The sequence below is a fragment of the Chloroflexota bacterium genome, assembly GCA_014360825.1.
In the GTDB taxonomy this organism is placed as follows: Bacteria; Chloroflexota; Anaerolineae; order UBA2200; family JACIWT01; genus JACIWT01.
Map to the genome: position 1 here is coordinate 115344 of JACIWT010000002.1, position 57671 is coordinate 173014.

Here is a 57671-nt window from a genome sequence, read left to right on the forward strand (position 1 = left end):
GCACTTCGAAGACCACAAAATCGAGCGATTGGTTGTGCATCTCGCGGTGGCTGTGGCTGTGAGCCTCGATGTCCATCCCCGCCGCGCTCATTTCTACCACCTGCTCCCAGGTCATATAGGCCTCATAGCCCTCATCCAAGAACTGCGTAACGACAAAGAACGTGCCCACGTAACCGTATTTGCGGAGCAAAGGAAAGGCGTTGGTGTAATGATCTCGATAACCATCGTCAAAAGTGAGAACGATTGGCTTCGTGGGCAGAGGATACCCCGTTGTCAGATGAAGGATCAGGTCACGGAGTGTGATCGTTTGATAGCCCTCGTTTCGTAGGTAATGCAACTGTGCCTCGAATTGCTCTGGTGAGACGGAGAGGTCACGGCGGATGGCGTCGGCGTCTGGCGGAGGAACGGAGATATAATGATACATCAGGATGGGGATGCGCGCCTGTCGGAATATACCATCAGGTGTAGGTTGAGGTTCCGGTGTAGGTGTCGGAGTGCCAGTGGGGGTAACGGTCGTAGTGGGAGTTGGCGGCTCCGTGGGTCTCGAGGTGAAAGTGGCCATTGGTTCTACCACCGCAGTCCCATTATGCAATGTCGGGGGCGGCGATTCTTGTGTAGGAGATTCCCACAGGTCTAGTGAATGCCGGATCTCAGTGCCCCAGGAGGCCCAGATGATGCTGGAAGCAGCGATCAGGAAAATGATACCCAGGAACTTAGCGCCACCATTGGAATGGTTTCGTGATCGTCTTTTCACTACCGCACCTATTCTCCTTAGTAGAAGAATAGCCGAAGTGGTTCGATCTGTCAATTTGTGTTAAAATACTAACGGTCTCGCTATTCGACATTTGCGCAGATAGTAACAGAAATCATTGCTCTGCCCACTCCACTGGTGTACACGACTATCGTGCACAGTCACTCATTTGTAGACATAACATCGAAGGGAGTATGACACAATGTATGAACGCCGTGAGCGTCAGGGTTGCATCGCTGGGCTATTCGAACTTTTTCTCCTGGATCAGGTCTTCGATTGGCTGCAAAAGCGATTTGGGTTCGGGCGTGGGCTGTCGTGTTTTGGGTGTGGGTGTGGGTTTCTCTTGCTCATCATCTTTGTTGTGCTGGCTTGCGGCATCATAGGGAATACGGACTGGTTTCGCGCTTTCTAACCCGCCCTCTGAGCCACCTGCATGGATGGGCTACTTCAGCTGCCAGTAACACTGTGCCCGTGAGTTAATCCGATGCGCTTGGACAGGCTTTTGGTGAACATCCCAACTCTCGCCACGCGAGGGTCTATGGACATAGGGGTAATGGGACTGGCCTACGATTCACGCCAAGTACAGCCGGGTGAACTCTTCGTTGCTATCCCCGGACAGAATGCGGATGGCCACGATTTCATTCCCGATGCCGTGAGGCGTGGGGCAGTGGCTGTGGTGGGAGAGCGTGAGCCAGCGAAAATTGCTCTGCCAGTACCTTATGTTCAGGTGACGGACTCGCGGCTAGTCTTAGCACTTTTGGCCGCAGCATGGTATGGTCACCCTGGGCAGCGGTTGCGTGTAGTGGGCGTCACTGGCACCGACGGCAAGACGACGACCGTGCGCCTGATAGGCGCGATGTTGGAGGCAGCGGGGCATCGCGTTGGCCTGGTGAGCACCGTCAGCGCTCTCATCGGTGGGAGGGAGATAGACACCGGCTTCCACACCACCACACCCGACGCATTACAAATTCAGGGCTACCTGGCAGCGATGCTCGCTGCTGATGCAGAATATGTGGTGATCGAAGCCACTTCTCATGGCTTGGCCCAGCACCGCGTCACCGGCTGCGAGTTCGATGTGGCAGTAGTGACGAATATTACACATGAGCACCTGGACTACCACAGTACCTACGAGGAATATCGTGCCGCTAAGGGATTGCTTTTCCGCTCTCTGACCACGTCTTATCGCAAGCCTGGTACACCTAAGGTGGCCGTTCTGAACGCTGACGACGAAGGCTCCTTCGAGTATCTGCGGGCCATGCCTGCCGATAGGCAGATCATCTACGGCTTAGAGGCGGAAGCAGAGGTATCAGCCCGGGATATCACCCTGGAGCCATTAGGGAGCCGCTTCACCTTGATAGCGCCCGGTTTGCAACAGCCTATTACAACATCTCTTCTTGGCAGATTCAATGTGTACAATATCCTGGCTTCTGCCAGCGCGGCATTCGCGTTAGGGGTGCCTGGCGAGGCCATTGCAGAGGGTGTGCAAAGGGTGCACGGTGTGACAGGGCGAATGGAGCGCATAGAGATGGGCCAGGACTTCACGGTCATTGTGGACTTCGCTCATACGCCAAATGCCCTCGCGCGTGCCCTGGAAACAGTACGCCCACTGACCTCTGGGCGGCTGATCGTTGTCTTCGGATGTGCAGGGCAGCGCGATCGAACCAAGCGCCCGTTGATGGGGGAAATCGCCGGCCGACTGGCAGATATAACCGTTCTCACTGCGGAAGACCCGCGCACCGAAGACGTGGGCGACATTATCAGCCAGATAGCGGCTGGCTGTGAGGCGGCAGGGAGAACAGAAGGGGAGGGCTATTTCCGTGTGCCAGATCGTGCGGAGGCCATTGCCTTTGCGGTGAACATGGCCCGTCGTGGTGACCTGGTCCTTGTAACGGGCAAAGGCCACGAGCGGAGTATGTGCTTTGGCACCGTGGAATACCCTTGGAACGAACACGAGGTAGTACGAGCGGCCTTAGCAAAACGGCTGGGTCTATGAGCCAGAAGCAATTGGGGAGGCCAGACGTAAACGTCTGACCTCTCCAGTTTGCAGACGATGCGACTACCTGTAGCCCTCGACTATCATTTGGCCTTCCATTAGTTGGATGGAGGTGATTTGGCCCTCGGCAAACTGCTCAGGGATCTGTTGCAGGTAGGGACTAAGTAGGTTCTTGAGCAGTTCGGTCACTACGCTATTGAGGTAGGAGGGCAGACCTTCGAATTCGACCCTCTTTATCTCCACCATCGGGCGACCGCCCTCGAGTCGCACAGACGCCTGCAACATCACGTGGAAGCGCAGATTGAATGCCCCCACGCTGGACCTGATCGTAATGCCATCGCTGTGAATGCTGGCCTGCAACTCGCTGATCGCTATCTCTTGCACACCGGAGAGAGCATTGCTCAGCGCATCGGTCAGTTGCTGGTCAGTGATGGTCACGCGGAACGGCGTGACCCCTGTCGGCGTGGGAGCAGGGGTCAGTGTTGGTGTGGGTGTAAGAGTTGGGGTAGGCCGGGGTTTCAGGGTCGGGAACGAGGTACAGGAGGCCACCAGCAAAGATATTAGAAGAACTATTAGGAGTGTGGATCGGCGATAGATGGTTTTTTGCCTCATTTTGTCACTCCCTCTACCACCATATAGCCTTCTTGGAGTTCGATCTTCGATAGATCCACCTGTACCAGGGTGATATCGGGTGCCGTTTCTGCCAGTACCAGATACAGTGCTTTCTTGAAGGTATTGATTACGACCGATGAGATAAATTCCGTGAGATTCTTGTACTATCCTCAAGCGCTATGCTTGTGAGAACGAAGCGTGGTTGTCCATTCTCAATCGCTACTGTGCCCTTCGCTTCCGCGTGGACTCGCATCTGGGCCATAATCAGATATGCGTATGTCTCGATGACGATGCCGTCGGAATGTATCTTGATCACCACATCCTGATACTCGACCTCGGGGCTTTTCTCCTCCAGGACCATTCGCTGTAGATCCTGCTCATTTACTGTGATGCGGAAGTGCTGGCCGGGCTCTTTGGGTAGGCGGTCGCCAACAGTGATTGGCGTAACGGTGAGGGTCGGCGAAGGACTGTTTGTCGGAGAGGGTATAGGTGTTGCAGTGCCAGTGATGGTGGGAGAGGGCGTGCTTGTGGGCGACAGAGATGTGGCGGTTGGGGTCGGTATGACCGTGGGGATGAGAGTGGGTGTGGAACTGCAAGCTATGATAACTGATGACAGTAGTGCGGCCCCAAGCAGCAATTTCCAGTATGATTCGCTTCGTCTCATCCTGGCGTTCTCCTTTCGAGATACCCTTTGTGGAGTGTAACTGAAGTTCGATCAGCCCTCACAAAGGCGAGTTTCCAATACCTGCCGCTCAGAGAACCCCTCCAACCGCAGGTAGTAGCGTGCTGTTTCCAGGAGCACCGACATAGGCACCAAGCCGACGATCTCGCTGCCCACAATACTGATCCCATAGCGTGCCGCCTCGACACGCACGGCCTCGAAGACCCGGTAGAGGGGCGTGCCAAATGGGTCCACTACGTTCATCGAGACCTGGGCGATCTTGCGGTTCTCAAGCAAGACGCCGATAGCCTTGACATTAGCAAGGCCACCGTTTTTGGCTCGCACGGCGCGGGCGATCTTCTTGGCGATGTTCAAGTCCGGTGTGCCCAAATTCACGTTGAAAGCCACCAAGTAGATGCGCGCTCCGACTGCACAGGCTCCAGCGGTTGGGTGCGGCTTTGGTGGACCGAAATCCGGAGCCCAATTCGGGTCGGTCATCTTAGAGGCCAGACCCTCGTATTCCCCGGCGCGCACATCGGCTAAGTTGCGCCTTTCAGGCCGGGTCGCTGCCTCCTCGTAGAGATATACTGGTAGCCCTAATTCTGCCCCCAGGCGTGCTCCCACCTGCCGGGCCAATGCCACTGCCTCGGCCATGGTCGCCTCGCCCAACGGCACGAATGGGATCACGTCCACTGCGCCCATCCGCGGGTGTGCACCCCGATGGCAGTTCATATCAATCAGTTCGATGCACTTTGCTGCCACATCGAAAGCGGCTTGAGCCACTGCCTCGGGGGAGCCGACGAAACTGAGCACGGTGCGGTTGTGATCTTTATCCGGGGCTACATCCAACACACGGACGCCCTGGGCGGCGGCAACAATCGCGGCGATGATGTCCTCGCGTCGGCCTTCACTGAAGTTCAAGGCACACTCAATGAGTTTGGCCAATACGTTCTCCTTTTGCTATCAACCTCTAGGCCCTGTTCTCTGGGCGATAAGAGCAGATGCCTGGGCGCTAGTTCGTTTCCCGCCGTACCTCAAACACATCCCGAATCCCATCTATTCTGGCCAGGATATTGCTGAGTTGCTTGATGTTCGCGATCTCCAGGGTAGCAACAATGGTCGCCGTGTTATCACTGTGGGTGGAGATATTCGCGCTGCTCATGTTCACGCCTTCTTCGGTCACAATCGCCGCGATGTCGCGCAAGAGGCCGCTGCGATCGAAGGCCTCGATGCGCACGCGCACGGGATACACCTCGCGGGCTGGACCCCAACTGACGCTGATCAAGCGTTCCGAATCGCTGAGGCTTCTGACGTTGGGACAATCGTGGCGGTGAATGGTGATGCCTTTCCCCCGCGTGATGTAGCCCACGATGGGATCGCCGGGCACGGGATTGCAGCACTGTGCCAAGCGAGTGAGCAGGTCACCTACGCCTGTAACCTGAACGCCGGCAGTCTTGAGGGCGAGTGTTGCCTCATCGGGCAGGACAAGGGGTTTCTCTTCAACGAGAGATAGTATCTTGCTTGCCAGTTGTTGGGGATGGATATCACCGTAGCCGATGGCGGCCAGGAAATTATCCACTTTGGTGTATTTGAACAAACGGGCGATCTCTTCGAAAGATCGGTCCTCTAAGCCCAGGCGTCGCAACTCTCGCTCTAGGATCTCACGGCCCTGGGCGATGCTTTCCGCCCGCTCTTGACGGCGGAACCACTGGCGGACTTTCTCCCTGGCCCGGGAGGTGCGGATGTAGCCCAAGTTGGGGTTAAGCCAGTCACGGCTCGGGCCGCCTCGCTTGGCGGTGATGATTTCCACTTGTTCGCCGGATTTGAGTTGGTAGTCCAGCGGTACCAGCCGGCCATTCACCTTGGCCCCACGGGTGCGGTCACCAATCTCGCTGTGAACATGGTAAGCGAAATCCACAGGTGTGGCCCCCTGGGGCAGGTCAATGATATCGCCTTTTGGGGTGAAAACGTAGACGCGCTCGGGGAGGACATCGCTCTTCAGAGAATCCACGAATTCCCCGGCTTTGCTCACATCCTGTCGCCAGTCTGTAACCTGACGCAGCCAGGCGATCTTGGCCTCAAATTCCGCATCACGAGGCAGCCGCTCTTTGTACCGCCAGTGAGCAGCGATACCATATTCTGCCAAATAATGCATTTGATGGGTGCGTATTTGGATTTCCAGAGGCTTGCCTTCCAGCGCAATGACGGCGGTATGCAGGGATTGGTACAAGTTATCCTTTGGCATAGCGATGTAGTCGTCAAATTCACCCGGGATGGGTCGCCATAATGCGTGTACGATGCCCAGCACTGTGTAGCAATCACGCACTTCGTCCACGATGACCCGTAGGCCGCGCACATCGTAGATCTGCTCGAAGGTGCGCTGTTTTTCCATCATCTTCCGGTAGATGCTGTAGATGTGCTTGGTGCGACCCATGATTTCCGCGCGGATGCCCTCTTCCTCTAGTCGCTTGTGTAAGATGTCGGCGACTCGCTGGATGTAGCGATCCCGCTCTTCTCGGCGTTCGGCCAACAGCCTGGCGATCTTGAAATATTCATCGGGGTTCAGATAGCGCAAGGCTAGGTCTTCCAGTTGCCACTTGTACTGCCAGATGCCCAGACGGTTGGCCAGGGGGGCAAACGTCTCCAAGGTCTCGCGGGCGATGCGCACCTGCTTGTCTTCAGGCAGAGCGCTCAATGTGCGCATGTTGTGCAACCGATCGGCGAGTTTGATCAATATCACGCGGACATCGTCCACACTGGCAAGGATGAGTTTGCGGAGATTCTCGGCTTGCTCTGCCTGTTGGCCCTTTGGGCTGGCCCGGCTGAGCCGACGGATGCGCTTCAACTTTGTCAGACCATCCACCAGGTGTGCCACTTCATCGCCAAACTCCCGCCGGATGTCTTCCAACGTTACGCCGGTATCCTCGGGCACATCATGCAAGAGCCCAGCCACAAGGGTAGCGGTGTCCATCTTGCTCTCAGCCAAGATACAGGCTACGGCCACCGAGTGCGAGACATAGGGATCACCTGTGGCGCGGGTTTGTCTGGCATGAGCCTCAGCCGCCACTGCGTAAGCCCGTTCGATCGTCTTTAGTTCCGATTCTGGCAAATACTCTGCCGCCAGCGACCGAAGTTCTTCTATCTCCATCGTTCTCACCAGGGACACAATTCCCCCAGGAAATAGTATACTCCAAACACCTTGCGCACGCAATTGCCTTTGCACATCTGTGCGACATTGACTGGCAACACTGGTTGAGTGGAGAACAGAACCTCGTTTAGGTTGCAATTTGCCATTTGGTGCGCTATAATCGGGTCGCAGCGGGTTGCGGTCCAAATTCACACCGTTCTGTAGGGAGGGATACTTTTATGGAAACCTTTATCAGTTTGATTTCGAGTTTGTTCGGGTTGGTTGTGTTGCTAGTGATCATCCTCTCGTCGGCTATCAAAGTGGTGCAGGAATACGAGCGGGGGGTGATCTTCCGTCTGGGGCGACTTATGGGCGCCAAGGGGCCGGGGCTCTTCTTCATCATACCTCTGATAGACCGCATGGTGAAAGTAGACTTGCGGGTCGTCACTGTGGATGTCCCAGCGCAAGATGTCATCACCAGCGACAATGTAACAGTGAGAGTCAGCGCGGTGCTCTATTTCCGCGTGATGGACCCCAGTATGGCTATCACCCAGGTGGAGAATTACCGACAGGCAACTTGGCAGATTGCCCAGACCACCCTTCGCAGCGTGCTTGGCCAGTCGCAATTGGATGAATTATTGGCCCACCGCGACAAGATAAACCTTCGACTGCAACAGATCATTGACGAGCAGACAGAACCCTGGGGCATCAAGGTCACCCTGGTAGAAGTCAAGGACGTGGAACTGCCAGCCACTATGCAGCGGGCAATGGCCCGGCAGGCCGAAGCGGAACGCGAGAAACGAGCCAAGATTATCCATGCCGAAGGTGAGTTACAGGCCTCGAAGCAATTGGCTCAGGCGGCACATGTCATCGCGACGGAGCCGGCCAGCATTCAATTGCGCTACTTGCAGACGCTGACCGAGATCGCAGTGGAGAAGAACTCAACCATCATCTTCCCCGTGCCGATCGAGTTTCTCAAAGTCTTTGCTCATCTGCTCTCCGAAGGCCCGGCAGAGAAAGCGGCAGAAGCGAAGGAAGAGGAATAGAGTAATAAAGTAATGTTCGAACGCTCAATGAAAAATTACGTTCCTGTCCGAAACGTGCTCATCTATACCATGCTACTGAATATGGTGGCAATGGGAGCCAAATTGGTGGTGGGTTATTTGACCGGCAGTCTAAGCCTCATCGCCGACGGCTTCGATTCGCTATTCGATTCTGCCTCCAACGTTATCGGGCTGGTGGGCATCTATATCGCCGCCCGCCCGCCAGACGAGGATCACCCTTACGGGCATCGCAAATTCGAAACCATGGCCGCTGTGGTCATCGTCATTTTGCTCTTCGTCACTTGTGTGGAGATAGTGCGTGGCGCAATGGACCGGTTTCAAAATCCCGTTACGCCTGATATCAACATCTGGAGTTTCGTGGCTCTGGCCGTCAGCGTGGCCGTCCATTCCTATGTGACCGTATACGAATATCGCCGGGGCAAAGAGTTGAAGAGCGAACTATTAGTGGCTGACGCGTTACACACCCGCGCCGACATCTTTGTATCTATCTCCGTCGCTGCCGGGCTGGTCGTTATCCGGCTGGGCTACCCCATCGTGGACGTGTTGATGGCGTTGGGCATTGCCCTGCTCATTGCCAAGATCGGTTTCGATATCATCCGCGATAGCACGAAGATCCTGGCCGATCAGGCTGCATTGGACACAAAGCGGGTGGAAGCAATCGCATTGAGCGTGGAGGGTGTTACCACTTGTCACCACATCCGTAGCCGAGGGCAGGAAGATGATGTGCACCTGGACCTACACATCCGCGTCGAGCCGGATACCCCCACGGCACAAGCCCATGCCATCGCCCACGAGGTGCAACAGCGATTGCTCGCGGAGTTGGAGGGCGTGCGTGATGTGATCGTGCACGTTGAGCCACAACCGGCAATCGGGACCGAGGAAACGGACATCCTGTCTCATATCCGCCGTATCGCTGCCCAACGCGGCTTGACGATCCACGCCCTACACGCCGATGAAATCGAGGGGCGGTTCTACATCACTCTGCACCTGGAAGTGGGCGAGAGTATGTCACTGGGCCAGGCGCACCAGATAGCGAACGATCTGGAAGAAGAAATCCACGCCCGTATCCCTAACGTAGCCGAGGCTATCGTCCACATTGAGCCCAGGGCACTTGAGCACACGAACGACAGCGAATTGCTGTCATCAGATACCGAACTCGTGCGTCAGATCACCGCGGAAGCGCAGAGTCATGCCGGCGTGGGTTACTGCCACAACGTGGTTGTGCGGCGCAGCGGTGACCAGTTTTACGTGTCTATGCACTGCACAGTGAACTCCGAGATGCCCATCGAAGAGGCGCATCGCGTATCGAGTGCTATCGAGCAGCAGATAAAGGAGAGGTGGAAAGAAGTAAGAGGGGTGTCGGTGCACGTCGAGCCGGCGTAGCCTAGGAGGAGCCACCTATGAGCCAGTGGCAGAAACGAGACCAGAAATGGATCACGCTCATCGCGCTTTTGACGTTGGTTTACCTCATCGTCTTGGGAATCGTGGTCATCCTCCTGCGCCGCCCTACGCCAGCGCCGATCACTATCTTGCCCCCGCCCGCCGCTAATACTCCCGCCATACCTCAACCCCTGCGAGTTTACGTCTCCGGGGCCGTCGCCAAGCCCGATGTCTATGGGTTGCCGGGCGGGAGTACGGTGAAGGACGCCATCACCGCTGCAGGTGGGCCAACGGAGAACGCCGACTTGGATCGAATCAATTTGGCGCTGGGTGTACAACATCAGCAGCATGTATACGTGCCCGTGAAAGGAGAGGTCGGTCTTTCTGCCCTTGTGCCCTCAAACCCCAGCCCGGCAGGGGAACCGTGCGTGGACATCAACCGTGCCACGGCGGCGGAGTTGGAAACCCTGCCCGGCATTGGCCCCGCGTTGGCGGAACGCATCATCGTTTACCGCCAGACCCATGGTCCCTTCACCCGCATCGAGGACATCCAAGAGGTGAGTGGCATCGGCGAAAAGACCTTTGAGAAGATCAAAGACCTGATTTGCGTCTCGCGCTGACTTCGATATGCCTCTGTATAACTACAGAGTCCCTGTTCTCGTGAGGAGAGCAGGGACTCTCTTGTGCCCAGACGTCGTCTATGTGATGCTTTCTAAGTGAATCCAACCGCGCTTGAGGGCTTCGAGCACGGCCTCGGTGCGCGAACCCACCTGCATTTTGCTGAAGATGTGGGCCATGTGGGCCTGGACGGTGCGCGGGCTGAGCACTAGTTTGCGGGCGATCTCTTTGTTGCTCAGGCCACGAGCAGCCCACTGCAACACCTCCAATTCTCGTTCGCTCAGGGCGTCCAGTGGCTTCGCCGGCGCTGGCTTGGTTGGCTCGCCCACCAGCCGCCCCAGGACCTTGCGCGCGATGGCGGGGTGCAACACCGACTCGCCGGCGTGGACGGCGCGCACGGCCTCCACCACCTCCCGGCTTCGGGCGTTCTTGAGGAGATACCCGGCTGCCCCCGCTTCCAGGATGGCAAAGACGTAGGCGTCGTCGTCGTAGGCGGTCAGGACGAGCACGGCTGTGTTGGGGCACTGCTCCTTGATGCGCCGCGTGGCCTCGATCCCGCTCACATTGGGCATGCTGATGTCTATGAGGGCCACGTCAGGGCGCAGTTGCGCTGCTAACTGAATTGCCTCCTGCCCATCTCCAGCCTCGCCCACCACCTCGAGGTCATCGTGGCGCTCCAGTATCTCGCGGGTCCCCTCACGCACCACCACGTGATCATCGGCCAGTAGTATCCGTATCTTGTCGCTCATCTGCCACCTGCAATGCCGCAGTTCCTGCGTTCTTAGAACGCCTATCAAAACCGCAGAGGCCGCCGAGACCGCTGAGAGATTATATAAACACCTCTGCGAACTCTGCGCTCTCAGCAGTGAGATTTATTCGATGCTCTCGATGGGATTATACTGCCCTTCGCCTGTTTCAGGCAAGCCGGCTGGTGAACAGCAGCGTTGACGTGCGGGAGATATTCTGATATAATGGCAAGCGTAAACGTGTTTTTTTCATTGAGACGTTGGTGTGGTGCAACGGCACAAGCGAAATGAGGCTGAAGATTGACAGAGGAGCGGACCACGCCCCGTGCGCGGCTTTCTGGCGCAGTTGGTTGGCATAGTTGGACAGTGAATCCATTTCGCGTGGCGTGTTGGGCGTGGTCGGCGGGCTACAGCGTTGCGCACACGCGCGGTAGGCCAAGCACCGTGACCCAAACACGAATTCTGATAAGGAGATTACCATGAATGCTACAACAGTTGACGAAGCCAAACTAAAAGACGTGGTCAAGACAGCCATCTTGGAAGTTTTCGAAGAAAGGCGAGATTGGCTGGCCGATTTACTCAGCGAGGCATTACTGGATATTGGTTTAGGGTACGCGATCCAAGAGGGTGAGCAAACACCAACGGTCAGCCGCGATGAAGTATTCCAGGTGCTTGAGGCTGACTCGTGAACACGCAGTTCAGAGAGAGTTTCAGCAAAGACCTTCGCAAGATCAGGGACAAGGATTTGCTCAATCGTGTCAAAGCCGTCATTGAAGCCGTCGAGCAGGCACAGGGTCTAGGAGAGATACCCAACCTCGAGCGACTAAAAGATTGGAATAAGTATTACCGTATAAGAGTTGGTGACTATCGGCTCGGTCTCGTCATAGAAGGGGATATAGTGACCTTTGTTCGGTTTCTACACCGAAAGGACCTCTACAGGTATTTCCCATAAATATGCGCGTCCGAAAACAAACGTCTCCCCACAACGGCACGCGCGGTTTTCTGGCATCGTCGGTTGGCGTAGTCGGAAGTCGCCTTCAGTTCGCGGGTCGGTTCGGGCGTGGCGGCGTGCTACAGCGTTTCATGCCATAGCCGATAGTTGCAGACGGGATTTAAGAGGAATCGGGAATGGAAATTCGGATTGATCCACACACGCTCGAACGCGCTGAGGAGCGCGGCACGAACGAAGAAGAGATCAAGGACGTGATCAACAGTGGAACTCCGATTTCAGCAAGGCATGGCCGTCTGGGAAAGGCTAAGGTCTATGATTTCAAACAGAAGCGGCACGGTAAGTTTTACGAGCAAAAGAGAGTAGAAGTGATTTATACTCTGGAGAAAGATGTCATCGTTCTGGTAACGGCCTACGTATTTTACGGAACATGGGAGAGCCAAGATGCAGATTCTGTATGATGTCAAGAAAGACCTGCTTTACATCCGTCTGGATGACCAGAAGCAGACAGTAATAAACAGGCGTCTCTCAGAGGACATTGTGCTGGACATTGGTGAGGGAGATAGAATTGTGGGCATCGAAATTCTTGACGCTTCCAAGCACCTCAACCTTGAGAGACTGTTGCCTGTGAAATATCAGGTCACACCTGAAGTCATAGTGTAAAGGCCGATCTCCGGCTGCAAACACACACCTCGCGACTATGCCGCTCTGGTGGTTTCAAGGGTCTGTGGCGTGCCAGGGGCGGTGTTGTCTTGAAATGGAGGACGGTCCGTCGCCCGCTTTAGCCGTTGGCCAAACCCCTCCACTGGACTCCCCAAGCCCACCCTACTGCGGATAAATCCCCCGATACTCCTCCCCGACCTTGATGTACACCTCCACGTTGACCAGGCCGAAGGTCTCGGCCACCTGCAATTGGCCCACGGCGATTGCCGGCTGACCCGAATACTGTGCCATCACCGGGCCCACCGGCTCGGAGGTCAAATCAGCGACATCATCCGTTGTGGTGCGCACCCAAATGCGCAGGTCCTTGAAAATCCCGAGGCTTTCGGGACGCAGTTCTGCCCCATCTAACAGGCTGCGATAGTACCACACGCCCGGATCCTTGCCCAGCCGGTCAACCCGCTGCGCCACCAACACGTCGCCAAGTACTACGCCGGTTACGGTGACCCGCGTCCCGTCTGCAGGCGGTCGGCCGATGAAGGCCGGGCTGATGCGTTGCTGCGTGAGCCATGTCAGGCCAGGTATGTCCTGGATCCCAAAAGCCCGAAACAGCGATCCTATCCCGTGAGACACGGTTATCACCGCCCACTCCGGGATGCCCTGCACTCGGTAAGTACGCCCGTCCTCTGCCTGCAGGTCGAAGGTGAAGAAGGGTGGGCCGAGATACAATTGGCTTTCGGTGATCGTGCCGGTGATCACTGGCACGCGGGATGCGTATTCGGTGGCAGGGATATCGGCCAGTGGTTTGTAGGTCGAAGATAGCGCGTCCACGAAGACCAGCCCGCCTGGCGTGGCCGTCGGTGCAGGCGTTACTGTGGCCGGCGTGGTCGTTGCCGTCGGCGTGAGAGGCGTGGTGGTGGCTGTGGGCGTGGCCGTAGGCGGTTCAGTGGTAGATGTGGGCGCCGGCGTCTCTGGCGTGTTGGTGGGTGTCGGGGATGGGGTGTGGGTCGGCGTACTTGTGGGGAGCGGAGTGGCTGTAAGCGTGGGCGTTGGCGTCGGCGGGATGTATTCCCACCAGACTTTGATCCACGCCAGGCCGGTGTGCTCGTAGTATTCGATCACCACCTCATGGGTGCCCGAGAGCCATAACTGCGCCGAGTAGGTCTGTGCTCTGGCATCGTGCCACTCGTCTATGATGCGCCAGCCGCTGATGGAGACGCGCACCCCATCGTCGGCTTGGGCATAGAAAACGTAGACCCCTGGGGCGAATGTCCACTGCCGCGTCCAGCGAGCCGAGAAATCGTCCACGTTGATGCGGGTATCTGGCGAGCCAAGCAGCCAGTTGAAATTCACCTGTGTATCGTTCCGCACGAGGACTGGTGTGCCCGACAGATCACGGTTATTGTAATACTCGCCTTTCCACTCGCTAATCAGGAGCGGGGTGTGGGTCGCTGTCGGAGTAGGTTCCACGATCTGTTCCCACCAGAGTTTGACCTGTGCCCCTCCAGTGCGCTCGTAGTATTCCAGGCGGATGGTGTGGTTGCCGGCCGAGAGCGAGATGTCGGCGGTATAAGTGACGGGCGCGCTATCGTGCCACTGGTCAATAAGTAGAGTGTTGTCCACGTATAGCCGGGCGCCATCATCCACACGCACGTAAAAGCGATACCGCCCGGCGCTGAAATTGAGGACCCGCATCCAGCGCACAGAAAAGTTGTCCGCGTTCATGCCGGGCACAGGAGCCCCCAGACCCCAGTTGAAGTCCAGTTGCGCGTCATCGGCGATGTAAACGGGCGTGCCCGATAGCGAGATGTTGTTGAAATATTCGCCGCGCCAGCCGTGGTACGTGAAGTCGGGGTAGAGGCCATGGTATTCCCACCACACCTTGATCAAGGCATCGCCCAGATGCTCATAATAATCCACCTGGATGGAGTGGCGGCCTGGGGTCAGGTAGATATCGGCCTGATGGGTCATGGCCGGGCTATCTTTCCACTCGTCAATGATCAGTCGGCCATCTACCCAGACGCGAACCCCGTCATCGGCGCGGGCGACGAAGCGATAGCCGCCCTGGGCGAAATCCAAAGTCCTGGTCCAGCGGACGGAGAAATTATCCGCGTTGATGCCAGTCGTGGGGGATCCCTGGCCCCAGGCGAAGTCTATGGACGCATCGTTCCGCGCGAAAACCGGTTCGCCAGCCAAAGTTGCGTTGTTGTAATACTCCCCGCGCCACATATCCGGCGCTGGCGTGGGCGTCAATGTCGGGGGTGCGCTTGTGGGAACCGCTGTTGCCGTTGGCTGGGGCGGCCCGGTGAGGACCACGATCCGTTCAGCAAGGAGCGCCCCATCGGCCCCTGCCTGGCCTGTAGCCTCTACCATCGCGCCCACCGTGAGGCTGCCCATGCCAGCCCGCGAACCGTCGGGGAACAGAATCTGAGTCGCAGCGCTGGCGATCACGGTGTTAGCCGTGCCCTCGATGGGATCCACAACGATCACGCCAGTCACAGCGGTCACGGATCGCACGATGCCTAACACCCGCAGTGGGGTCGGGGTCATCCCGGGTGTCGCGGTTGGGCTGGGTAGAACGACCTCCAATTTGAGCGTGGCCACCGCTTTGGCCCGGAAATCCGCCGAATGCGCTACCACCCAGATTTCAGGCATACGCGCCCACTTCGAGTCGGTCGGCAAAGCGAACGGGGCCACGATAATGCCGCTTGCATCGGCAACTACATCGGTGTAGCGCTCCAAGTCGGCGTCGGCGCTGCCGGGCGCTCCCAATGAGATGATCACCTGGGTGCCAGGTTGCCAGCCACGGCCTGTAGCAGTGATGATGGTGGCTGGCCGGGCAACGGAAGGCTGCAACTGTAGCGTTGGCTGTCTGGAGACACCACGGCCCATGAGAGCCACCAGGATGGCACCGAGCGTTACCACGACGGCTACCGTAAGGAGTGCAACTATGAGGGTCTTTCTGGAGTTCATGACTTGTGTAATTCCCTTTTGAGCGGATTAGGCCGCCATCTTCTGTGTGGATGACGGCATCAGGCTGACCTCGCGATTATCGTTGCCTGGCTCAATCTATCACCCTTTTCGAAGGACGGTATTTGCCGATTTATGTTTATATTACTGACGAATGGGAAATTGGCAAAGTTCCTGGCAAAGGATGTCTTGGCACTAACTCCTCCCTGTGTTAGAATATCTGCCGCAATGAAGCAATGCGTGTGCCAGAGAAAACTCCAGATACTCTTCGGACTGCTGACGAGTTTGCTGCTCGTCGCTCTCCTCGTTCTCGGTGGGGGATGTGGCACTACTCGCCCCGAAGAATCGCCAACACCAGTAACTCCTTGGCCGACCTATTTGCCAAATGAGGCCACTTTGCTCTTCACACCAATCCGCCACACACCCGCTATGCCCGCCGATAGGCCTACTTCCACGCCGGTCATTCACGTCGTGCAAGCAGGTGAGGTCCTAGGCGAGATCGCAAACCGCTACGGAGTCAGTGTCAGTGCCATCGTCCAGGTCAACAACCTGCAGGATGCAGATTATCTCCGCATCGGTCAGAAACTCGTGATCCCGAATGCTGAAATGTTGGAGGCTATGGGCACCGAAGGGGCCGTTTTTCACATCCAAGGGATGCCCACGCCGGAAGCCACTCCTACACCCTGGCCAGGCTGCATTACTTGGGATGCCGCGGGGGCCTACATCGGGCAGGAGATCTGCATTGAGGGCCGCATTATGCGCATGCGGGAGGGCGGGGGGAACATAATCCTATACTTCCACACGGACCCATCCGCGCTTTACCTGCGCGCGGTGATCCCTGAAGAGCACAGGAGGGCATTTTCTGGCCGGCCCGAAATCGACTACTTGGATCGTTACGTTCGCCTGCGAGGCATTCCGTCCCAGGTGGACGGTGCGCCACAGGTGACTATCGAGCGTCCGGAGCAAATAGAGATCATAAAATAAAGCGAAGCGGTTTCGGAGAGCCTGTGGCGTATTTCGAGGCAGACCACCGCCTTGAAGCGTGAACCGTTCGCCTCAGGGCACGGGTTCGATGCGTCGTACCACGATCTGGCGACCGGCATAATCTACGGCGACGGGATAAAGTACTCCCCAGATGCGCACCCGTGTCCCAGCGCATTCAAAGCGGATAACGCGGTCCTCGATCGTGCGCGTCAGACCAATGATGCCATACTTCTGCCCGTCGCTTCTCTCAAAATAGTCGTCGAACTGCTGCATCGGGCAGAGGTACACCACATAGCCTTCCCACGCTTCCACCAGTTCACTCGGCGCGCCGCCCGTAGCGTCGTCAATGCGCTCCACAAGGATTTGCCGGCCCTCGTAATCCGCTGCATCCACGTATAATGTGCCCCACACCGATACCAGAGCCCCGGATTGGCGTAAGGCGGTGATGCGTTCTTCGAGTTCCGGCGTGTTCCCAGCGATACCGTAGCGCTCCCCCACCAGGCTCTCGAAGTAGTCATCGAACTGGGCCATCGCACCCAAAGGATAGATCCGTCCCAACAGGCCTTCAACAGGTCGTTGTCTCTCAGGCGTGCCGCTGGGCAGGGCGGCGGGTTGGATGCGCTCGACCACGATCTGCCGCCCCCGATAGTCCGGCGCTGACGTGAGCCGCCCCCAGACTTCCACAGCGGTGCCCTGACAGCCGTATTGCATCACCAGGAATTCAGCATCTTGACTGACACCAACAATGCCGTAGCGCTCACCGTCCTCGCGTTCGAAGTAGTTGTCGAATTCGGCCAGACGACAAAGATAATGTATAGTCCCCCTCCATCTGTCCACGATCGTGGTGCTCCGCGCCGCAGTTGTAGGGGTGGGCTCAACGGACACACCTCCTGGACGAACCTGGCCGATGGTAGTTACCACTCCTTCCCAGACAAAATCCTGGGTCTGATTGGTCACGGTGACGCTGAATGTTGGATAAAGCACCACCGGATAACCGACCACTACGAGCCAATCGCCCGACGTGTATTGCATTATCGCGCTGCCTACTAAATCCTGGGGCGTGATGTTCGCCTCTTCCCAGACCATAGATTGGGCCATTTCGCGCGTTAGGCCAGACTGCGGATTCTCGATTGCCAGGTACATTATGACCTGGTCGCGGGCCGAGGCGGGATCCGTGAGGCGCGGCAGAGCCTCGTAGTTAGTCTCCGTAATCACTCCCTCGGCACTGACTGTGCCTTGCCAGGTCACACCAATGGACTCATTAGCAATGGAAACGCGATAGGCCGGGCGAGGTGTGGGGGGATATTGTACGTTGATTGCCCAATCTCCAGATGTAAACCCGACCGCCACCTGACCGGCTGTACTTGCTGGCTGGGTGATGCCCTCACTCCAGATCAAGTCCTCCTCCAGACTGGCATCGGCGTGGTGAGTGATGAGATAGTCGATGGCTGCGTCGCGGGCTGCTGGCGCATCCCGAACTACGGGTGGGGGTATGAATGAGATCTCTTTGATCCCTCCTTCTCGATCCACAGCGCCCTCCCAGTGTGTGCCGAGGTTTGCATGATGGACCACTACATCTAATGGCTTGTTCGCATCGGCAGGACAGAGAATGGACACTGTCCAATCTCCCATCGTGTATAGGAACTGGCTATCCCCCTCCAAACCTCTGGGACTGACTTGTGATTCTTGCCACACGAGTTGGCTCACCTCTGTGGCAGTGAGCCCCACTTCGGGGTGATTGGTAACGAGGTAATCCAGGGCAGCATCGCGGGCGCGCTCGGCTTCCAGAGGACGAGAGCGCACCCGAGTTTCTTGGACGTTTCCATCTTCATCCACCATCCCCCACCACTGGAAGAGGGCACTGGAGCCCGTAACGGTAATATCAAAAGTGGGCGACAGCACGTCTGGGTAGGATAATGTGACTTCCCAAGCCCCTAATTTATACTGCGTTGTCTTCTGGGAAGTTTCAGGGAGAGGCACGTCCGTTCGCTGCCAGATCATTCGTTTCAGTATTTCGGGCTCGAGTTTCGACTCCGGATGAGCAGTAGCGATGTATTGGATGACCTTATCCCGCGTTACGCTTACATTTGGCCCTGGCGGTTCCACACGAAACAGGGTCTCAGTTACATGCCCCTCGGGAGTGACAGCGCCGCGCCAGTACATCCGGCGGGCGTCATTTTTGGCCTCCACGTCGAAGATGGGTTTCAGAGTGGCAGTGGCCGATATGGTCATCTCCCAGTCTCCGCATACGAAGCGCGTGACCGTAGAACCGGCTGTTCCCTCGGTAGAGATGGCCTCTTCTCTCCAGACCATATCTTGGCGCAGTTCGCTTTCGGGGTGTCGTGCCGCGATGTATTCGACCACTACCCGATGGGCATCAGCAGCAGTGGGACCGAGAGGGAGGGGTGTCAAATCTCGGAGAGGAGCGGTTGGCGTGGTCTGCAGGGCAGCATTTCCACACCCAGCGCACAGGAGCGCCAGGTTGATCCAAAAACCGATTATGAGGATTGTCTTTTTTCCCATACTCTTTTGCACCGGTGTGCTAAGGTTGGCGAAGCCAGATCCGCTCCGGATGGCGAAACGGTGGAATGCGGTTTACGTCGAATATGGCCTGATCCATCACCACCCGGTTGCTCACTGCAAAAATGGACATTGGATAGACCAATGGGATAATGGGCAGATCTTCCAACAAGGCACGCTCCAGATCTTTATAGATCACCCGACGCTGTTCTGCGTCTTGGGTGCTTTGGGCTCGGTCAAACAACCAGTCTACGCGCGGGTTCTCATAGTTCAGGACATTTTCACTGGCAGGTCCATGATAGATCCAGGCCGCATAGTTTCCCGGATCGGGTCCCAGCAATGACCAACACCCCAGGCAAAGGACAAAGTCCCCTTCTCGTATGGCCGATTCCGGGTCATTCACCCTTTGCACTGGGACATCAATGCCTACAGCGGCCAAATTCTCACGTACGAGATCGCCGATGGCGGAAGAGAAATAGTCTGCTCCTTGCAGTAGAGGCAGCCGCAAGGGCTGTTCATCCTTGTAGCGAAGGCCGTCACTGCGGCGTACCCACCCCGCTGATGCCAACAACCCGCGAGCCTTGTCGAGATCGTAGAGATACTGTGGCAATGTAGGATCATGAGGGACGTAGGTGAATACCGTCTGATTGAACACCGAATCGGCTGCTGTCGCGTAGCCTTGGAACACGCTCGCTACCAACGCTTGGCGATCAAGCGCTAAAGCGATGGCTTGGCGGACCCGTTTGTCTTGGAGAAGGGGATGTTGATTGTTCAGCCGAAGCTGCCACATCGTGTCCCAACTCTGCACCCGAACTGTTCCGCCTGTCCAATCTTTGAGTTTGGGGGTGAGTTCTGGCTTCAATAGGGCAATGTCCACTTGACCATCGCGCAGGGCAGAGAGGAGGGCGTCGTCGTCCGGTGGCATCCACAGGACAATGCGGTCGAGGTACGGTCGGCCGCGGAAATAATCGGCGTTTGCAGTCAGAGTGATGGCTTTCCCTGGCTCTAGGCCTTCTAATTTGAATGGACCCGTGCCGATGGGGTGAATTTCAAAATCGGCTGTTGAATTGCCTTTGCCTGCCAGGAGGTGGGCGGGCAGAATGGCCACGCCGATGTCGGGCACCAGCGTAGGCTGTGGCCGGCGCAAATGCACTTGCACGGTGTAGTCATCGAGGGCAGTGAAGAGGATGGGATCGCCATCCTGGAGGAAGCGTCCTCGGAACCTGGAGCCGCTGTTCGGGTCCTGTATCATGGCGAAGGTGAAGAGCACGTCCTGGGAAGTGAGAGGGACTCCATCGTGCCAGCGAACATCCCGCCGCAAATGAAACGTCCAGGTCAGCCCATCGTCCGACACATCCCAGCGCTCGGCTAGTTCGCCTGTGGTCTCTGTGCCCCATCCTTCGCCGCCCAATACCAGGGGGTTAAAAAGCAGATTGGTGATATACCATTCGCTCACTGTTTCGGTGGTCAGAGGGTTGAAGACGGTCGCCTCTGGCAAAGGGATGGCAATGGTCAGTGTACCACCCCAGAGAGCGGATTCGGGTGGGGTAGGGGTAGGCAGAAGGGCGGAAGCGGTGGGGCCCAATGGAGTATTGGTTTGCGGCGTGGAGCAAGAAATCAGCGCCATGCTTAATAGGAGGGCGAGACCGAGTCTGGTGTAGGGCCTATTCTTCATTGGTCGCCCCCTGGCGGGATGGGCATAACTACCGTCACAGTAGTGCCCTCGTTTGGGGCAGAGGCAATGGCCAGCGAGCCGCCAAACAATTGGGCGCGCTCATACATGCCGAGTAGGCCCAGACGGCCCGCCTCGGCCAGTTCGGCTGCCGTCTTCGGGGAGCGGAAGCCAATCCCATCGTCGGAAACTTGTAACTGCACCGTTTCCTCATCGTACACCAGGCGGATGACAGCGTGCTGCGCCTGCGCGTGTTTACAGACGTTGGTCAAACTCTCTTGAGCCAGCCGATAAAGGGTCAATTCTAATTCCGGAGTCAGCGAGCGCACATTACCCGATATTTGTACGGCCACCCGGAGTGAGTAGCGCTTTGCCATCTCCTCGGCCATGAGTTCCAAGGAACGGCCCAGGCCCAGTTCTTCCAATAACGGCGGGCGTAGGTCATGGGTGAACTGGCGGACGTCCTGTAATGCGTCATCTACTAAGTCGCGCAGGAGACGCAGTTCCTGGCGCAGACGCTGTGGATCATCAAGCATCTCTTCACAGGACTCGATCCGCCTCCCCAAGATCACCAGCGCCTGGGCGGTGTCATCATGTAGTTCGCGGGCGATACGTTTGCGCTCCTCTTCCTGGGCGTTCAAAATAGAGGCCAGATAGCGCTGGATGTCATCGCGATAGCGCTGCAACTGGCACACCATATCATTGAAAGACCTTCCTAGTTCCCGCACCTCGGCAGGACCGCCCACTGGCACGTCGGCCTGAAAATCACCATCGGCGACATGCCCCACGCGCTCCGCCAGGGCGCGCAGTGGCGCGGTGGCCCGCCTCGTGCCGGTAGCCAGGAGGACGATGGGTAATATCACGGTGAGTCCGAGTAAAGCGATTACCAGGCGCACGTAAGGCATCAGGGGGGCTATGATATCATCCCACTGCTCTTGAGTGACCAGACCCCATCCTTGCCAACTGGCATCGGCGAACACCAACCCCTTGGCGGACGTCATTTCCAACGGCGCATATCCCAGGACTATGCGACCTTCTGGCAGGTCTACCACTTGGGCTCCGGCCTGACCCGCTAACAATGCGGCCGTAGCCGGGTTGCCCCAGTTATCTGTGCCAATGCGACTTGCATCGGGATGCCAGAGAATACGACCGTCGCGGCCCACGAGATAGGCAAGGCCCCGCGTGCCAACCGGGACATCCTGCAGATAGCGGGCCAGATGTGGGCCCTGGAGATCGTAGGTGCCACAGACAATCCCCGCGAACTGTCCTTGGTAGTCAAAGATGGGCACGGCGATCACGATGCCCTGCCGCCCTTGGCCCAGGGGCAAGAGGTTGGAGCGCACAGGTTGATAACCGTCGCGAGCCCAGCGAAAATAGGGCAATGCATCCACCCGCCCACCCAGTTCTCCGCCGTCCGTAGCCACTACTTCGCCGGCGGCATTGACCACGCTGATGCAGTCAAAGTGCTGGCGCAGACCAAAACGGGCGCTCAGGGCCGCCTGTTGGCGCAATGCCTGGCCACTACGCACATCATCTGAGGCGGCGGTCTCATGGAGCAGTTCGACAGCCTGAACCATGTGATTGGCGACTTGCTGGGCTGCCAGCCTCACTAGTTCGGCGTCCCGTTGCTCGACGAGAGTTTGGAGCAGGCGGCTGTAGCCCAGGAAGCCAACCGCCACGATGGCCAATAGGCTGATAGCGACGGGCAAGATCGTGGAGAGGATCAGTTGTCCGCTCAGGCTGGAAAACCAGCGATACCTGAACGCGCGAGTTTCTTTTGACATTCGAGTGCATACTGGTTGGCAGGGACATGGATCAGCGGATCAGTATCGGATGAAAGATGGAATGGCCACAAGCAGATAATAGTATAGCCGCAATTGCCATTCCTGCCAAAGTCAATTTTTTCCACCTCCTCCTTGGGGGTCGTTTTCTAAAGAAAAACGGCTCCCTTTCTTGAAATCTTGGAAATCCCTTTCATTTCGCGCGAAAAGAACCGTAACTTCTTGACCTAAATCCCGTCATCGTAATTGCAAGTGTGATACTATTTTGTTACTAATTTGATGCCGATTTGACATTTTTGTGGGTTTTGCGTATAATTATATCGATACTCCTGGCGTTGATCGGCAATTCTGCCACCGGAGAAAACATTATAGCCAGTATCACACACTCAAACCCGCTCACACAGGAGGATCTCCTATGCCCGTCATCCTGCTCGTTGACAACGATACCATTGCCGCGCAGGTCACCGATCGCACCTTGAGGAAACTCAACTTCCATACCCTCGTCACCCAGGATGGGAAGGAAGCGCTTGGCCTGGCCCGCCGATACAAGCCCGATCTGGTCCTACTTGAGGTTCAACTGGCTGGACTGAACGGGATCGAACTGTGTCGTCAAATCCGGGATGATCCTCGCCTGGCGGATATCCCCGTTGTGTTCCTGAGTTATGGTGCACCGGCTGACAAAGTGGCCTGCTTCAAGGCCGGAGCCGACGATTACATCTCTAAGGACTGTTCCCCAGAGGAACTGGAGTGGCGACTTCGCTCTCTGCTGCGGCGCACGAATGGTCGTTCCCATCGCCGACGCCGCCGTCTCGCGGTGAACTCCCTGGTGCTCGATTGCCAGACTTATCAACTCCGTGTCGGCAAGACGACAGCGGTGCTCACCCCAACTGAGTTTGACCTCGTCTATTGCCTGATGAAACACGCCGGAGAGGTACTCTCGGCGCAAGAGTTGTTGCGAGAGGTCTGGGGGTATCCGCCTGGGGTAGGAGACCCGGCTTTGGTGCGTCAACACGTCCGCAACGTGCGTGCCAAAATCGAGCCGTGCCCGGCCAAGCCTATCTACCTACAAACGGTGTCGCGGCGAGGCTACACTATTACTTCACCGCCCCCTGCGACGAAACGCGGCCGAGTCCCTGCGCTCAGCCAGCCTGAATTCGCCCCAGGCCCACTTTGTCCCGCCCCGAATTGAGATATCGTCTATCGAAAGCCAGCCACATATTCCGCCCCTGCCCACTCAAGTCTGTTAACTGTATATATACCTAAAAGCATCTTATACGATACTTTTACGCTGCGTTCACCCATTGGAACAGCGTTGTATGCTACAATGTTGTTAGATTCTGAAAAATTTTGCCCTTTTCGCTTTGGATTACTCAGTTTGAGCAGCGAGACGGAGGACGTCGTGAACCAAGAGCTAAAGGTGATCTTGACGGCCAGGGAGGCGGCAGAGTACTTGCGCGTCAGCCTGTTCACTCTTAGCAAGATGGAGAAACTCGGCATGCTCTCTCCGGCCAGAACGCCCGGGGGACACCGCCGCTACACACTGGAGATGCTGAATGCCTACCTGGATGGGGGGAGCAATCACCAGAACGCGAACTCCACATCACTGCCTGGAGACGGCTCCCGCAAGGAGACGGCTCCTACCGGCGGAAATGATTCTCCCAACAAGGTTATAGCCACCCCTCCGGGAACGGCAGGGCGGTCCCACGATAGGCTCTCCGAAACCACGTAATTCGCTCTAGGAAGGAGGTGAAAAGAGATGTGGTACGCATTGCTCAACTGGCTGCGCAGGGAGGAAGGCCAGGATCTGACCGAGTATGCCCTGATCATCGGCCTGATCGTCGTCGTGGCCATCGCTGCGGTCGCACTCCTGGGTGGCAATGTTCAGAGCCTCCTCAATGCCGTAGCCGGAGCCCTCGGCGCTGCAACGAACAACGTGCCATAATGAGGGCGCAAGGGGGGTGGGGGGGGGGGACGTTCTGCCTTCCACCCCACTTCACCTAAGGTCGGAGGTGGCTTCGTGAAGGAAAAGCGTTCTAAGGGCCAGAGCCTGGTGGAGTGGGCACTGGTGCTGCCCCTCCTACTTCTCATTTTGCTCGCCATCTTTGACCTGGGAGGGGCGTTCGGTGACTACATTGCCCTGAGTGAAGCGGCCCGTCAGGGCGCTTACTACGGCTCCATGCACCCGACAGACTTGGCGGGCATCCGCCAGCGGGTGCGAGAGGAGGCGGCAGGCGCTGGATTGACCATCACCGATGCCGACATCACTATCACGGCAGGCGGAGCAGGCGAACCAATCCGCGTGTCTGTGGATTACGTTTACCATTCTATCACTACCTATGTGATCGGGAGCGGCCTGATCCCACTCCGGGCGACAGTGGAGATGGTAGTCTATTAGTACGGGAGATACAGAGGTGAACCTGAGGGGTGAGGAGTCTATCGGCTCGCGAACTAGGAGGGGAAGAGCCGTTCGTCAGAGGGGAGATAGCCTGGTCGAATTCGCGATCATCCTCCCCGTCTTGCTCCTCATCCTCATGGCCATTTTGGATTTCGGACGGGCAGCCTACGTCTACAATGTAGTGGCCAATGCCGCCCGCGAGGGGGCCCGGTACGCAATGGTCGCCCCCACGGACATCGCGGGCATTCAGAGCGCGGTGTGGAGCAAAACGCCAGGCCTCGACCCAGCCCATCTGGCGGTGGACATCTCGTATCCCGATGCCTCCACCGTGGCTGTGGAGGTCAGTTACGATTTTTACTTGGTGACCCCCATGCTGGCCACCGCATTAGGGGGCACGGATCATTTGCACTTGAGGAGCACCTCGAGAGCCTACATCAGTTTTTGAGGAGCCGGAGGTAGGATGGAGGGGGCGCCGGTGGACGAAGTCACAAGCGTTTCTGAAGCGCATCACCGCCAGCGGGGGCAGGTGTGGGTTTTCGTAGCCATCCTGATGTTGGTACTGCTCGGTATCCTGGCGGTGGCGTTAGATGGCAGCAATGCCTATCTCAATCGGCGCCAGGCACAGAACGCGGCCGATGCGGGGGCGCTGGCCGGGGCGCGGCTGCTGGCCCTGGGTGCCAGTCCAGCCGAGGTAGAGGCAGCGGCCACCGAGTATGCCGTACAGCGCAACGGAGCCGATTCGTGTCAGGTTACCATTCTCGGCAACACGGTGAGGGTGAGCACTACAAAGCGCACATCCACTTTCTTTGCTGGTGTGGTGGGCATTTCGGAGGTCGAGGCCCTGGCCGAAGCGGCGGCTACTTTCGGAGCCCCGGATAGCGCCGGTGGCCTGCGGCCCATTGCCATCAAGAATTTCCCGTATGTCTATGGGGAGGAATACGCCATCTGGGATGACAACCCAGATGAAGATCCAAATCCGGAGACCACCCACATCATCGCCGGCAGTTACCGCGGGTGGCTCAATCTGTCCTGTGCCTATCCTGCTTCGTGCAGCGTTGGCAGCGATGACCTCAAGGAGTGGATGGCAAACGGCTACCAGGGCACTGTGCAGGTGGGCTCATGGTTGCGCGGTGATCCTGGGACACGGGCCAGTGTTCTCAAACAGGCGCAGGTAGGAACCGAAGTGATCATCGCCGTGTACGACGATATTCGGAATCTGTACCCGGGCAAAGAGTATTACCACGTGATCAAATTCGCCGTCTTTCACATCACGGAGGTGAAAGCGACGGGGAACCCGAAATATATCGAAGGGCGTTTTATCCGGCACGTCCAGATGGGGAATCCCAGCGGAGGTCCGGATGGCGGTCTAAGGGTGGTGCGGCTCACAAAGTAGACAGTTCACAGACCACCAGATAGCAGAGCGGGCAGGGCAAGCCCGCAACGGAGAATGGCAGGCAACTGCGGAGGTGGTTCTTATGCGCACAATATCAGATTACCTAATGCGAGGAAGGAGAGGCCAGGTCTGGGTTTTTGTGGCCATATTGATGGTGTGTCTGCTGGGCATCCTGGCCCTGGCCATTGACGGGGGCAGTGCCTATTTGGCTCGGCGCCAGGCGCAGAACGCGGCCGATGCGGGGGCGCTGGCCGGGGCGCGGCTGCTGGCCCTGGGTGCCACCCCGGCCGAGGTGGAGGCGGTGGCCACCCAATATGCAGTGCAGCGCAACGGGGCCGATTCGTGCCAGGTTGCCATCGCCGGCGATACTGTAACGGTAACAGCGACTAAGCACATCGCGATGTACTTCGCGCCCATAGTGGGCATATCGGAAATGACCCCCTCCGCTCGGGCCAAGGCCCGTTACGGCGCCCCGCAGCAGGTGGATGGGTTGGCCCCCATTGCGGTGAAGGATTTCGCATACGCGCTTAATGAGATCTACACCATCTGGGACGACGATTCCATTGAGCCGGACCCGGAGACCACGCACGAGATCGCAGGTAGTTACCGAGGGTGGCTAAATCTGGGGTGTGTTTACCCGGCAAGTTGCAGCACGAGCAACGATGACCTGAAAAATTGGATGCTCAATGGCTATCCGGGCTTCATCCTTGCAGGCAGTTGGCTTTACGGCGACCCTGGAACGAGATCCAGTGCCATCCAGCAAGCCCAGGTGGGCCAAATCTTAAAGGTGGCAGTGTACGATAGCGTGCAGGAACTTTACCCCGGTAAGCCATACTTTCACATCAAGAAATTCGCCGTCTTTGAGGTCACCGAGGTGATCCCCACTGGTTTCCCTAAAGGTATTCGTGGCAAATTCATCCGCAGCGTGGATATCGGTGAATTGGGGGGCACATCCGACGGCGGTCTGCGGGTGGTCAAATTAGTGCAATAGGAGCGAGCGATGGGACAGCGAAAGGGTTGTCTTTGGATCACAGCAGGCATCATCACGGCACTCATCGCGGGCGTAACCGCTTTCGTTGTCGTGTTCCAAGCGACGGCACAGCGTCCAGCCACGCCCGAGATACCGATGACCGAGGTGGTGGTGGCGCGACGGAGCATAGCCCCCAGGACGGTCATTGACCTGGAGGCCATCGAGATGCGTTCGTTGCCGGCGGATTCAGTGCCTGAGGGCGCAGTGCAAAGTCTGGAGGAAGCCAACGGCAAGATGGCCATAGTTGGGCTCTCGCCGGGCGAAGTATTGCTCTCTCACCGGCTGGCGGACCCTACCAAGGCAGGCGCGAATGTGGCCATCGTGATGGACGAGGATCGGGTAGCCGTTGCCTTCCCGGTCAGCGACCTGATGAGCCGCATCGGTATGTTGCAGCCTGGCGATCGAGTCGACATCCTTTACTCTATCCTCATGAAACAGGATGAGGGGAGTGAAGGAGAACAAGTTACATTCGCCGCCTTGCAGAATGTAGAGGTGGCAGCGATCATTCGGCCGCCTGCCCCAGAGGGCTCCACACAGGCACAAGCACCATCGGCTCTTGTGTTCGCCCTCGACCCGCAAGATGCGTTGGTCTTGAAATACTTAGAGGATGCGGGAGGCATTGTGGACTTGGTTGTTCGCTCGCCGACCCGAGAGCAACCCTTCGACACGGTGCCCGTACATAAGGATTACCTGAGCGACCGTTATCGGATACGACTTCCCCAGAACCCTTGATGACGAATTGAGGCAATAAGCCATGGCTAAGCGGATATTACTCGTGGATGACGACCCACAAATATTGCAGACCGTGCCGCCAGCCCTTCAGGAAGCGGGCTACGAGGTGAGCACTTCTCCCAATGGCAGAAATGCACTGTTAACCATCCACCAAAGTTTGCCGGACTTGGTCATTGCGGGGGCCTTGTTGCCCGACGTGGATGGTCTCGAACTCTGTCGGCGCCTGCGTAGTTCCGGGGAGACAGCCCACGTGCCCGTGCTCATACTGGGCGCGGGAGCAGATGTAGAGGACAAGGTGGCTGCTTTTGAGGCTGGCGCAACCGACTATATGACAAAGCCTTTGGCTATAGAGGAACTGGTGGCGCGAGTCAATGCAGCCCTGCGTCGAAGGCCAGGACTGCAGGGTCGAGTGATCGCGTTCCTCGGATCCAAAGGCGGCGTGGGTACGACCACACTGGTCACCAATACCGCTGTGGCGCTTCGCAAGCGCACTAAGGGGCGGGTGATTTTGGCTGACACAAGCGTGCAACTGGGAGACGTAGGCATTTTCCTGAACCTGACTTCGCGTCGTACCATCGCTGACCTGGCACCACGTACAGGAGAACTTGACTCCGAGTTGGTCAGCGCTATGCTAACTGAGCATGCTTCTGGGGTGCGTGTCCTGTTGGGGGCTCCCTGGAACCCCGCAGCGAAAATGATCGACCCCATGCATTTGCGAAAAATCTTGGTCACCCTTCGTGATATGTGCGACTATTTGATCTTGGACACGTGGCCAGTCTTGGACCGCACCACGGTCTCCGTGTTGGAATTCAGTTACCGGGTGGTGTACGTCATCGCACCCGAGATGTCTTCTTTGCGCAACGCGCGGATCTTCCTGGATGCCGCTCCCGCCCTCGGGTGCCCTCAAGAGAGGATTATCCTGGCATTGAACCGCTATCCTCGCCGAGGGGGCATCCAGTTGCGAGAGATTGAGAAAGCGCTGCAGCGCAAGATCACGGTGCAGATTCCAGATGACGACGCGCTCGTTACCAGCGCGGCGAATCGGGGCGTGCCCGTGGTGATGAGCAGCCATCGCAGCCGAGTGGCAGCGGCTATTAATAACTTGGCTCTTTCTTTGATGGCAGAGGCCAAACCATCTGTGAGTCGTTCTGCGCCGCAGAAGGCGGTTGCACCCCAGCGCAAGCGTTTCTTTGGCTGGTTGTGAGCGGAGGTGCAAGGTGCTGTGGCCGTGCTGGGTAGCCCTAGGGTTGGTGTTGGGCAGCCTTATCAACTGGGTGGCGGATCATCTGGCGCAGCATTATCTTAGCCAGACTGATTCGCCATCGAAGACCACTGCTGCTCCACGACTGGACATTACCTCGCTGCGCGTGATTTGGCTATGGATGCAGCGTTCTACCGACTTCCGGGCGATCCCTAGGCTACAGCGCCGGCTCCTGGTGGAGTTGACTATCATCGCCGTTTGTGTGTATCTGTGGAGACAGTTCGGCGCTTCACCAGAGTTCGTTGCTCTCCTGGCCTATGCCGGCCTGTTTTCTGTGATCTTCGTAGTGGATGCGGAAACCGGCTTTGTCCCGAACCTGGTGCTCGGTGCTGGGGCGATCATCGCGTTGACTCTGCGTCTCGCCTATTCAGCGCTCCCGGTAAGCAGCGCACTCTTAGGGGCGGTGGTGGGTTTCACCTTGTTTCTGCCGCTGGCCCTGATCCGTAAGGGGGTTATGGGAGCTGGGGATATCAAATTGGCCGGACTCATCGGCCTTGTGGTAGGGTTCCCAGGTGTCATTACTGCGCTGGCTATGGGCGTGGTTCTGGGCGGCCTTGGTGCACTGATCCTCATGTTGAGTGGAGCCAAACGACGACATGACTACATGCCGTACGCACCATATTTGGCCGTAGGGTGTATGGTGACCTTGCTCCGGGGGGCAGCGATTTTCTGACTATGCGTCTGTAGGTGAGTGTAACATGGTGTGGATCGCAATCACAATCGGGGTCATGTTCCTCCTCTCTGTTTTGGCATTGTTCGTCGGTATCTGGCAGGTAGAACAGGGACAGGAGACCGCAGAGGCCAGATTGCGGGCTTACATAATAGAGTCCATCCGGCCCACGGTAACCCCTCGAGAACAAGGTTCATCTGGCAAGACCATTTTGGGCCGCCTGATTGCTCGTTTCAGGAGAAGCGGTGGCACCTCGGCTGTGGCTCGCTCCCTTGCCCTGGCCAATGTGCCCTTGAAAAGCCATGAGTTTTACCTGCTGCGAGTTGGTTGCGCACTGCTGGGCTTCGTGCTGGCTTTGGCCCTGACCAGACAGTGGCCTATCGCCATGGTGGCCGCCTTTCTGACTTCGTTTCTTCCGGAGATGTATGTGAGCAACAGACACAAGAAACGCCACCGTGCGTTCCAAGAGCAACTGGTGGATGTGCTCACCCTGATTGTGGGCTCTTTGCGGGGTGGCTACGGCCTCACCCAGGCGCTCTCTCTGGTAGCACAGGAGATGCCACCCCCAGCCTCGGAGGAATTCGGGCGCGTCGTCCGGGAAACAGCCCTGGGCCTTTCCACGGAGCAGGCGCTACTGAATCTGGCCCAACGAATGGAGAGTGACGACCTGGACCTGGTTGTTACTGCTATCAATATACAACGCACTACTGGCGGCAATCTAGCAGAAATCTTGGACACCATCATTGGAACCATCCGAGAACGGATCCGTTTGAAAGGTCAGTTGAAAGCCTTGACCGCCCAGCAGTCTCTCACTCGTTATATTCTGACTGGTCTGCCTGTTGCCTTGACCATGATCATGTATGTGCTGAATCCGGGGTATGTGAGTGGCATGTTCCAACCGGGATGGCCGATGCTCATCCCTATCGGAGCAGCTATATCGGTGGTGACAGGCTTCATCATTATGGGGAAGATAATGCAGATCGAGGCCTGAGTCATACGGAGAGAGGACGGTGCTGTGTTTGGAACGTCGTTCGTGATCAGCATTTTAGTAGCCGTAAGTGTTTTTCTGCTGCTTGTGGGACTCCGCCTAGGTCAGTCGGAAGAACCGCCTGCGGAGAGGCTGAAGCGCCTGAGCCAGGCCGAGGACCCTCTGACAGAGGTGGAGTTAACCAAGCCATTCTATCAGCGGGTACTCAAGCCATTTCTGACCCGGTATTTGCAAGCGCTCGGACGACTGGCACCCAAACGCAACATTGATAGTCTCCGACACGCGCTCGCTACCGCTGGCCACCCTTTTGATTTGGGGGCGATGGATTTCCTGGGGTTGAAAGTGCTGCTGACAGTCAGTGTCGGGTCGCTGGCGATGTTCATCCTCTTCGTCCGCCAACGTCTTTCCTTCGCGCCAATTGGTGCACTGCTGGCGGCAATGGTGGCGTTTTTGCTCCCCGACCTCTGGCTTCGTCTCCGGATCCGCAGCCGTAAGGCGGAGATAAGACGCTCGCTGCCCGATGCCTTGGATATGTTGACCATTTGTGTGGATGCTGGGGAAGGCTTCGACAGCGCCCTGCGCAAGATCAGCCAGAAGTGGAACAATGCACTGGCCATGGAATTCGGGAGGATAGTGGCCGAGATTGGGGTGGGGAGAACACGTCGCGAGGCTTTTCGGAACATGGCTCGCCGGGTAGATGTGGAGGAAGTATCCAGTTTCGTGGCCGTCCTTCTGCAGGCCGATCAGTTGGGGCTGAGCGTTTCCAGGGTGCTTCACGCTCAGTCGGAGCAGCTGAGAGTGAGGCGATGGCAGCAGGCAGAAGAACATGCTCGCCGGATACCCATCTTACTGCTGTTTCCGCTGATTTTCATGATCTTTCCGGCAGTGCTGGCGGTGACCATCGGGCCAGCCATTCCAGCCATCGTGGAAGCATTCGCTGAACTGGCGCACTGACATACTGTTGATCACGCGAAATTTGGAGAGAAAAACACGTGAACGAGACAACCTGGCAACCGGAAGAGGATCAGGCCTTTGTGAACGGGGTGCGGAGTTTGCAAAGGGGTGATTTCCAAACTGCGATCACGCTGTTCTCAGATCTCAGTAGCAAACACCCCGAGAATGAGGAGGTGCGCACCCTGCTGCAAGAGGCCCAGATGAAGATGTCACTGATAAGGTTCGACGCGCGCCGGGTCATCGCTTCGGACATACCGCGCTTTTTGAGGAAGTTGATTGTACTCCTGGCTGCAGTGGATGTGATATTGTACTTGACCGTGGCGATGACCACTTTTTACCAGCGGAACGTGGTACCACAGTCGCTGATAGTGCAAGCCGCCTCCGAGCAAAGAGACCTTCTTTCGCAGGCGGAGCGGTATATGGCATCTGGTGACTACACTAACGCGATCCAGACCTTCGAGACGCTGTTGCAAAAATATCCGGGACACACCGCCGCTCAAGAGGGCCTGGCCGCAGCAGAAAAGGCACAGAAATTGCAGTCTTTGTACACCCAAGCACTGCAAGAGCAAGAAGAGGGACGTTTGAGGGAAGCCCTGACGCATCTGCAAGAGATCGCGACTATCCAGAGTTTTTATCGCGATGTTGAACAGCGTATCACCGTCATCCAACAGCAACTGGTGCTGCAAGCCCTGATGGAACAAGCCCAAGGTGCTTATGAAGCGGCGGAGTGGGCTACACTGGCCACAATATGCCAAGAGATCCGCCAAGTGAACCCGGAGCACGAAAAGACGAAAGTGAACGATTGGCTTTTCGCAAGTTACCTGGGTCAAGGGCAAGGCAAAATTGCGATTGCGGGCACGGATATCTCGCTGGTTGAGGAGGCGCTGGACTTCTTTGAGAAAGCCCTGGTGCTGCGACCTCTCCATCCGGAAGCCTCGACCGAGCGCTATCTTGCCCAAGCGTACCTGGCTGCCTTGAAGTCATTGTCCGAAGGCCAGAACGAGCGAGCCGCGCAATTTCTGGAACGCGTTATCGGTCAGCGCACCGATTACGCGGGTGGCTGGGCCAGAAGGCTGTACCTGGAATCTTGCATCAAAGCGAGCGAGGACTACATAGGAACGGAAAATTATGAACTTGCAGTGTCTCTGCTTCGCAAAGCGTTGAGTATCGTCTCCGGCTCGGAGGAGGTGCAAAACTGGGAGGAGTTCCAGGAACAAGTAGCCTTGGGTGATGAATTGGTAGCCGAGGGATCTCTGAGCGAAGCGGTAGCGGCTTACCAGGCCGCAGTGGACCAAATTCGCATCGTGGGAACCATGGAGCACGCTTCTGACAACGGAGATTTCGGGTTGGCAGGGAGGTAACAGTGAGTTCGAAAGAGTGGGAAGGTTTGCCAATTATAGATATTGATGCGCTGGAGGTGGAACCAGAGCCCCTGGAGCAAAAAGGCGATGAGGATCTGGTGGGCGAATTCCCGCTGCCTGGCGAACGCGCAGGTGTTTTGGAGAAATTCAAAAATAGCGTGCGGGATGCGTTGCTGGCAGAATTGGATTCGCAGGTGGATTTGACCGACGAAAAGGCGGTCCATACGGCTCTGCGACGCGCCTATCCCACCGTACTTGAACATCAGGACATCGTCCTCAGCCGTTCGGAGCGGGTGCGCCTGTTCCAGCAGGTCGTGGCGGAGATCCTCGGCTACGGCCCCATCGAGCCGCTATTACATGACCATAGCGTGACCGAAATTATGGTGAACGGGCCCAAAGCCGTGTACGTGGAACGCAATGGCAAGATCTATAAGACCGACATCACTTTCGAAAATGAAGATCACGTGATGCGGATCATCGAGCGGATCGTTGGGCCTATCGGACGCCGAGTGGACGAGAGTTCGCCGATGGTAGATGCCCGACTGCCGGATGGCTCGCGCGTCAATGCCACTATCCCACCGCTCTCGCTCATCGGCCCGGTGCTGACCATCCGCAAGTTTGCGGTAATTCCCTATACAGACGAAGATCTGATTAGGTTCGGCACTATGAGCCGTGAGTTCGCTGAGTTTCTGAAGGCGTGTGTCAAAGCCCGGCTGAACATCTTGATCTCAGGTGGCACAGGCACAGGAAAGACTACTCTCCTCAACGTCGTCTCGGGTTATGTGCCCAACGACGAACGTATCATCACGATCGAGGACGCAGCGGAATTGCAACTCAAGCAGGAGCATGTGGTGCGCCTGGAAGCGCGTCCGCCAAATATCGAGGGCAAGGGTCAGGTGACAATTCGGGACCTGGTTATCAACGCCTTGCGTATGCGGCCTGACCGAATCATCGTTGGAGAGGTGCGCGGAGGAGAGGCCCTCGATATGTTGCAGGCGATGAACACCGGGCATGATGGTAGCCTAAGCACGCTTCACGCCAACGGACCCCGTGATGCTCTCAGGCGGTTGGAGACAATGGTGCTTATGTCGGGCATGCAATTGCCGCTGCGCGCCGTGCGGGAACAGATGGCCTCAGCCATTGATCTCATCGTTCATCTCGAGCGTCTCAAGGATGGATCGCGCCGGGTCGTGCAGGCCACAGAGGTAGAGGGTATGGAAGGCGATGCGGTCGTAACACAGGATATTTTCGCCTTTGAGATGAAAGGTATCCGCGATGGGCGCATTATCGGCGAATTAAAGCCTACTGGTATCCGCCCCAAGTTTGCGGAGAAGATGGAAGAGCGCGATGTACACCTCCCCGCGTCGATTTTCGGCTTCGATCTTGACCTAAGGGAGCGGCGGGAGTGAAAGCACGTAACGTGAGCAAAGACACGTGGTTGGTGAGCAATGGCCGCACCGCCTCCAGTTTTATGGAACGGCTGCGTGGACTGATCGGTACTGCTCCTCTGCGACCGGGTGAGGGACTGCTGCTCACGGGTTGCCGCTGGATACACACCTTCGGGATGACTTATCCGATCGACGCCATTTACTTTGCGAAAGACGGCCGAGTGGTGGGGCTGAGCAAGTCTCTATGGCCCGGACGCATTGGGCCTCGTGTAGGAGAAGCGGTTCACACACTGGAATTGCCCCAGGGAATTATAGAGGATAGCCAGACAGAAATAGGAGATATAGTGGAAATCTCGCCATAGGAGCAACCCATTGAGGGCAGCATGAGGTACAGTGTATGAAAAAAGGTGCTGAATTAAGCAACTTGCGGTGGCCGTTGACTTTGCCTGCGAGGCCGTGGCCTAAGACCTGGCCTCGTCTGGCTTTTAGTGCGTCGGCTGCTGTCAATGCGTTCCTTCTTGTAGCCATCACAGTATTATCTTTGGCGGGTTCCACAGACCCTGATTTCTGGTGGCATCTTAAGACCGGCGAACTCATTGTCCAGAGCGGACGAGTACCTCAAGTGGACCCATATTCGTTCACCGCTGCTGGACAACGCTGGATTGCCCATGAGTGGCTGTCGGAAGCCCTCATTTACCTGGGATATCGCGCTGTCGGGTATGTGGGTTTGGCTGTAATGTTTGGCTTGGTCTTAGCCTTCACTTTCCTCATCATCCTGCGCCTCCTGGAGAGGCTGGGGCTCTCTCTACTCGCGCGGACTGCCCTCGCTTTGTATTCTCTGGGCATGTACTTGCCTCTTATAACCGTTCGCCCGCAACTTATCTCCTGGCTGCTCTTCGCAGTGTATCTGTATTGCCTCTTCCTGTATCTGGAAGGACTTGCTTCTCAGATCTGGATTTTGGTGCCCCTTATGGCGCTGTGGGCCAACTTGCACGGTGGATATGTTGCGGGGCTTATGCTCATCGCTCTCGCATGGGCTTCGCTACTGTTTCGGCGTTTACGTGGCCAGACGACTCCCAGCCTCAAGCACCTCGCGTTCGTTGGTATCGGGAGCGGCATAGCGGCTCTGTTCACGCCACACGGCCTCGACTTACTGCGATACCCGTTCACCTATGTGGGCACAAGCAACGGGTCAATGACCTTTATCCAAGAATGGCAGTCACCTAACTTCCACAGCCCCCTCTGGCTACTCTTCGCGGGCAGCCTGTTGCTCCTGGTCGTGCTTGGTGTGGGTGGGAGCGAATCTGATCCCTGGTCGGCAGTGCTAATAACGACTCTGGCGGTGATGACTCTGCTATCCCGCCGGCATGTGGCTCTTTATGCACTGGCCTGGGTGCCCGTGGCAGGGCTTAGCCTACGGCGAGTGTGGGGCTTTGCACGAGCCTGGCCGACGCGGCCACTTAGTACACCGGTCACATTGTTAAGCATCATAGCATTGGTTGTATTTGCGGGTTCACTGACGCGCTTTGTGGTGAATCGACCTTGGAGTCAGATCGGAGTCACACCGCAAGTTCGTGGCACATGCGCATACCCGGCGGATGGGGCCAGATACATCCTAGAGAATTTGCCAGATGCCAGGGTCTTGAACGAGTATGCCTGGGGAGGGTATTTGATCTGGGCCTGGTATCCGTACCAGCGAGTGTTTATTGACGGGCGCGCCGATATGCATGGGGATGCATTCTTGCAGGAATACATGGATGTGCGCCAATGTCGCCCGAATTGGCGAGCCATACTGGACAAGTACGAAGTCAATGCGGCTTTGGTGGAAAAGGGCTCGCCGCTCAGTGTGTTGCTCTCCGAAAGCCGTGATTGGGAACGGGTGTTCGTGGGGCCCGTGGAGGAGATTTTTGTGCGCCGGGAGTAGGCGTCTGCTGAGAGTCAGAATAGCCCCGGGTTCGAGGCAGAGAAATACCATCTCTTGTTTCCAGTCCCCTGGTCCTAGTTACCGACCCACTGTCTTCGGATAGTGTCTTGTACGCGCTCTGAGCCAATTGTTGACGGTATGGCTATCTGGATGTGAGAAATGAGAGGCCCAGTGACCCCAAAAACATTCTCGAACATCTCGTGGTCCGAGTGGCGCTGGGTGATCAGGTGCACACTAGTGCTCCTTGCTGTAATGTTCTTACCCTATGCCTACGGCTATCTCACCACCCCCCCAGACTTGCAGTTCATGGGCATACATACCCTCAATTCCGGAGATACGTATACCTACCTGGCCTGGATGCAACAGGCCCGAGAGGGAAACCTGCTATTCATTAACCTTTACACCAGCGAACCTCACGAACGGGTCTTCTTCCATCCGTTGTTCTTAATGATGGGGTGGCTGGCCGATGCCCTGCGCCTGACAAATATCGCCGCTTTTCACTTGAGCCGAGCTTGCCTGGTATTTGTCTTTTGTTTGGTTGTTTACGCTTTCATTGCAATGTATCTGCGGTCAGTGTTCTGGCGGAAGACCTGTTTTTTGTTGCTCTCGACCTCCTCCGGGCTCGGCTGGCTGCTGGGTTCAGTAGTGCCTTCCTCAGTGGATTTATGGCAACCGGAGGCCATCACCTTCATGAGTCTCTACGAATCACCGCTTTTCACGGCCTCGCTGCTCCTGATGCTCGTCGTCTTCTATGCTTGGCTACAGTCTCTGGAAAATACCCCCCGATGTGCCATTGGGGCTGGTTTGGCTATGCTAATCCTCAGTGTCATCCATCAGTACGACGTGTGCACCGTCGGTGCTACACTGGCAGTATGCTCGGCGCTCTTATGGTGGTTACGAGGCATCTCAGCGTATCGGCTCTTGGGGCGGGTGGCCGTCATCCTTGGATTGTCTTCACCTGGGATAGTGTACAGCCTATGGGCCGTTTCCACTAACCCGGTGTTTCGTGCCTGGAGCCAGGCCCGGATAGACGCTTCTCCCGGCCCCTTGGGTTATGTAGTGGGTTTCGGGGTGGTGTTCTTCCTGGCACTGATCGGGATAGCCAAGGTTATCTCTCATTCCACCGTTCGAGGGCTTCTGTTAACATCCTGGGTGTTGACCACAGCCGTGCTGGTATACACCCCGATCAGTTTCCAGAGGCGGCTGATTCAGGGCGTACACATCCCCCTGACCATCCTGGCTACCGTGGGACTCTCGCGACTTGTGGCCTGGCTGATCCGACGCGCCCCCTTGTCGCGCGGCTCCCCTTGGCAATTCCGCAGGGTGATCGTCGAAGTGGTGATCGTGCTCTCATGTCTTTCAAACGTGGTGTTGCTCAAGCGCGACATACTTGCCTTCCGCTCGAAGACCTGGCCGTACTACGTGAACAAGAGCACGATGGAGGGCATTGACTGGCTGGCGAAGCACACGGATTCGAGCCAAATTGTCTTGGCGCCACCCGAAATAGGCTACTGGATACCAGGGATCGCGGGGAATCAGGTCTATGTGGGCCACAACCCTAGCACAATCAACCTACAGCGCAAGTTGGCTACTGCGGCCTGGTTCTTCGGGTCGAGCACACCAGATCCAGAGAAACTCCAGTTTTTACGGGACAACCGAATCTCGTACATTTTCACAGACCAGGCTTTGCAGTTCGGGGATTGGGACGTGGATGACTATTTGCGACTCGTGTTCGTTAACGACGACGTGTGGATTTGGCGTGTGGAATCGACCCAGTGGAAGACCAGCGTCAAACTGCCCAGTTTCAATAGAGCCATAAGCGCGCAGGTCTGCAGAATGCCCAATGCTGGGAGCAGGACAACCGAGGCGAGCAAAGCCCCCAGAAAAGCACCGAGGAGATCCGCAGCATAGAGAATCCCCGCTGTTCGGCTGAGGCTTCCTCCGAAGTACATCTTGTTTGCCAAAGGGAATTCCAGACCCACGAGAAACCCGCTCAGGATGTTTAGGATCAGAAGCACAGGTGCTACCAGAGGAGCAACTTGTGGCCGATGGGCCTGGGCATATATTGAGAACAGGATGGCTGGAAATAGAATCCAATATCCAGCCAATGCTTCCTCCAATCGAATCAGAGTGCGTTTCCCCACCTCTACCCGTCTCACTTGATGTGTCATCACCAAACCGCCCACGCTCAGTCCCGCCATAAAAGCGGTGATCAAGAGCCCTATCTGATAATACACGTATCCGTAGAAGATCTGGAAGGCGAATATTACCAAAAGGTCAAAAGCCATGCCCCCAAAGCCTGTAGTGACAATGGCGATGGGAACGGCAGTCTCCTTGAACCGGGGGAACAGCCTTCCAACCATCCACAGGGCGATAGTCGCTGCAATGAGCATGGCAGCGAGAGGCAGCAGTCCCAGTGTTCCTAAGGATTCAAAGTAGCGGCTGAGACGCGGAGAAAAGAGGTCGCTCCAATACGCCAGGCCGTATAGAAGACCGGCCGGACGGAGGTCTTCGTTAGCTATCGCTCGTTTGGTTCTCTGCAAGGAGTCCAGGAACCTGGCTAACCGCTGCTCATCCAATTTAAGGCCAATGTGAAAATCGCTCATCATACGACTGGGGATGGCACGCTCTCGCCAGCGTTGAATCAGCACTTCCTGCGGAATATCTTCCACCGCTAAGGTGGGCGAGGCCAGCCAGATGCAAACATCTCCCGGAATGGGCCTAATGTGTGGAAAGATTTGCCCTAAGGTGAGGTACAAACTCGCGTTTAGGTCTCGCATGCCAGGGCTCATGTGGGTGAGCGTGCTCGGCGAGGTGATGACCATCACCCCCTCATCCGCCAAAAGAACCCGTACCAGGGCATCGAATTCCCGACTGTAGAACCTGTTCAACTGCAGGGTAGAAGGATATGGAAGGTTGATAACTACCAAATCATATTGACCTGCTGGAGTGCCCTCGGTGGCCATTTGTCTGGCTAGTAGACGGCCATCCACATTCCGGACGTGGACTCGAGGGTCAGTTAATTCGGCGGTGGTGAGGGGGGTAGGGAGGCTCTCCACCGCTTCGATGAGCAGGGGATCCAGTTCAGCATAGTCTACACGCTCCACCGGGTACTTCAAGATCTCGGTCAGGAGGCCGCCCACCCCACCACTGAGCACCAGGACTCGGCGAGGCTGGGGAATGAAGAGCATAGGGAGATGGACCAGTTCCTCTACAAAGGTGATGTCGGGGACAGGAGCAGTGATGATGGGAACACCATTCGCGAAGAAGGTATACTGCCCTTCCTGCTCGATAGCAGCCACATTGCCGTAGATGGAGTTGCCATAATAGACCAGATTGTACCCACGCCACTGTTGGCCTACGAGCCAGCGATGAAGATTGCCGGCTTGAGGAGGGAGGAGTAGGTACAGACTGATGAAAAAGAGCCCCGAGATAACGATCATGAGTTTAGAACGCTGAGGGGCAACCAGAGTCAATGCCGAAGCCAAATTCATGGCGGTCAGAACCAATACAACTTGGATTGGCTGCAAGTAAGGAATGAAAAGATAAGTAAAGACCACGCCGCCGATGATTCCTCCAATGGCTTCCAAAGCGTAGACCCAGCCGACGGCAGATACCTCTCGGGCATAGGCTCGACAGCCGAAGGCAAACATAGCCCCATCCACCAGACCTAATGGCAGAAGTACTAAGAGGGCATAAGCAGCCGTGGACGCAAGTCCTATTCCTTCACCAGGGAGAACACCGGTGAGGGTGCGCAAGGCGAAAGCCGTATAGAGAGAAAGGGGGAGGAGGAGGGAGAGTATGATTTGCAAAGCAGCGTAGGAGAGGGTTACCGCCTTTACTCTCTCGGCCAGTCGGCCTAACACCCCGCTCCCCACTGCCTCCAAGATCAGCCAACTTCCCAGTACAAGCCCAATGGAAAGTTCATTACCGGAAAAACTGACCATGAGTTGTCGGGCCATGAGCGTCTGGGTTACGCTGAAACTGAAACCCATGAGCAGGAAGGCGAACAGGAGGCGGTATTTCGGGGAACTCTTGGACTCTATGGATAGTTGGAGCCTGGTACTACTGTGACTTGCTGACATCTTGGCTATTCGGCTTTGCTGCCCGCACTCCTTTGCCTGTCAACGTCCAAATACGGCCTGAGGAACCCACAAAGCAGGTATCGGCCAGGGGACAACCTGAGCATTGATTAGGGCAATTGCCACCCAAGGGTGCGAGATAACCGGCGCGGGTCAAATCTTCTAACATCTGCTCCAATAATTCTTCGCTGATGCCTAATTCTCGAACCAACTCGCCCTGGGTATGTGTACCCCCACGAACTAATAGGCTCAATAACCTCTGTAACACCTCACACCCCCCAGCCTACTAATCTCGCCGCTTGATAAATGGCTATACCTACAGCGAAAGAAATCACCAGCAGCATCGCAATGCTGAAAATGGTCCAGCGCCACGAATCGGTCTCCTGGCGGATGGTAGCTACGGTCGCCACACAAGGGATGAACAGAACCTGCACAGCCAGGAAGGCCAACGCTGCTGCGGGCGTTAGCGCTCCACTGAGAGCCTGGCCCAGACCCGCTTCCTCACTGCCGGCACCATAGAGGACGCTCAGAGTGGCAATGGTGTTCTCTTTGGCCACGAAACTGGTCAGGAGAGCCACTATCATCTGCCACTTCAACCCCATTAGTGCGCCCAACGGGGCCAAAAGCTGGCCGATGGTCGCCAGGTAACTGGTTTCGATCTCCCCACCGGGCAGGGTCGAAAGAGCCCAAATCAATATGGAGACTACCAAAATAATACTGCCCGCTTTCTTCAGGAAAGACAAAGTCCGTTGCCACACAGAGAGTCCAATGGTACGGGCGTTGGGCAGGTGATAAAGCGGCAACTCCATGATGAAGGCCACGTGCTCGCCTCCCAGCACAAATTCATGGAGCGCAACACCTACGATCGCTAACACCAGCAGGCTGAGCCCTACCAGGCCCCAGGAAACTAACGCTGCGTTACGGCCAAAGAAGAGCGGGGCCAGCACGGCCACCACGGCCATGCGGGCCGTGCAGGGTACAAGGGGAGCCACTAAAATGGTCAACAATCGTGCCCGGGGTGAGTCAATGATACGTGTCCCCATCACTGCCGGCACATTGCAGCCAAAGCCCAGGAAGAGGGGCAGAAATGACTTGCCGTGTAACCCCATCAGGTGCATGAAGCGATCCATGACGTAGGCTGCCCGGGCCATGTATCCTATGTCTTCCAGCAACCCCAGAGCCGCAAAGAAAATGACCAGAATGGGCAGGAAGGTGATCACCATCCCTGCCCCGCCGATCACTCCGTCGGCCAAGAGACCCACCAACCAATCCGGCGCACTACTCAAGGTGGACTGTACCCACTCAGCCCCAGCCTGTATCAAGTAGGTGTCCAGCAGCCTCTGCAAGGGCGCACCTACGGTGTAGGTCAGCCAGAAAACGCCCCCCAGAATCCCCAGGAGAAAGCCCAGTCCCCAAATCGGGTGGGTGACCAGACGGTCCAGCCGATCCGTCAGGGTGATCTGGCCCATTCGCGGACGGGTTACAGCGGCGCGCACCATACGCCCGATCCACTCATAGCGGCCACCTGCCACGGCCAAAACGGCATCCTCGTGCTGTCTCAGGACGGCGTGTACATTTTCCCAACGGTCACCTAGCCGCTCCTGCATCATACTGGTGATCTCTTCATCGCCTTCCAGGAGTTTGAGGGCTACCCAATCCGCGGGGTATGGTTCTGGCACCCTGTCCGCGATCAATCGCTGCAGTTCGGCCAACACCGCTTTGTGATCCTCTCGGATCTCTGGGCGGCTGGGGGTGTAGGTCGTGGCACCCCGGGCCAAGCGATCTATCGCTTGCACTAGTTCGTGCACACCCTGGTTCTTAGAGGCCACCATGGGTACAATTGGCAAACCTAAGGCTGCTTCCAACACATGGGGCTCAATCTGCATGCCCTGCTGCTCGGCCACATCCATCATATTCAAGCCCAGCACTACCGGAGTGGATAGGCCCATTAGTTCAGCTACAAGGTACAAGTTGCGCTCCAGGGCGGCTGCATCCACGATCGCCACTACTACGTCGGGTTTTTCCTTGATGATGTAATCTCGGGCAATGCGTTCTTCGACGGAATTGGCAGTCAGACTATAGGTACCCGGCAGGTCCACAACCCGCACGGTCGTGCCATTGTAGTGGTAGGTGCCGACTTTTTGCTCGATGGTTTTGCCGGGCCAGTTGCCAACATATTGGCTGAGGCCGGTCAGCAAGTTGAAGACCGTGGATTTCCCAACGTTCGGCTGACCAGCCAGAGCGACGGTGATGGTACGTCCCTCAACCTGTTGCTCCATCCTTGCTGTCTCCTTGCGGCCTTACTAGGACTTTATTCGCCTCACCGCGTCCCAGAGCCACCCTGGTGTCTCGCACCATTACGATGACGGGACCGTGGCCTAAGTTCTGCACCATGGTTACCTGGACTCCAGGGGTGAAGCCCAGAGCAGCCAGACGACAAACGAATCCCCGCCCTCCGGTCAATTGTACTACTACTCCTATGTGCCCGGTGGCTAAGTCGCTTAACGGTAAGCACTCATTGTTTATCACATTCCCCTCCTACGACGACAAAATGGGTGATGCGGGAACCGCTACAAGAGCCGCACCATGACCAATGAGGCTGCTTCACGCCCCAGCACATGATGGGCCCTGCCAATCTGCACTGTCAGGGGCCCCCGAAAAGGAGCCACTGCCTCGACCAAAACCGCAGCCTGGGGTCGAAGCCCGAGGCTATCCAAATAATGCAGTAACTCGGGATCCTCGTCCGCCACGTACAATACGACTCCCTCTTGCCCGGGTTCTAATTCAGCCAGTGGTCGCCCCGCTTCCGTGGTCATTTCCCCCGCGACGGTGGGGATCGGGTTGCCGTGGGGACAAGTCCGTGGTTGGTCTAAATACTGGGCTATTCTCTCCTCCAGCAGGGGCGAGGTGGCATGCTCCAGCCTGCACGCCTCAGCGTGTACCTGATGCCAAGGTAGCCCCAGCACATCGGTGAGGAATCGTTCCCACAGGCGATGACGGCGGATCACCCGCAGTGCCTGGGCCCGCCCCTCGGTAGTCAACGACACACCCTTGTAAGGCACGTAAAGGGCCAGCCCTTGCTCGACCAGTTTCCTGACCATCTCATTGACTGAGACGGGGGAAATTTGTAACTGCTGGGCAAGGGTAGAAAGTGCGACGGGCTGTTCCATCTCACCTGTTAGTTTGTAGATGGCCTCCAGATACTCTTGGATGCTCTCCGAGACTATAGACATTCTCCAATTGATATTAGGTTTGCCTTAAATAAATATGTTGGCATACCTAATTATATAACACTTTCTACCAGATGTCAAATCAGGCCCTATCGCATAGCCAGGTTTCAACAAGTTGGGTGTGTTTGGGAAATTTGACGCCAGAGAAGCGGGGTAAACGCCCTGATGAGTGGACATCATCAGGGCGTTCGTTCATCAGGATGGGGGAACTATTTCGTTTCACCACAATGGGATAGGCATGCACCGCGGCGGCGCTATGGGGCACATTCGACCAAATGATTCATTCGTACACTTTCTCATCTGTTGCCCCTGCCTCGTTAGCATCTGCCTCTACATCACGAGTATCGGTGGGCTTTTCCAATAGTTCTCGGTAATACTCGTGCTGGATCAAGAGATCCATGATCTCGTTCGTACCTGTCCAGATCAACATCAATCGCGCGTCCCGTAGCATTCTCTCGATGGGGTATACATTTGTGTAGCCTATACCGCCCATGATCTGCATGGCATGATTCACCGCTTGCCAGGCGGCCTCGGTGGCGAACTTCTTGGCTTCCGAGACCAGCCGCCGTATCCGGCCAGGTTCATCGCCTGCATCCACTGACCGGGCCGCGGCATAGACCAGTCCTCGCGCTGCGTCCAGCAAAGTTACACCTTCCGCCACCTTAAAACTCACTGCCTGAAAACGCCGGATTTGTTGGTCAAAGGCTTTGCGTCGGTTGCTGTAGCGGGCTGCTATCTCTAAAGCCGCCCGACCCAAGCCAATCGCCCCTGCCGCGCTGGTCATACGCTCGGGGATCATCATCCGCCAGAAGACGTCCGCTCCGCCATTCTCACGCCCCACCAGATTCTCGGCTGGTACGCGGGCCCCGCGGAAATAGATGCGCCCCGTGCCCCCGCCCCGAGTGCCCATTAGCCCGTAGACGTGCTCCACGTCCACACCCTCACCGCGCTCCACAATGAAAGCGCTTAATGACTCATGTCCGGGCCCTTCGGGCCTAGTGCGGGCATATACCAGGAAGTAATCGGCGCCCTCCGCCCCTACCACGAACCGTTTCTGGCCATGCAAGATGTAATGATCGCCTTCTCGCCGGGCCATGGTGGTACTGCCGAAGAAATCAGATCCGCCCCGCGGTTCAGTGAGGGCCTCTGCACAGGTCAGACGGCCCTCCAGAGTGGGGCGCAGATATCTCTCTTTTTGAGCCTCAGTGCCGAAGACGTGCAACGCTTCGCCAACGATGCTGGGCAGCGAGTAGAGGCAGGCCAGTGCTGCACCCAGCACTCCCACTTCCTCTAAAGCCACCATCTCATCGGTCCAGGCTAACCCTCGACCGCCGTACTGCTGCGGGAAGCGCAGCCCTAACAATTTTCGAGCAGCGGCGCGCTCCAAGAACTGGCGTGGATAGCGCACCTGCTCGGCATCCATATCCAAGATGAGTTGGCGGGGAATATCCTCTCGCACGAAGGCACGGACCTCGTCGCGTAGCGCCCGCTGATCGGGTGATAACATCGCGTCCAGCATATTAAGCCTCCCGTGTTTGGATAGTGTGGTAATTGTGGATGAAACGCCTTGAGTATACTCGAAAGCGCTCGAATATGCACACTCGCTTGTGTGTGATGCCGCGTGCGCCATTTGGCGAGCGTCCAATTGAGTAGTATTATGCGCTACAGAGAGAATTCTAATGGGGGACCGAGCAAGATGGATTTCAAAGTCATCGAAGACAAACACAGTGTTGCCCTACTCACCGACAAACTGGTATTGGGGTGGGATAAGGCGACTGGTGCCTTGATTCAATTGCACCCTGCCGATGTGAAAGAGAACTGGATCGGTCACACCACCTCCAGTCCCTCGGTGGAACTTACCCTAGAGGATACATACCAATTGAACAAAACCCACTGCGTTTGTCACGAGGCAACTGTGGAGGGTGAAGCGGTCCATTTCACTCTCACTTTACGATTGGATGACCTGTTGGTGCGGGACACGTACGTCGTGGATGGCCTGCTGGTCGAGCGGCGGATTGCTGTGGAGAACACCGGCCAGCAAGAGGTACGGCTTACTGCGGTCTGGCTCAACGTGCCAGGGGCGTGCGTTGGTGATCCTGAGCAATGTCTGTTCGAGGCGCCGGGAAACACTGTGCGCCCGCGAGTGCCTTTCCGCGTGGCTGCGCGCGTGCACCGTGCCGATAGCGCCGCACCTTGTGAATTCAGCCCCGGTGTGCGCTGGGAGCGTCTCTTTGAAGGGGCACCCGATTCGGGCCCCGGCATCCTTGCCATTCACAACCCGAGAGCACAAGCCACGCTTATGACCTGGTACTACAGCGAGGTCGAACCGGCCTGGCCGCTCATCGATGGCTCTGACGGTGCACTGACCTTGATACACAAGATCGGCCTGGCCGACTGGCTTGCTCCGGGAGAGTCGGTCTCTGGCGGGAGCCAGTACATTTTGTTGCATCGCGGGACGTGGAAGGAGGCATTGGCGGCGCGTCAAGCGCTATATCCGCGTATGGGCACATTGCCACCCCTCTACGGTGAACCTCCGTCTTGGGTCCGTGATGCGGTCATTTATGAGGTGCATCCCTCCCAATTCGGCGGGTTCTTAGGTCTGGCTGCCGAACTCCCGCGTCTCAAAAGCCTGGGTTTTAACACCCTATATCTACTTCCCTTCTGGTCCTACAACAATCTCAGCGGCAGGATGTGGGACCTCAATTGGAAAGCCTCAGGTAGCGTCTACGCCATGCGCGACTTCGAGGTCATTGAGCCGACGCTGGGCACTGAGGCGGATCTGAAACTAATGGTAGATACTGCCCATTCGCTGGGGATGCGCGTTCTCTTTGATCTTGTGACCCAGGGCTGTGCCCATGACGCCCGTTACGTCCAGGAGCACCCAGAATGGATGGCCCGCGATGAGCGAGGCGAATTGCGCTGGTCCCACGATTGGTCCGACACCTGGTCCTTCGATTGGGCCAACCCCGATTTCCAGAACTACATGTTGGACTGGGCTATCAGACAAACGGTGAAATTCAATGCAGATGGCTGGCGGGTGGATGCACCCCATGACAAGGAACCGAACTGGGACCGTCGCATCCCATACCACGCCAGTTACACCAGCCTGGGTGTTCTGCGCTTATTAGAACGCTTACAGGTGGAACTCAAGAGACTGGGGTCAGACAAGGTATTGCTTTGCGAACTCTACGGTCCGGTATATGTGAAATCCCACGATTTCTGCTACGACTACCTGCCCCATCATGCAATGCACTATCTGGCCATTGGCAAACTGACGCCTTGGGAATTGGGCGAGTGGCTGTGTGACCATCGGGCCAGTTTACCCGCTGGTGCGGTGCGCGTCACTTTCACTGAGACCCATGATACAAGAGATACGACGCCCCTCGCTCTGGCACTGCGCGGTTCGCTTGTCCGCTGTGCCGAGGCCGCTTTGATCCTGATGACGGGGTTTGTGCCCATGGTCTGGTCGGGCGAGGATGTGGGGTTGGAGGGCTACTACCAGCGCCTCTTTGCGCTATGGCATAAACACCCGATCCTGCGCTACGGGGAAGTGCTGTATAATCGGGTTGGGTGCGATGATCCCAATGTTTTCGCGATCATCCGCCGATTCGAAGAACAAGCCTTCGTCGGGCTGGTCAACTTCTCGCCTCACAAGAAGACTTTTCATTTGTCATTGCCTGTAACTGAGATGGGCTTGCGAAATGAGATGAATTATCGTCTGTACGATGCTTTAGCGGGCGAAGACCTGGCCGAGGAGGGCAGATCACGTTGGACGGGTGTGGAACTCCAGGATGTCCGGCTGACTATGGAACCCTATAAGCCGCATTTCGTGTTCGTTAACCCTGAGGGTGAGTACTGACGTCTACGGAAAAATCGGTCGTTCGGGCATTTAAGTGCCCAGCCACATGACATAAATAAGAGTTTTGAGTGTACGGTAAATTCGCACAAGGAGGAAGAATATGAAATCCTCGAGGGATATGCTCCTGTTGCTCATCCTCTTGGCTCTGGTTGCAGGTTGCGGGCCGACACCCACGCCAGCACCGCCAACTCCTACCGCCATCCCGGTTGAGCCTACAGCCACTGCAGTGTCCGAGGAACCGCTATACTTGGCTATCATCTGGCACCAGCACCAGCCTTTGTATTACAAGGACCCGCAGACCGGTGTCTATGCCAAGCCTTGGGTACGCGCTCACGCTACCAAAGACTACTATGATATGTGTGCTATGCTTCAAAGTTACCCCAAGATCAAAGCCACGTTCAACCTGACCCCTAGTCTGCTCAAGCAACTGCAGGATTTCGTGGAACAGGGCGCTAAGGACTACTACTGGGTGTTGGCGGAGAAACCCGCGTCCGAGTTGACTATCGAGGAGAAGGGCTACATCCTGCGCCGCTTCTTCGATGCCAACCCCACTAACGTGATAGGTCGGTTTCCGCGTTATAAGGCTCTGATGGCCAAACGGGGCAGTGTGGACTCGGACGCCGATCTGGCGGCCGCTATCGAGCGCTATAGTGAACAGGATTTCCGTGACTTGCAAGTTTGGTTCAATCTGGCCTGGTTCGACCCAGACTTTCTGGCCACCGAGCCGCTCAAGAATCTGGTGGACAAAGGAGAGAATTTCTCTGAAGAGGATAAGACCATTCTCTTCAATGAGGTGCGCCGCGTCATGGCTATGGTGATTCCCATTCACAAGCAGTTGCAGGATGCGGGTCAGATCGAGGTAACTATGACGCCTTATACGCATCCCATTTTGCCCCTCCTTTACGACACCAACTTAGCCAAGATTGGTATGCCTGATGCCTCATTGCCCACCCGCTTTTCTTTTCCCAACGATGCTATAGCCCAGGTGCAGAAAGGGGTAGAGCGCTACCGGCAGATCTTCGGGCGTGACCCGCGGGGCATGTGGCCTGCCGAGGGAGCAGTGGCCCAGCAAATCGTCAAGATCGTGTCCGATGCCGGGATTGTCTGGATGGCCTCAGGTGAGCAGGTACTCGCCAAGTCCATTGGTCTCGAAAGCTTCACCCGCGATGCAAACGACGTGGTGCAGCAGGCTGACCAACTCTATCGCCCTTACTACGTGCGAGAGGGCGATGGTCGTCCGGTGGGCATGGTCTTCCGCGATTTGACCATCTCCGATATGATTGGCTTCCGCTACTCTGGCATGGACGGTGCTGTCGCTGCCAAAGACTTTATGGCTCGGCTACGGGCAGCGAAGAACCGCCTGAAGCAGGAGGGCGCAACTGGCCCCCACTTGCTCACTGTTCTACTCGACGGAGAAAATGCCTGGGAATACTATAAGAACGATGGCAAGAAGTTCCTCCATGAGATGTACCGCCTGCTCTCCGAGGCCACGGACATCGTGACCATCACGCCGTCTGAGTATCTGGCAAAATTCCCCGACCAGCGCGCAATCGAGACCCTTTGGGCTGGTTGTTGGTTCACGCCAGACTATTCCACATGGATCGGCGAGGACGAAGAGAACACGGCCTGGGAATACTTACTGCGCGTCCGCAATCGGCTGATCCATGTCCAAAACAAATTATCGCCGGAAGCACTCAATAAAGCGTTGGAAGCCATGTATGCTGCGGAGGGCTCGGATTGGTTCTGGTGGTATGGTGCAGACCAGACCGTCGCCGATGAGGGCTCTTTCGACATCCAGTTCCGCCAGACACTGATGGACGTCTACGCTGCGATTGGCGAACCCATCCCCGATTTTCTCTACGTGCCTATCATGCCTGCCCAATCTCCACCGCCCGCACGGGCTATCGCAGGTATGTTCACGCCGACGATAGATGGCGTAGCCGATGATGTGGAATGGGCAGACGCTGGCTATTACGACGAATCGGGCGGGGCAATGGCCCGTGCGGACGACATAATCAAGTCCCTTTATTACGGGTTCGACAAAAAGAATATTTACTTACGGGTGGACGGGCGGAGCCCATGGGCTAGTTTCGCCGAAGATCTCAGTGTTTCTGCCTACTTCGGCGTGCCCCGCACCAAGCAGGTCAGCAGTTTCTCTCGCTACGGTGGGGCGGAGCCAAGGACGGTGTTAGGTTTCGGCGCGGCGGTGGAGGTGGCAGTGAACTTCTCCGCTGGTCAGGTGACTTGCACCGTATCCCGCCCGTCGGGTGGGCAATGGGGCCGCGGACAGCCCCTCGACACCTTCGCTGTCCGGGGCGAAGTGCTCGAACTCGCCGTGCCCTACGATGTCCTGGGCGAGTTGGAGGCGGGGGATAAGGTGCCCATTTACGTCGTGGTCAGTCGTGCTAACACCGACATAGACACAGCACCTTCCGGGGGCCCAGCCATGGTCATTGTGCCTGACATCAGTGCTATCACACCGGTGCTTGTCATAGATGACCCAGCGGGCGATGACAATGGCCCCGGAACTTACACTTATCCCACCGACAGTGTGTTCAAGCCACAAGTGTTTGACCTGGCACAGTTCACAGCAGGCTACGATGAGAAGGGCAATGCCGTGTTCACTTTTGTAATGTATGGCCCCATCCAGAACGTCTGGGGATCTGGCAATGGTCTCTCTGTACAGGCCTTCGATGTGTACATAGATGTGGACCATCAGCCCGGTTCGGGTCGGCGGTTGCTTTTGCCTGGGCGTAACGCTGCTGTGGCATCAGAGGACGCTTGGGATTATGCCATCTGGGCAGAAGGTTGGACGCCCGGAGTCTTCAAGGTAGGTGCGGATGGTAATCCCCTGCAGATAAGTGCAGACATGAAAATCGTGGTGGACCCGGTGCTCAAGAAAGCCACCGTTCGCGTGCCATTGGCTGCTCTCGGTGGCGGCGACCCGACCACCTGGGGCTATCTGGCAGCGGTCTGCGGGCAAGAAGGCTATCCCGCGCCAGGGGTGTGGCGCCTCCGCGATGTGGAGCCAATGGCTGCCCAATGGCGTTTCGGCGGCGGCCCTGCCGATACCAATCACACGCGCATCATAGACCTGGCATTGCCAGTGAACTACACCCCTGACCAGGCGACGCTCCTGAGCAAGTACTCGCCATCACAAGAGCCGAACATGGATAAACTCACACCCGACGACTTCGCTCAAGTGCCAATGATGCGCGTTCAATAGCAAGCCGCGCAGAGGGGGCGCAGACTCACGAATCTGCGCCCCCTCAACTGTAGTAGGTGACCCGCCCGGAGTGCGATTCCCACTATTTCGGTGCTTGTCCCGTGCCAATCACACTCTCCATCGCTTGCCGAACCACGCCGCAGAAATGATCGCACAGATCCGCAAGCCTGCAGATTTCACAGCGAGGGCGCCGGGCTTTGCAGACGCGTCGCCCATGGGCGATGAGATTGACGTGAAAGGGGTAATAGGTTTCCGGTGGCATCATCTGCTCGAGTAACAGCCCGGTCTTGCCCGCTCCAGTCTTAGGTGGGACGAGTCCCAACCGTTGGCTCAGCCGATGCACGTGGGTGTCCACGGGGAAGGCGGGCTTGTCGAGGGAAAACAACAGCACAATAGCCGCCGTCTTTGGTCCCACGCCCACCAAACGCACAAGCCAGGCGCGCGCGTCGTCTACACTCATGCCGGCTAAAAAGTCCAAGTTAAGTTCTCCCCGTTCCTCGGTGATCTGCCGTAAGATGGCTTGGATGCGGGGACCTTTCTGCTCCGCCAGGCCGCCCAGACGAATGGCGTCTATAACCTCTTCCGCAGGCGCATCACGGACGGCCTCCCAGGTAGGAAAGCGCTCCCGCAACTGGCGGACCGTCCGCTCTGTGTTCACGTCGGCGGTGTTCTGGGAGAGAATGGTGTACACCAACTCACTTAGTGGGTCAAGTTGACGATGCTTCTGTTTGCGCGGGCCGTACTCCTCGATTAGCAACTCGTGAATTCGCAATGCCTTTTGACGACGCCTATTTAGATCGTCAGGGCTTAACTTCAGGCGAGTCACTTTTCCACCGGAATGAGTTCGTACTGCCGACTGCCCAGCCCGATGCGTTCTCCATGAGCCAACTGGACTCGCCAGTCATGGTCCGGCCAGAGCACGCCAAATTTGTCATTTGAGTTGGCGTTTTTTCCCAAGCGCGAGGAAGTGATCCCCGGCGCGGCATTGACCAGATCCACAGAAGCCTGATCAATGGCCACCGGATCCTTGCTGGCCAGGATGCCCAGGTCAGGGACAATGGCGGCATCATTGAATCCGTAGCAATCACAGAGGGGTCCCACGTGCATCAGGAAGTTGAAAAATCCCACCTTGCCGGCTTTTCCTTGCACTGCACCCAAGGCATATTCGGCCATGCGTTCTTGCATGCTGTTCTTGTCGCCCTCGCTCCACTGGATACTAATAGCCTCATGAGGGCAAAGAATAGTGCACTCTGCACAGCCAATGCAAATGGTCTCGTCAATGTAGGCTTTCCGGTCTGATCGAAGGGTGATAGCCTGTACGGGGCAGGCGCGAATGCACAGTTGGTCACCTTTGCATTTCGTGGGCTCCACCTTGGGTTTAATGGATGAATGTTGGATCTGCTTGCCGGCGCGGCTCGCACAACCCATCCCCAGATTCTTGATCGCCCCGCCAAAACCGCTCACTTCGTGGCCTTTGAAATGGGACAGAACTATCATCGCATCGGCGCGGGCAATGGCTGCCCCTATCCTCGCTTCACGCAGGCGAACACCATCGATGGAAACCACCACTGCCTCGCGCCCGGTCAGCCCATCGGCGACGATAAAGGGCGCTTTGACTGTGGCGTAGGAGAATCCGTGCTCGATAGCGGCGACGGTGTGCTCGATGGCATTAGAGCGAGGGCCAGAATATAAAGTGTTGCAGTCGGTGAGGAATGGCTTGCCGCCACGCTCGTATACCAAATCTACTACCTGCCGAACCAGTGGCGGGGGAATAAAGGCTAGGTTGCCGGGCTGGCCAATATGCAACTTGAGCGCCACGAGGTCCCCCGGGGCTATCAAATCGCTGAAGCCAGCAGATCGGAAGAGACGGACTACTTTCCCGGCGAGATTGCGCTTAGAGCCCGTGCGCATGTCGGCGAAATAGACCTTGCTGCTCATGCTATACCCCTGCTACCTTTCTCCGTTCCTCGCTCTGCTCTTCTCTTTCTAATTCGCCTTGTAGGGCTTCCAGATATTTCGTCATAAGGGATATGAATTGTTTCTCTTCCTCGGGTTTGAGACGCGACAATGTGCGTATTAACTGTTTGCGTCGCGTTTGACGCACTTCATCTACTACCGCTTCGCCATGTTTGGTCAGCATGACCAAGACAACACGGCGATCGGCCGTTGATCTTTCGCGGGTTACTAATCCTGCCTGCTCCAGCCTGCCCACGATGCCTGTGAGAGAAGGCAACACTTGCATGGTATATTCGGCCAGTTCGCTCATCGCGCAGCGACCACCGATGGCGCGGATGACATTTAGTGTATGGAACTGGGGTGCAGTGAGGCCATAGAGACTGAGTGTACGCGCGAAGTGTCGCCGTTCTAACCACGCTGCGCGCAGGATGAGTTGTTCGAGGTTTTGCTCGACTTCTGGTGGCAATCCCGAATCTTGCAACAGGACCTCCCGTTCCCACATTATTTCGCAGCGCTAAGTATAACGGTGGAAATGGCTTTGTCAAACCTCGGGCTCTCCTAAGATCGCCGGCAACCTTTCAGTAGATCTGCTTGTTCCCATGAGCCCGAGGTGGCGTTGGCCTATCCTCAGAAGGATTCAAAGGCGGTCGAGCAAGGCAGCAACCGCGTCAGCGACAGCCTTTGGACGTTCTAACATGACCATATGACCGGCGCTTTCAATCACGCTCAGCTGTGCGCCAGCAATGTGATCGCGTAAGTATTCCGAATACTTGAGGGGCGTCAGCATGTCGCTGGAGCCACAAATGACCTGAGTTGGGCAGTGAATGTGACCCAACTCCGTCATCACATCGAAGGCGTCGCAGGCGGCAAAGTCATCATAGAGAACTGCAGGCGATGTGGCAAGCATCTGTTTGCGGGCCGCAGCGATGAGAGATGGGTCCGCGCTAGGGGCGAAAGAGTATTGAATGATGAGATCTACTGCCGCGGCGAAGTTCTGTCGCAGACCATCCAGGATAGCGGGGTTCACTCGGAGCCGCGCCCCTGTTCCCACCAGAGCCAGGCCTTGCAGACGAGTTGGGTTGCGGAGGCCACATTGGAGGGCGATAGCGCCGCCCATCGAATGCCCTGCGATTACTGCTCGTTCCAGTGTGGCGGCGTCCAAGAAGCGGGCGATGAATTCAGCGTAATCGCCGATGGACCAACGACCTCGGCCGTCGGAGCGCCCATGACCAGGCAGGTCCAAGGCGTACACATTGGCCCCTTGCAGGCTGCGGATGGCGTGACCCCACAGGAGATGACTGCCTCCTGCGCCATGGATGAGTACCAAGGCAGGGGCGCGTCCTCGTTCACTGCGATGATAAGTGTAGAAGATCCGCTCGTCGCTTATTTTGAGATATGGCACTGGCAATCCCCCACCTTAGGAAAGAACACTCAACGAGGAAGGCCAGAAAACTCTGCTCTCATCGCCTGGTGGGCTTTGCTTCCGCTTCGCCGACAGCAGCGTTCAGATCGCGCAGGAGTGCGTCCACGTCAATGCCATGAGCCAGCGCGCCTTGCTCTATGTTCTCATAGCGGGCAATAGCGCAACCGAAGCAACCCAGACCGTGGCTGAGGAATACGGGGATGGTCTGGGGATATTTGCTCACTACCTCACCAATTGACATATCTTTGCGAATGCTCATTTTTCCCTTTCTGTCTCCATAGTGTAGTGTAATGCCCACAATTGCCGCGAGAAGTAGTGGTGTCACACCGCTACCCTCTTCGGTTGTGAAAGCGGGCTAATTTTACCTGTTTTTCGCGCTTTGGCAAATAGGAGGGCTTCGGTTATAATTTTTGTAATTCCCCATAATATCAGTACCGGTAGTAGCATACGACTTCTGCGGTGTCGGATGGGCACGTAGAGGCCTTTTTCTGTTTCAGTAGACGGAGAGTGATACGAGATGCGACAAGGGCACATAGCCCGGGTGGCCGGAGTCGTTGTGGATGTGGATTTCCCATCTGGAGACCTGCCTGGGATTCTGAATGCTCTGGAGATCCCGAACAACGATGGTCCGCCTCTTATTGTAGAAGTTCAAGAACACATAAGCACGCACACCGTGCGTGGGATTAGCCTGGGCAACACGGCGGGACTGCGCCGGGGGCTCCCGGTCTACGATACGGGTGAGCCTATCAGTGTCCCAGTAGGACCGAAGACCTTAGGTCGCATTTTCAATGTGCTAGGACAACCCATTGATGGAGGGCCACCGCTGGAAGGAGTTGAGAGGCGTCCTATCCATGTTTCTTCACCTCCCTTGCAGGAGCAACTGGTTCTGAATCGACCTTTCATTACCGGCATCAAAGCCGTTGATCTATTGTGCCCGTATCCTCGGGGGGGCAAAATCGGACTGTTTGGGGGCGCAGGCGTAGGCAAGACGCTGCTGATCATCGAACTTATCCGGCGCACCATCAAAGAACACAGGGGCATAGCCCTTTTCGCCGGCGTGGGCGAAAGGAGTCGGGAGGGCAACGAGTTGTGGCTGGAGATGCGCGATAGTGGTGTGCTGGATAATACCATACTGGTTTTCGGGCAGATGAACGAGCCACCTGGTGCCCGATTGCGCACTGCATTAACTGCGTTGACTATGGCAGAGTACTTTCGCGATCGCAGAGGGCAAGAAGTCCTGCTGTTCATAGACAATATTTTCCGCTACGTCCAGGCTGGAGCAGAGGTGTCGGCGCTTTTGGGACGGGTGCCCAGCGCGGTCGGCTACCAGCCGACCATGAGCAGCGAGATGGGCGCCCTTCAGGAGCGCATTGCTACTACCAGCCGCGGCAGCATCACTTCTGTGCAGGCAGTCTATGTGCCCGCCGATGACATCACCGACCCCGCGGTTGTAGCCACCTTCGCTCATCTGGATGCAGTCACAGTCCTGTCACGTCGCCTGGCCAGTCAGGGGTTATACCCCGCTATTGAGCCGCTGGACTCCAATAGTAGACTGCTTTCACCAGATGGAGTAGGCCAGGAGCACTATCGCATCGCAGAAAGGGTTCGGGCGGTCCTGGCCCGGTATCGGGAACTGCAAGATATCGTCGCTATATTGGGGATCGATGAACTGAACGAAGAGGACCGGCGGGTCGTACGGCGTGCCCGACGCATACAGCGCTTCCTCACCCAACCCCTTTTTGCTGCGGAATCCTTCACGGGTTTGCCTGGGCGGTTCGTTCATTTGCGGGAGACCTTGCGTGGCTTCCGCGAAATTCTCGATGGTCAATACGATGACTTGCCCGAGCAGGCTTTTTATATGGTGGGAACTATTGATGAGGCTGTAGAGAAAGCGCGCGCTCAGGAGGAAGTGCCGGTTGGCTGAGTCGTGGCAACTGATCGTGCGTACACCAGAGGGCATTCTGTTGGAAGTCTCCACCAGTTGGGTCCATGCCGAGTTGATCAACGGGGGCATCAGCATTTACCCCCGACATGCCCCACTGATTGGAGAAACAATGGCTGGGCCGCTACGCTATCGGGCCGAGGATGGAAATGAGCGGTCGATATGGCTTCAACCTGGCATTTTACGGGTTGAGCGTGGTCGAGTGACGGTGCTAACTCCCGGCCCGCTCACAGAGGGCGTCTCTACCCAACCCTCACGCAGCACGGGTGAAACATAAACTGCCGGATCGCAAGGAACACCACGCGCGCCAGGCGTGGCGCGCCCTGGCTTACGCCACCACGTTAGGATGGGTGTTGGCCCTTCCCATCTTCGGTGGCACGCTACTTGGTTACTGGCTGGATCACCGGCTGCATACAGGCATGACCATGACTCTGGGATTGATGGCCTTGGGCGTTTTCATTGGCTTCTATAACCTTTATAACATCATGCAGCGCGAGGCGGATGCCGATAGAACGCCTTCGGGCTTGGATGAAGAAGAGGTAGAGGAAACAAAGCGGCGATTATGACTCGGATAGTCTGGCTAGGGGCAGGTTTGTTCATTGGGGCGATCAGCACCCTGTCTCTGCATTGGCAAATCACCAACTTGCGACCCAATCAGCCACGGTCTGCCGCCGTATGGGTTGTCGGGGCTATGTTGTTGAGATTGGCAATGACTGCGGCGCTGCTGGGCTGGGCGCTTTCCAAAGGGATCATCCCGATGTTGGTCGCTGCTTGTGGCTGGACCTTGGGGCGACTGGCTATGATTGGTTGGGCAGAGTTCTCGAGATCTCGCAGGGGTACATAGAACGAGAGGAGAATGATGGAGCCCGTTTTCACGCGCGTGGTTTTCACTATCCCGTTGTTCGGAGGCATCCCTGTGCGTGACACAGTGGTGACCACTTGGATAATCATGGTCATGCTGAGCGGCCTGGCTTTTCTACTTGGTCGCCGCCGGCCATTTCTATTAGAGGTCGTTGTGGACCTCTTGCTTGATCTAATTACCGGGATGATGGGCAGGCCGGCTGCTTCCTACCTGCCATTGCTGGGCACGCTGGCCATCTTCATCGCCACTGCCAACCTGATCGGCATCATACCCTCCATCCCGCTTCCTGGAGGCACCATATTTCCCATCGTTGCACCCACCCGTGACATAAACACTCCTTTGGCTCTGGCCCTCACCATCTTCTGCGCCGTCTACTACTACGGATTTCGCACCCACGGGGTGTGTGGTTACGTGAAAAAACTTGCCTCTCCCGTCTTCATGCTGCCTTTGGAACTCATTAGCCAAGTGAGCCGTACCCTCTCGCTGAGTCTACGCCTTTTCGGCAAT

General features: G+C 56.8%; 54 protein-coding genes (2 of these 54 cut by a window edge). 33 read left to right on the top strand and 21 right to left on the bottom strand.

Translation table 11 applies throughout. From position 1 onward, the window contains the following. On the bottom strand, window positions 1–754 hold the 5' portion of the coding sequence (locus tag H5T64_01860) for a polysaccharide deacetylase family protein (GenBank protein MBC7263084.1). Its footprint begins 248 nt before the window's first position; only the first 754 of its 1002 coding nucleotides appear in the window; it begins with the start codon at window positions 752–754; its stop codon lies off the left edge, out of view. A gap of 199 nt (window positions 755–953) precedes the next feature. On the opposite strand from H5T64_01860, the gene H5T64_01865 reads away from it, so the two are divergent. Together H5T64_01865 and H5T64_01870 are read left to right on the top strand one after the other, a co-directional pair. Further along, window positions 954–1163: a hypothetical protein gene (locus H5T64_01865; GenBank protein ID MBC7263085.1), complete on the top strand. Its 210-nt coding sequence runs from the start codon at window positions 954–956 to the stop codon at window positions 1161–1163. Window positions 1164–1235: 72 nt separating this feature from the next. Beyond that, window positions 1236–2744 carry a UDP-N-acetylmuramoyl-L-alanyl-D-glutamate--2,6-diaminopimelate ligase gene (locus tag H5T64_01870; protein MBC7263086.1) on the top strand — a complete coding sequence of 503 codons (1509 nt, stop codon included), beginning with the start codon at window positions 1236–1238 and terminating at the stop codon, window positions 2742–2744. A 63-nt stretch (window positions 2745–2807) separates the two neighbouring features. Here H5T64_01870 and H5T64_01875 read toward each other — a convergent pair whose 3' ends face one another. The 4 genes from H5T64_01875 to H5T64_01890 form a co-directional block, all read right to left on the bottom strand. Next, window positions 2808–3356 carry a hypothetical protein gene (locus H5T64_01875; protein ID MBC7263087.1) on the bottom strand — a complete coding sequence of 183 codons (549 nt, stop codon included), beginning with the start codon at window positions 3354–3356 and terminating at the stop codon, window positions 2808–2810. Window positions 3357–3483: 127 nt separating this feature from the next. Then, complete coding sequence (locus H5T64_01880) at window positions 3484–4020, bottom strand: hypothetical protein (GenBank protein ID MBC7263088.1); 537 nt, start codon at window positions 4018–4020, stop codon at window positions 3484–3486. 51 nt (window positions 4021–4071) lie between these two features. Beyond that, the gene (ftcD, locus tag H5T64_01885; protein MBC7263089.1) at window positions 4072–4962 is read right to left on the bottom strand and encodes a glutamate formimidoyltransferase; all 891 of its coding nucleotides are present in this window, start codon (window positions 4960–4962) and stop codon (window positions 4072–4074) included. A gap of 67 nt (window positions 4963–5029) precedes the next feature. Beyond that, on the bottom strand, window positions 5030–7165 hold the full coding sequence (locus tag H5T64_01890; protein MBC7263090.1) for a bifunctional (p)ppGpp synthetase/guanosine-3',5'-bis(diphosphate) 3'-pyrophosphohydrolase: 2136 nt from the start codon (window positions 7163–7165) through the stop codon (window positions 5030–5032). A gap of 218 nt (window positions 7166–7383) precedes the next feature. Here H5T64_01890 and H5T64_01895 point away from each other — a divergent pair, with 218 nt between their 5' ends. From H5T64_01895 to H5T64_01905, 3 genes are read left to right on the top strand one after another with little or no spacing between them, the layout of a single operon-like run. Beyond that, window positions 7384–8190 carry a slipin family protein gene (locus H5T64_01895; GenBank protein MBC7263091.1) on the top strand — a complete coding sequence of 269 codons (807 nt, stop codon included), beginning with the start codon at window positions 7384–7386 and terminating at the stop codon, window positions 8188–8190. 27 nt (window positions 8191–8217) lie between these two features. Further along, window positions 8218–9591: a cation-efflux pump gene (locus H5T64_01900; protein MBC7263092.1), complete on the top strand. Its 1374-nt coding sequence runs from the start codon at window positions 8218–8220 to the stop codon at window positions 9589–9591. 17 nt (window positions 9592–9608) lie between these two features. After that, window positions 9609–10208 carry a helix-hairpin-helix domain-containing protein gene (locus H5T64_01905; GenBank protein ID MBC7263093.1) on the top strand — a complete coding sequence of 200 codons (600 nt, stop codon included), beginning with the start codon at window positions 9609–9611 and terminating at the stop codon, window positions 10206–10208. Between the two features lie 78 nt (window positions 10209–10286). Here H5T64_01905 and H5T64_01910 read toward each other — a convergent pair whose 3' ends face one another. Continuing rightward, window positions 10287–10955 (bottom strand): response regulator transcription factor, encoded by a 669-nt coding sequence (locus H5T64_01910; protein MBC7263094.1) that lies wholly within the window; start codon window positions 10953–10955, stop codon window positions 10287–10289. A gap of 476 nt (window positions 10956–11431) precedes the next feature. On the opposite strand from H5T64_01910, the gene H5T64_01915 reads away from it, so the two are divergent. From H5T64_01915 to H5T64_01930, 4 genes are all read left to right on the top strand, one after another. After that, window positions 11432–11641: a hypothetical protein gene (locus tag H5T64_01915; GenBank protein ID MBC7263095.1), complete on the top strand. Its 210-nt coding sequence runs from the start codon at window positions 11432–11434 to the stop codon at window positions 11639–11641. Beyond that, on the top strand, window positions 11638–11904 hold the full coding sequence (locus tag H5T64_01920) for a type II toxin-antitoxin system mRNA interferase toxin, RelE/StbE family (protein ID MBC7263096.1): 267 nt from the start codon (window positions 11638–11640) through the stop codon (window positions 11902–11904). Before H5T64_01915 ends, H5T64_01920 begins: the two co-directional genes overlap by 4 nt. 176 nt (window positions 11905–12080) lie before the next feature. Then, a complete protein-coding gene (locus H5T64_01925; protein MBC7263097.1) occupies window positions 12081–12362 on the top strand; it encodes a DUF4258 domain-containing protein in 282 nt (93 codons plus the stop codon). After that, window positions 12346–12564, top strand: a complete 219-nt coding sequence (locus H5T64_01930) for a DUF2283 domain-containing protein (GenBank protein ID MBC7263098.1) — start codon at window positions 12346–12348, stop codon at window positions 12562–12564. The genes H5T64_01925 and H5T64_01930 overlap by 17 nt, the downstream gene beginning before the upstream one ends. 162 nt (window positions 12565–12726) lie before the next feature. On the opposite strand, the gene H5T64_01935 is transcribed toward H5T64_01930, so the two are convergent. Further along, window positions 12727–15534, bottom strand: a complete 2808-nt coding sequence (locus tag H5T64_01935) for a hypothetical protein (GenBank protein MBC7263099.1) — start codon at window positions 15532–15534, stop codon at window positions 12727–12729. Window positions 15535–15960: 426 nt separating this feature from the next. Here H5T64_01935 and H5T64_01940 point away from each other — a divergent pair, with 426 nt between their 5' ends. After that, window positions 15961–16515 (top strand): LysM peptidoglycan-binding domain-containing protein, encoded by a 555-nt coding sequence (locus H5T64_01940; protein MBC7263100.1) that lies wholly within the window; start codon window positions 15961–15963, stop codon window positions 16513–16515. Window positions 16516–16587: 72 nt separating this feature from the next. Here the strand turns inward: H5T64_01940 and H5T64_01945 are convergent, their stop codons facing one another. Genes H5T64_01945 through H5T64_01955 form a run of 3 tightly spaced genes read right to left on the bottom strand, consistent with a single transcriptional unit; the run spans window position 16588 to window position 22491 of the window. Further along, complete coding sequence (locus tag H5T64_01945; protein MBC7263101.1) at window positions 16588–19038, bottom strand: hypothetical protein; 2451 nt, start codon at window positions 19036–19038, stop codon at window positions 16588–16590. 19 nt (window positions 19039–19057) lie between these two features. Then, window positions 19058–20710 carry an ABC transporter substrate-binding protein gene (locus H5T64_01950; protein MBC7263102.1) on the bottom strand — a complete coding sequence of 551 codons (1653 nt, stop codon included), beginning with the start codon at window positions 20708–20710 and terminating at the stop codon, window positions 19058–19060. After that, window positions 20707–22491, bottom strand: coding sequence for a HAMP domain-containing protein (locus H5T64_01955; protein ID MBC7263103.1), 1785 nt, complete (start codon window positions 22489–22491; stop codon window positions 20707–20709). Before H5T64_01955 ends, H5T64_01950 begins: the two co-directional genes overlap by 4 nt. A 412-nt stretch (window positions 22492–22903) precedes the next feature. Between H5T64_01955 and H5T64_01960 the strand changes: the two genes are divergently transcribed. From H5T64_01960 to H5T64_02035, 16 genes are all read left to right on the top strand, one after another. Then, window positions 22904–23677 carry a response regulator transcription factor gene (locus H5T64_01960; protein ID MBC7263104.1) on the top strand — a complete coding sequence of 258 codons (774 nt, stop codon included), beginning with the start codon at window positions 22904–22906 and terminating at the stop codon, window positions 23675–23677. A gap of 210 nt (window positions 23678–23887) precedes the next feature. Then, entirely contained in the window at window positions 23888–24217 is a 330-nt protein-coding gene (locus H5T64_01965) for a hypothetical protein (protein MBC7263105.1), read from the top strand. Window positions 24218–24244: 27 nt separating this feature from the next. Beyond that, on the top strand, window positions 24245–24430 hold the full coding sequence (locus tag H5T64_01970) for a Flp family type IVb pilin (protein MBC7263106.1): 186 nt from the start codon (window positions 24245–24247) through the stop codon (window positions 24428–24430). Window positions 24431–24505: 75 nt separating this feature from the next. After that, window positions 24506–24883: a pilus assembly protein gene (locus H5T64_01975; protein ID MBC7263107.1), complete on the top strand. Its 378-nt coding sequence runs from the start codon at window positions 24506–24508 to the stop codon at window positions 24881–24883. A 16-nt stretch (window positions 24884–24899) separates the two neighbouring features. Further along, a complete protein-coding gene (locus H5T64_01980; protein MBC7263108.1) occupies window positions 24900–25328 on the top strand; it encodes a pilus assembly protein in 429 nt (142 codons plus the stop codon). Window positions 25329–25358: 30 nt separating this feature from the next. Continuing rightward, entirely contained in the window at window positions 25359–26276 is a 918-nt protein-coding gene (locus H5T64_01985) for a Tad domain-containing protein (GenBank protein MBC7263109.1), read from the top strand. 82 nt (window positions 26277–26358) lie between these two features. Further along, on the top strand, window positions 26359–27267 hold the full coding sequence (locus tag H5T64_01990) for a Tad domain-containing protein (protein MBC7263110.1): 909 nt from the start codon (window positions 26359–26361) through the stop codon (window positions 27265–27267). 9 nt (window positions 27268–27276) lie between these two features. Then, on the top strand, window positions 27277–28038 hold the full coding sequence (gene cpaB / locus H5T64_01995) for a Flp pilus assembly protein CpaB (GenBank protein ID MBC7263111.1): 762 nt from the start codon (window positions 27277–27279) through the stop codon (window positions 28036–28038). Window positions 28039–28060: 22 nt separating this feature from the next. Then, entirely contained in the window at window positions 28061–29242 is a 1182-nt protein-coding gene (locus H5T64_02000) for a response regulator (protein MBC7263112.1), read from the top strand. A 13-nt stretch (window positions 29243–29255) separates the two neighbouring features. After that, entirely contained in the window at window positions 29256–29972 is a 717-nt protein-coding gene (locus H5T64_02005) for a prepilin peptidase (GenBank protein ID MBC7263113.1), read from the top strand. 25 nt (window positions 29973–29997) lie between these two features. Next, complete coding sequence (locus H5T64_02010; GenBank protein ID MBC7263114.1) at window positions 29998–30960, top strand: type II secretion system F family protein; 963 nt, start codon at window positions 29998–30000, stop codon at window positions 30958–30960. A gap of 24 nt (window positions 30961–30984) precedes the next feature. Next, on the top strand, window positions 30985–31911 hold the full coding sequence (locus tag H5T64_02015; protein MBC7263115.1) for a type II secretion system F family protein: 927 nt from the start codon (window positions 30985–30987) through the stop codon (window positions 31909–31911). A 38-nt stretch (window positions 31912–31949) separates the two neighbouring features. Further along, on the top strand, window positions 31950–33272 hold the full coding sequence (locus H5T64_02020) for a tetratricopeptide repeat protein (GenBank protein MBC7263116.1): 1323 nt from the start codon (window positions 31950–31952) through the stop codon (window positions 33270–33272). Between the two features lie 158 nt (window positions 33273–33430). After that, window positions 33431–34681, top strand: a complete 1251-nt coding sequence (locus tag H5T64_02025; protein MBC7263117.1) for a CpaF family protein — start codon at window positions 33431–33433, stop codon at window positions 34679–34681. 11 nt (window positions 34682–34692) lie between these two features. Continuing rightward, window positions 34693–35022, top strand: coding sequence for a DUF192 domain-containing protein (locus H5T64_02030; GenBank protein MBC7263118.1), 330 nt, complete (start codon window positions 34693–34695; stop codon window positions 35020–35022). A gap of 35 nt (window positions 35023–35057) precedes the next feature. After that, the gene (locus H5T64_02035; protein MBC7263119.1) at window positions 35058–36584 is read left to right on the top strand and encodes a hypothetical protein; all 1527 of its coding nucleotides are present in this window, start codon (window positions 35058–35060) and stop codon (window positions 36582–36584) included. 1715 nt (window positions 36585–38299) lie between these two features. Here H5T64_02035 and H5T64_02040 read toward each other — a convergent pair. The 6 genes from H5T64_02040 to H5T64_02065 all read right to left on the bottom strand — a co-directional run bounded on the left by H5T64_02040 (window position 38300) and on the right by H5T64_02065 (window position 45415). Continuing rightward, window positions 38300–40669, bottom strand: coding sequence for a hypothetical protein (locus H5T64_02040; protein MBC7263120.1), 2370 nt, complete (start codon window positions 40667–40669; stop codon window positions 38300–38302). Next, window positions 40650–40934 (bottom strand): hypothetical protein, encoded by a 285-nt coding sequence (locus tag H5T64_02045; protein MBC7263121.1) that lies wholly within the window; start codon window positions 40932–40934, stop codon window positions 40650–40652. Before H5T64_02045 ends, H5T64_02040 begins: the two co-directional genes overlap by 20 nt. Window position 40935: 1 nt before the next feature. After that, window positions 40936–42945: a ferrous iron transport protein B gene (gene feoB, locus H5T64_02050; protein MBC7263122.1), complete on the bottom strand. Its 2010-nt coding sequence runs from the start codon at window positions 42943–42945 to the stop codon at window positions 40936–40938. Continuing rightward, the gene (locus H5T64_02055; GenBank protein MBC7263123.1) at window positions 42929–43192 is read right to left on the bottom strand and encodes a ferrous iron transport protein A; all 264 of its coding nucleotides are present in this window, start codon (window positions 43190–43192) and stop codon (window positions 42929–42931) included. Before H5T64_02055 ends, feoB begins: the two co-directional genes overlap by 17 nt. A gap of 44 nt (window positions 43193–43236) precedes the next feature. After that, window positions 43237–43899, bottom strand: coding sequence for a metal-dependent transcriptional regulator (locus H5T64_02060; GenBank protein MBC7263124.1), 663 nt, complete (start codon window positions 43897–43899; stop codon window positions 43237–43239). 277 nt (window positions 43900–44176) lie between these two features. Then, complete coding sequence (locus H5T64_02065) at window positions 44177–45415, bottom strand: acyl-CoA/acyl-ACP dehydrogenase (GenBank protein MBC7263125.1); 1239 nt, start codon at window positions 45413–45415, stop codon at window positions 44177–44179. A gap of 177 nt (window positions 45416–45592) precedes the next feature. Here H5T64_02065 and H5T64_02070 point away from each other — a divergent pair, with 177 nt between their 5' ends. Beyond that, the gene (locus H5T64_02070) at window positions 45593–47755 is read left to right on the top strand and encodes a hypothetical protein (protein MBC7263126.1); all 2163 of its coding nucleotides are present in this window, start codon (window positions 45593–45595) and stop codon (window positions 47753–47755) included. A 100-nt stretch (window positions 47756–47855) separates the two neighbouring features. Continuing rightward, entirely contained in the window at window positions 47856–50981 is a 3126-nt protein-coding gene (locus tag H5T64_02075) for a glycoside hydrolase (protein ID MBC7263127.1), read from the top strand. 82 nt (window positions 50982–51063) lie between these two features. On the opposite strand, the gene H5T64_02080 is transcribed toward H5T64_02075, so the two are convergent. The 5 genes from H5T64_02080 to H5T64_02100 form a co-directional block, all read right to left on the bottom strand. Next, window positions 51064–51798: an endonuclease III gene (locus H5T64_02080; protein ID MBC7263128.1), complete on the bottom strand. Its 735-nt coding sequence runs from the start codon at window positions 51796–51798 to the stop codon at window positions 51064–51066. Between the two features lie 5 nt (window positions 51799–51803). Then, window positions 51804–52919 carry a DUF362 domain-containing protein gene (locus H5T64_02085; protein MBC7263129.1) on the bottom strand — a complete coding sequence of 372 codons (1116 nt, stop codon included), beginning with the start codon at window positions 52917–52919 and terminating at the stop codon, window positions 51804–51806. A gap of 1 nt (window position 52920) precedes the next feature. After that, window positions 52921–53418: a MarR family transcriptional regulator gene (locus H5T64_02090; GenBank protein MBC7263130.1), complete on the bottom strand. Its 498-nt coding sequence runs from the start codon at window positions 53416–53418 to the stop codon at window positions 52921–52923. Window positions 53419–53574: 156 nt separating this feature from the next. Then, window positions 53575–54339: an alpha/beta fold hydrolase gene (locus H5T64_02095; protein ID MBC7263131.1), complete on the bottom strand. Its 765-nt coding sequence runs from the start codon at window positions 54337–54339 to the stop codon at window positions 53575–53577. Between the two features lie 58 nt (window positions 54340–54397). Next, window positions 54398–54619: a DUF1858 domain-containing protein gene (locus H5T64_02100; GenBank protein MBC7263132.1), complete on the bottom strand. Its 222-nt coding sequence runs from the start codon at window positions 54617–54619 to the stop codon at window positions 54398–54400. 258 nt (window positions 54620–54877) lie between these two features. Between H5T64_02100 and H5T64_02105 the strand changes: the two genes are divergently transcribed. The 5 genes in view from H5T64_02105 to atpB are tightly spaced (at most 12 nt apart) and all read left to right on the top strand, a layout consistent with a single transcriptional unit that may run on beyond the window. Continuing rightward, entirely contained in the window at window positions 54878–56284 is a 1407-nt protein-coding gene (locus H5T64_02105) for a F0F1 ATP synthase subunit beta (protein ID MBC7263133.1), read from the top strand. After that, entirely contained in the window at window positions 56277–56579 is a 303-nt protein-coding gene (locus H5T64_02110; protein ID MBC7263134.1) for a hypothetical protein, read from the top strand. The genes H5T64_02105 and H5T64_02110 overlap by 8 nt, the downstream gene beginning before the upstream one ends. Further along, window positions 56569–56868 carry an AtpZ/AtpI family protein gene (locus H5T64_02115; protein ID MBC7263135.1) on the top strand — a complete coding sequence of 100 codons (300 nt, stop codon included), beginning with the start codon at window positions 56569–56571 and terminating at the stop codon, window positions 56866–56868. The genes H5T64_02110 and H5T64_02115 overlap by 11 nt, the downstream gene beginning before the upstream one ends. Continuing rightward, window positions 56865–57146 carry a hypothetical protein gene (locus H5T64_02120; protein ID MBC7263136.1) on the top strand — a complete coding sequence of 94 codons (282 nt, stop codon included), beginning with the start codon at window positions 56865–56867 and terminating at the stop codon, window positions 57144–57146. Before H5T64_02115 ends, H5T64_02120 begins: the two co-directional genes overlap by 4 nt. 12 nt (window positions 57147–57158) lie before the next feature. Next, window positions 57159–57671: the 5' portion of a F0F1 ATP synthase subunit A gene (gene atpB, locus H5T64_02125; GenBank protein ID MBC7263137.1), read on the top strand. 213 nt of this gene lie beyond the right edge of the window; only the first 513 of its 726 coding nucleotides appear in the window; its start codon is at window positions 57159–57161; its stop codon lies off the right edge, out of view.

Coding starts and splice junctions, on each gene's coding strand:
- H5T64_01865 (MBC7263085.1), top strand. CDS start 954: ATGTATGAACGCCGTGAGCGTCAGGGTTGCATCGCTGGGCTATTCGAA.
- H5T64_01870 (MBC7263086.1), top strand. CDS start 1,236: ATGCGCTTGGACAGGCTTTTGGTGAACATCCCAACTCTCGCCACGCGA.
- H5T64_01875 (MBC7263087.1), bottom strand. CDS start 3,356: ATGAGGCAAAAAACCATCTATCGCCGATCCACACTCCTAATAGTTCTT.
- H5T64_01880 (MBC7263088.1), bottom strand. CDS start 4,020: ATGAGACGAAGCGAATCATACTGGAAATTGCTGCTTGGGGCCGCACTA.
- H5T64_01890 (MBC7263090.1), bottom strand. CDS start 7,165: ATGGAGATAGAAGAACTTCGGTCGCTGGCGGCAGAGTATTTGCCAGAA.
- H5T64_01895 (MBC7263091.1), top strand. CDS start 7,384: ATGGAAACCTTTATCAGTTTGATTTCGAGTTTGTTCGGGTTGGTTGTG.
- H5T64_01900 (MBC7263092.1), top strand. CDS start 8,218: ATGAAAAATTACGTTCCTGTCCGAAACGTGCTCATCTATACCATGCTA.
- H5T64_01905 (MBC7263093.1), top strand. CDS start 9,609: ATGAGCCAGTGGCAGAAACGAGACCAGAAATGGATCACGCTCATCGCG.
- H5T64_01910 (MBC7263094.1), bottom strand. CDS start 10,955: ATGAGCGACAAGATACGGATACTACTGGCCGATGATCACGTGGTGGTG.
- H5T64_01915 (MBC7263095.1), top strand. CDS start 11,432: ATGAATGCTACAACAGTTGACGAAGCCAAACTAAAAGACGTGGTCAAG.
- H5T64_01925 (MBC7263097.1), top strand. CDS start 12,081: ATGGAAATTCGGATTGATCCACACACGCTCGAACGCGCTGAGGAGCGC.
- H5T64_01930 (MBC7263098.1), top strand. CDS start 12,346: ATGCAGATTCTGTATGATGTCAAGAAAGACCTGCTTTACATCCGTCTG.
- H5T64_01935 (MBC7263099.1), bottom strand. CDS start 15,534: ATGAACTCCAGAAAGACCCTCATAGTTGCACTCCTTACGGTAGCCGTC.
- H5T64_01940 (MBC7263100.1), top strand. CDS start 15,961: ATGCCCGCCGATAGGCCTACTTCCACGCCGGTCATTCACGTCGTGCAA.
- H5T64_01945 (MBC7263101.1), bottom strand. CDS start 19,038: ATGGGAAAAAAGACAATCCTCATAATCGGTTTTTGGATCAACCTGGCG.
- H5T64_01950 (MBC7263102.1), bottom strand. CDS start 20,710: ATGAAGAATAGGCCCTACACCAGACTCGGTCTCGCCCTCCTATTAAGC.
- H5T64_01955 (MBC7263103.1), bottom strand. CDS start 22,491: ATGTCAAAAGAAACTCGCGCGTTCAGGTATCGCTGGTTTTCCAGCCTG.
- H5T64_01960 (MBC7263104.1), top strand. CDS start 22,904: ATGCCCGTCATCCTGCTCGTTGACAACGATACCATTGCCGCGCAGGTC.
- H5T64_01970 (MBC7263106.1), top strand. CDS start 24,245: ATGTGGTACGCATTGCTCAACTGGCTGCGCAGGGAGGAAGGCCAGGAT.
- H5T64_01990 (MBC7263110.1), top strand. CDS start 26,359: ATGCGCACAATATCAGATTACCTAATGCGAGGAAGGAGAGGCCAGGTC.
- cpaB (MBC7263111.1), top strand. CDS start 27,277: ATGGGACAGCGAAAGGGTTGTCTTTGGATCACAGCAGGCATCATCACG.
- H5T64_02000 (MBC7263112.1), top strand. CDS start 28,061: ATGGCTAAGCGGATATTACTCGTGGATGACGACCCACAAATATTGCAG.
- H5T64_02010 (MBC7263114.1), top strand. CDS start 29,998: ATGGTGTGGATCGCAATCACAATCGGGGTCATGTTCCTCCTCTCTGTT.
- H5T64_02035 (MBC7263119.1), top strand. CDS start 35,058: ATGAAAAAAGGTGCTGAATTAAGCAACTTGCGGTGGCCGTTGACTTTG.
- H5T64_02040 (MBC7263120.1), bottom strand. CDS start 40,669: ATGTCAGCAAGTCACAGTAGTACCAGGCTCCAACTATCCATAGAGTCC.
- feoB (MBC7263122.1), bottom strand. CDS start 42,945: ATGGAGCAACAGGTTGAGGGACGTACCATCACCGTCGCTCTGGCTGGT.
- H5T64_02060 (MBC7263124.1), bottom strand. CDS start 43,899: ATGTCTATAGTCTCGGAGAGCATCCAAGAGTATCTGGAGGCCATCTAC.
- H5T64_02065 (MBC7263125.1), bottom strand. CDS start 45,415: ATGCTGGACGCGATGTTATCACCCGATCAGCGGGCGCTACGCGACGAG.
- H5T64_02070 (MBC7263126.1), top strand. CDS start 45,593: ATGGATTTCAAAGTCATCGAAGACAAACACAGTGTTGCCCTACTCACC.
- H5T64_02075 (MBC7263127.1), top strand. CDS start 47,856: ATGAAATCCTCGAGGGATATGCTCCTGTTGCTCATCCTCTTGGCTCTG.
- H5T64_02085 (MBC7263129.1), bottom strand. CDS start 52,919: ATGAGCAGCAAGGTCTATTTCGCCGACATGCGCACGGGCTCTAAGCGC.
- H5T64_02100 (MBC7263132.1), bottom strand. CDS start 54,619: ATGAGCATTCGCAAAGATATGTCAATTGGTGAGGTAGTGAGCAAATAT.
- H5T64_02105 (MBC7263133.1), top strand. CDS start 54,878: ATGCGACAAGGGCACATAGCCCGGGTGGCCGGAGTCGTTGTGGATGTG.
- H5T64_02120 (MBC7263136.1), top strand. CDS start 56,865: ATGACTCGGATAGTCTGGCTAGGGGCAGGTTTGTTCATTGGGGCGATC.